The sequence below is a fragment of the Acinetobacter sp. GG2 genome, assembly GCF_000292385.1.
In the GTDB taxonomy this organism is placed as follows: Bacteria; Pseudomonadota; Gammaproteobacteria; order Pseudomonadales; family Moraxellaceae; genus Acinetobacter; species Acinetobacter seifertii.
On record NZ_ALOW01000036.1, the window covers coordinates 57,672 to 115,342 of the forward strand.

At 38.6% G+C, this 57,671-nt stretch carries 53 protein-coding genes and 1 pseudogene (2 of these 54 cut by a window edge); 29 read left to right on the forward strand and 25 right to left on the reverse strand.

What is annotated here, in order from left to right; all coding sequences use genetic code 11:
* Positions 1-702, reverse strand: the 5' portion of a protein-coding gene (locus B554_RS0111600) for an AraC family transcriptional regulator (RefSeq protein ID WP_025465195.1). Its footprint begins 312 nt before the window's first position; only the first 702 of its 1,014 coding nucleotides appear in the window; the start codon lies at positions 700-702; its stop codon lies off the left edge, out of view.
* 133 nt (positions 703-835) lie between these two features.
* Between B554_RS0111600 and B554_RS0111605 the strand changes: the two genes are divergently transcribed.
* The 4 genes from B554_RS0111605 to B554_RS0111620 all read left to right on the forward strand — a co-directional run bounded on the left by B554_RS0111605 (position 836) and on the right by B554_RS0111620 (position 5,880).
* Positions 836-2,323: a flavin-containing monooxygenase gene (locus tag B554_RS0111605; RefSeq protein WP_019458167.1), complete on the forward strand. Its 1,488-nt coding sequence runs from the start codon at positions 836-838 to the stop codon at positions 2,321-2,323.
* Between the two features lie 44 nt (positions 2,324-2,367).
* Entirely contained in the window at positions 2,368-3,222 is an 855-nt protein-coding gene (locus B554_RS0111610; protein ID WP_019458168.1) for an SDR family NAD(P)-dependent oxidoreductase, read from the forward strand.
* Between the two features lie 72 nt (positions 3,223-3,294).
* Complete coding sequence (locus B554_RS0111615) at positions 3,295-4,188, forward strand: alpha/beta hydrolase (RefSeq protein WP_019458169.1); 894 nt, start codon at positions 3,295-3,297, stop codon at positions 4,186-4,188.
* A gap of 27 nt (positions 4,189-4,215) precedes the next feature.
* The gene (locus tag B554_RS0111620; protein ID WP_019458170.1) at positions 4,216-5,880 is read left to right on the forward strand and encodes a GMC family oxidoreductase; all 1,665 of its coding nucleotides are present in this window, start codon (positions 4,216-4,218) and stop codon (positions 5,878-5,880) included.
* 64 nt (positions 5,881-5,944) lie between these two features.
* Here the strand turns inward: B554_RS0111620 and B554_RS0111625 are convergent, their stop codons facing one another.
* The 3 genes from B554_RS0111625 to B554_RS0111635 form a co-directional block, all read right to left on the reverse strand.
* Complete coding sequence (locus B554_RS0111625; RefSeq protein WP_019458171.1) at positions 5,945-8,143, reverse strand: OsmC domain/YcaO domain-containing protein; 2,199 nt, start codon at positions 8,141-8,143, stop codon at positions 5,945-5,947.
* A 251-nt stretch (positions 8,144-8,394) separates the two neighbouring features.
* Positions 8,395-9,675 (reverse strand): OprD family outer membrane porin, encoded by a 1,281-nt coding sequence (locus B554_RS0111630; protein WP_019458172.1) that lies wholly within the window; start codon positions 9,673-9,675, stop codon positions 8,395-8,397.
* 31 nt (positions 9,676-9,706) lie between these two features.
* Complete coding sequence (locus B554_RS0111635) at positions 9,707-11,053, reverse strand: MFS transporter (protein ID WP_019458173.1); 1,347 nt, start codon at positions 11,051-11,053, stop codon at positions 9,707-9,709.
* A 373-nt stretch (positions 11,054-11,426) separates the two neighbouring features.
* On the opposite strand from B554_RS0111635, the gene B554_RS0111640 reads away from it, so the two are divergent.
* The 5 genes from B554_RS0111640 to B554_RS0111660 all read left to right on the forward strand — a co-directional run bounded on the left by B554_RS0111640 (position 11,427) and on the right by B554_RS0111660 (position 17,557).
* On the forward strand, positions 11,427-13,112 hold the full coding sequence (locus B554_RS0111640; protein WP_019458174.1) for an arylsulfatase: 1,686 nt from the start codon (positions 11,427-11,429) through the stop codon (positions 13,110-13,112).
* 25 nt (positions 13,113-13,137) lie between these two features.
* The gene (locus B554_RS0111645; protein ID WP_019458175.1) at positions 13,138-14,091 is read left to right on the forward strand and encodes a formylglycine-generating enzyme family protein; all 954 of its coding nucleotides are present in this window, start codon (positions 13,138-13,140) and stop codon (positions 14,089-14,091) included.
* A 12-nt stretch (positions 14,092-14,103) separates the two neighbouring features.
* Positions 14,104-15,291 (forward strand): OprD family outer membrane porin, encoded by a 1,188-nt coding sequence (locus B554_RS0111650; RefSeq protein WP_019458176.1) that lies wholly within the window; start codon positions 14,104-14,106, stop codon positions 15,289-15,291.
* 232 nt (positions 15,292-15,523) lie between these two features.
* The gene (locus B554_RS0111655) at positions 15,524-16,600 is read left to right on the forward strand and encodes an aromatic ring-hydroxylating oxygenase subunit alpha (RefSeq protein WP_019458177.1); all 1,077 of its coding nucleotides are present in this window, start codon (positions 15,524-15,526) and stop codon (positions 16,598-16,600) included.
* 12 nt (positions 16,601-16,612) lie between these two features.
* Positions 16,613-17,557: a PDR/VanB family oxidoreductase gene (locus tag B554_RS0111660; RefSeq protein ID WP_019458178.1), complete on the forward strand. Its 945-nt coding sequence runs from the start codon at positions 16,613-16,615 to the stop codon at positions 17,555-17,557.
* Positions 17,558-17,600: 43 nt separating this feature from the next.
* Here B554_RS0111660 and B554_RS0111665 read toward each other — a convergent pair whose 3' ends face one another.
* The 3 genes from B554_RS0111665 to mhpT all read right to left on the reverse strand — a co-directional run bounded on the left by B554_RS0111665 (position 17,601) and on the right by mhpT (position 20,175).
* The gene (locus B554_RS0111665) at positions 17,601-18,293 is read right to left on the reverse strand and encodes a GntR family transcriptional regulator (RefSeq protein WP_005802836.1); all 693 of its coding nucleotides are present in this window, start codon (positions 18,291-18,293) and stop codon (positions 17,601-17,603) included.
* A 123-nt stretch (positions 18,294-18,416) separates the two neighbouring features.
* Complete coding sequence (locus tag B554_RS0111670) at positions 18,417-18,872, reverse strand: MarR family winged helix-turn-helix transcriptional regulator (protein ID WP_019458179.1); 456 nt, start codon at positions 18,870-18,872, stop codon at positions 18,417-18,419.
* A 70-nt stretch (positions 18,873-18,942) separates the two neighbouring features.
* Entirely contained in the window at positions 18,943-20,175 is a 1,233-nt protein-coding gene (gene mhpT, locus B554_RS0111675) for a 3-(3-hydroxy-phenyl)propionate transporter MhpT (RefSeq protein WP_013198528.1), read from the reverse strand.
* A gap of 248 nt (positions 20,176-20,423) precedes the next feature.
* Between mhpT and B554_RS0111680 the strand changes: the two genes are divergently transcribed.
* The 9 genes and pseudogenes from B554_RS0111680 (at position 20,424) to B554_RS0111720 (ending at position 31,126) form a co-directional block, all read left to right on the forward strand.
* Positions 20,424-21,263 (forward strand): p-hydroxycinnamoyl CoA hydratase/lyase, encoded by an 840-nt coding sequence (locus B554_RS0111680; protein ID WP_171056853.1) that lies wholly within the window; start codon positions 20,424-20,426, stop codon positions 21,261-21,263.
* Positions 21,264-21,300: 37 nt separating this feature from the next.
* Positions 21,301-22,752, forward strand: coding sequence for an aldehyde dehydrogenase (locus B554_RS0111685; RefSeq protein ID WP_019458180.1), 1,452 nt, complete (start codon positions 21,301-21,303; stop codon positions 22,750-22,752).
* 81 nt (positions 22,753-22,833) lie between these two features.
* Entirely contained in the window at positions 22,834-24,720 is a 1,887-nt protein-coding gene (locus B554_RS0111690; RefSeq protein WP_171057796.1) for a feruloyl-CoA synthase, read from the forward strand.
* A 75-nt stretch (positions 24,721-24,795) separates the two neighbouring features.
* On the forward strand, positions 24,796-25,935 hold the full coding sequence (locus B554_RS0111695; protein ID WP_019458182.1) for an acyl-CoA dehydrogenase family protein: 1,140 nt from the start codon (positions 24,796-24,798) through the stop codon (positions 25,933-25,935).
* An 81-nt stretch (positions 25,936-26,016) separates the two neighbouring features.
* The gene (locus B554_RS0111700) at positions 26,017-27,267 is read left to right on the forward strand and encodes an OprD family porin (RefSeq protein ID WP_025465197.1); all 1,251 of its coding nucleotides are present in this window, start codon (positions 26,017-26,019) and stop codon (positions 27,265-27,267) included.
* A gap of 58 nt (positions 27,268-27,325) precedes the next feature.
* Positions 27,326-27,862, forward strand: a complete 537-nt coding sequence (locus B554_RS0111705) for a DUF3237 domain-containing protein (RefSeq protein ID WP_025465198.1) — start codon at positions 27,326-27,328, stop codon at positions 27,860-27,862.
* A gap of 39 nt (positions 27,863-27,901) precedes the next feature.
* The gene (locus B554_RS0111710) at positions 27,902-28,291 is read left to right on the forward strand and encodes a PaaI family thioesterase (protein ID WP_004702855.1); all 390 of its coding nucleotides are present in this window, start codon (positions 27,902-27,904) and stop codon (positions 28,289-28,291) included.
* Between the two features lie 33 nt (positions 28,292-28,324).
* Positions 28,325-30,076 carry a tannase/feruloyl esterase family alpha/beta hydrolase gene (locus tag B554_RS0111715; RefSeq protein WP_019458185.1) on the forward strand — a complete coding sequence of 584 codons (1,752 nt, stop codon included), beginning with the start codon at positions 28,325-28,327 and terminating at the stop codon, positions 30,074-30,076.
* A gap of 143 nt (positions 30,077-30,219) precedes the next feature.
* Positions 30,220-31,126 (forward strand): annotated as a pseudogene (locus B554_RS0111720) (DMT family transporter).
* Positions 31,127-31,161: 35 nt separating this feature from the next.
* Here B554_RS0111720 and B554_RS0111725 read toward each other — a convergent pair.
* Positions 31,162-31,602: a hypothetical protein gene (locus tag B554_RS0111725; protein ID WP_019458186.1), complete on the reverse strand. Its 441-nt coding sequence runs from the start codon at positions 31,600-31,602 to the stop codon at positions 31,162-31,164.
* 20 nt (positions 31,603-31,622) lie between these two features.
* Positions 31,623-32,693, reverse strand: a complete 1,071-nt coding sequence (locus B554_RS0111730; protein WP_019458187.1) for an AraC family transcriptional regulator — start codon at positions 32,691-32,693, stop codon at positions 31,623-31,625.
* A 129-nt stretch (positions 32,694-32,822) separates the two neighbouring features.
* On the opposite strand from B554_RS0111730, the gene B554_RS0111735 reads away from it, so the two are divergent.
* Positions 32,823-34,283, forward strand: a complete 1,461-nt coding sequence (locus tag B554_RS0111735) for a coniferyl aldehyde dehydrogenase (RefSeq protein WP_019458188.1) — start codon at positions 32,823-32,825, stop codon at positions 34,281-34,283.
* A gap of 34 nt (positions 34,284-34,317) precedes the next feature.
* On the opposite strand, the gene B554_RS0111740 is transcribed toward B554_RS0111735, so the two are convergent.
* From B554_RS0111740 to B554_RS0111790, 11 genes are all read right to left on the reverse strand, one after another.
* Positions 34,318-34,875, reverse strand: a complete 558-nt coding sequence (locus B554_RS0111740) for a hypothetical protein (protein WP_019458189.1) — start codon at positions 34,873-34,875, stop codon at positions 34,318-34,320.
* Between the two features lie 342 nt (positions 34,876-35,217).
* Positions 35,218-35,772 carry a hypothetical protein gene (locus B554_RS0111745; RefSeq protein WP_019458190.1) on the reverse strand — a complete coding sequence of 185 codons (555 nt, stop codon included), beginning with the start codon at positions 35,770-35,772 and terminating at the stop codon, positions 35,218-35,220.
* A 342-nt stretch (positions 35,773-36,114) separates the two neighbouring features.
* A complete protein-coding gene (locus B554_RS0111750; protein ID WP_019458191.1) occupies positions 36,115-36,669 on the reverse strand; it encodes an SMI1/KNR4 family protein in 555 nt (184 codons plus the stop codon).
* 295 nt (positions 36,670-36,964) lie between these two features.
* A complete protein-coding gene (locus tag B554_RS0111755; protein ID WP_019458192.1) occupies positions 36,965-37,522 on the reverse strand; it encodes a hypothetical protein in 558 nt (185 codons plus the stop codon).
* Between the two features lie 307 nt (positions 37,523-37,829).
* Entirely contained in the window at positions 37,830-38,384 is a 555-nt protein-coding gene (locus B554_RS0111760) for a hypothetical protein (protein ID WP_019458193.1), read from the reverse strand.
* 66 nt (positions 38,385-38,450) lie between these two features.
* On the reverse strand, positions 38,451-38,789 hold the full coding sequence (locus tag B554_RS0111765; RefSeq protein WP_019458194.1) for a hypothetical protein: 339 nt from the start codon (positions 38,787-38,789) through the stop codon (positions 38,451-38,453).
* Positions 38,790-38,993: 204 nt separating this feature from the next.
* Positions 38,994-39,437, reverse strand: a complete 444-nt coding sequence (locus tag B554_RS0111770) for a DUF4265 domain-containing protein (protein ID WP_019458195.1) — start codon at positions 39,435-39,437, stop codon at positions 38,994-38,996.
* Between the two features lie 72 nt (positions 39,438-39,509).
* Complete coding sequence (locus tag B554_RS0111775; RefSeq protein ID WP_019458196.1) at positions 39,510-39,920, reverse strand: hypothetical protein; 411 nt, start codon at positions 39,918-39,920, stop codon at positions 39,510-39,512.
* A 204-nt stretch (positions 39,921-40,124) separates the two neighbouring features.
* Positions 40,125-41,588, reverse strand: coding sequence for an amino acid permease (locus B554_RS0111780; protein ID WP_019458197.1), 1,464 nt, complete (start codon positions 41,586-41,588; stop codon positions 40,125-40,127).
* A gap of 331 nt (positions 41,589-41,919) precedes the next feature.
* On the reverse strand, positions 41,920-43,014 hold the full coding sequence (gene astA, locus B554_RS0111785) for an arginine N-succinyltransferase (protein WP_019458198.1): 1,095 nt from the start codon (positions 43,012-43,014) through the stop codon (positions 41,920-41,922).
* The gene (locus tag B554_RS0111790) at positions 43,011-44,246 is read right to left on the reverse strand and encodes an aspartate aminotransferase family protein (protein WP_019458199.1); all 1,236 of its coding nucleotides are present in this window, start codon (positions 44,244-44,246) and stop codon (positions 43,011-43,013) included. The genes astA and B554_RS0111790 overlap by 4 nt, the downstream gene beginning before the upstream one ends.
* 135 nt (positions 44,247-44,381) lie before the next feature.
* On the opposite strand from B554_RS0111790, the gene B554_RS0111795 reads away from it, so the two are divergent.
* The 9 genes from B554_RS0111795 to B554_RS0111835 all read left to right on the forward strand — a co-directional run bounded on the left by B554_RS0111795 (position 44,382) and on the right by B554_RS0111835 (position 54,155).
* The gene (locus B554_RS0111795) at positions 44,382-44,804 is read left to right on the forward strand and encodes an Lrp/AsnC family transcriptional regulator (protein WP_002001056.1); all 423 of its coding nucleotides are present in this window, start codon (positions 44,382-44,384) and stop codon (positions 44,802-44,804) included.
* Between the two features lie 320 nt (positions 44,805-45,124).
* On the forward strand, positions 45,125-46,555 hold the full coding sequence (locus B554_RS0111800) for a gamma-aminobutyraldehyde dehydrogenase (RefSeq protein WP_019458201.1): 1,431 nt from the start codon (positions 45,125-45,127) through the stop codon (positions 46,553-46,555).
* A 28-nt stretch (positions 46,556-46,583) separates the two neighbouring features.
* Positions 46,584-47,354, forward strand: a complete 771-nt coding sequence (locus B554_RS0111805; RefSeq protein WP_019458202.1) for a nuclear transport factor 2 family protein — start codon at positions 46,584-46,586, stop codon at positions 47,352-47,354.
* Between the two features lie 59 nt (positions 47,355-47,413).
* Positions 47,414-48,133 carry a FadR/GntR family transcriptional regulator gene (locus B554_RS0111810; RefSeq protein ID WP_019458203.1) on the forward strand — a complete coding sequence of 240 codons (720 nt, stop codon included), beginning with the start codon at positions 47,414-47,416 and terminating at the stop codon, positions 48,131-48,133.
* Between the two features lie 65 nt (positions 48,134-48,198).
* Positions 48,199-48,912, forward strand: a complete 714-nt coding sequence (locus B554_RS0111815) for a cache domain-containing protein (protein WP_019458204.1) — start codon at positions 48,199-48,201, stop codon at positions 48,910-48,912.
* 195 nt (positions 48,913-49,107) lie between these two features.
* On the forward strand, positions 49,108-50,439 hold the full coding sequence (locus B554_RS0111820; RefSeq protein WP_019458205.1) for an APC family permease: 1,332 nt from the start codon (positions 49,108-49,110) through the stop codon (positions 50,437-50,439).
* Between the two features lie 19 nt (positions 50,440-50,458).
* The gene (locus tag B554_RS0111825) at positions 50,459-51,904 is read left to right on the forward strand and encodes an NAD(P)/FAD-dependent oxidoreductase (RefSeq protein WP_019458206.1); all 1,446 of its coding nucleotides are present in this window, start codon (positions 50,459-50,461) and stop codon (positions 51,902-51,904) included.
* 146 nt (positions 51,905-52,050) lie between these two features.
* Entirely contained in the window at positions 52,051-53,409 is a 1,359-nt protein-coding gene (locus B554_RS0111830; protein ID WP_081400371.1) for an amino acid permease, read from the forward strand.
* A 386-nt stretch (positions 53,410-53,795) separates the two neighbouring features.
* Positions 53,796-54,155 carry a hypothetical protein gene (locus B554_RS0111835; protein ID WP_000416091.1) on the forward strand — a complete coding sequence of 120 codons (360 nt, stop codon included), beginning with the start codon at positions 53,796-53,798 and terminating at the stop codon, positions 54,153-54,155.
* Positions 54,156-54,297: 142 nt separating this feature from the next.
* On the opposite strand, the gene B554_RS0111840 is transcribed toward B554_RS0111835, so the two are convergent.
* The 3 genes from B554_RS0111840 to B554_RS0111850 are packed head-to-tail and all read right to left on the reverse strand — an operon-like array spanning position 54,298 to position 56,029.
* Positions 54,298-54,975 carry a DUF799 domain-containing protein gene (locus B554_RS0111840; RefSeq protein ID WP_019458208.1) on the reverse strand — a complete coding sequence of 226 codons (678 nt, stop codon included), beginning with the start codon at positions 54,973-54,975 and terminating at the stop codon, positions 54,298-54,300.
* Positions 54,972-55,340 carry a DUF4810 domain-containing protein gene (locus tag B554_RS0111845; protein ID WP_019458209.1) on the reverse strand — a complete coding sequence of 123 codons (369 nt, stop codon included), beginning with the start codon at positions 55,338-55,340 and terminating at the stop codon, positions 54,972-54,974. The genes B554_RS0111840 and B554_RS0111845 overlap by 4 nt, the downstream gene beginning before the upstream one ends.
* A gap of 17 nt (positions 55,341-55,357) precedes the next feature.
* Entirely contained in the window at positions 55,358-56,029 is a 672-nt protein-coding gene (locus tag B554_RS0111850) for a CsgG/HfaB family protein (protein ID WP_002048002.1), read from the reverse strand.
* Positions 56,030-56,336: 307 nt separating this feature from the next.
* Here B554_RS0111850 and B554_RS0111855 point away from each other — a divergent pair, with 307 nt between their 5' ends.
* Positions 56,337-56,807, forward strand: coding sequence for a hypothetical protein (locus tag B554_RS0111855; protein ID WP_025465199.1), 471 nt, complete (start codon positions 56,337-56,339; stop codon positions 56,805-56,807).
* A 107-nt stretch (positions 56,808-56,914) separates the two neighbouring features.
* Here the strand turns inward: B554_RS0111855 and B554_RS19010 are convergent, their stop codons facing one another.
* Together B554_RS19010 and B554_RS0111865 are read right to left on the reverse strand one after the other, a co-directional pair.
* The gene (locus B554_RS19010) at positions 56,915-57,469 is read right to left on the reverse strand and encodes a hypothetical protein (protein ID WP_019458211.1); all 555 of its coding nucleotides are present in this window, start codon (positions 57,467-57,469) and stop codon (positions 56,915-56,917) included.
* A 141-nt stretch (positions 57,470-57,610) separates the two neighbouring features.
* Positions 57,611-57,671, reverse strand: the end of a protein-coding gene (locus B554_RS0111865; RefSeq protein WP_019458212.1) for a hypothetical protein. The gene runs 386 nt beyond the window's last position; 61 of the gene's 447 nt are visible here — the last part of the coding sequence; its start codon lies off the right edge, out of view; the stop codon is at positions 57,611-57,613.

Sequence of the window (57,671 nt, forward strand, 5' to 3'; positions counted from 1 at the left end):
ATTTTGTGATTGGCGTTTCTCCAATATTTGGCGGCACTGTTCTTCGGCTGTATATAGCACCAAATCATTTGCCATAAGTAGCTTTTGATCTACTTTTTGTGGATCAAGAATTACAAAGCTTTTAGCTGAGCCAAATGCTGGTATTACGCCAAATAAGTCTTGATAAGGCTGAACATCACCTTTGAGTTGGAAAGAAAAAGCCAAATACTGGCAAAAGTTATCCTGCACCAAATCTCGTTGTACCGTAATGAGCGCAGCGGCATCTCGTTCAATAATAAATTGACGGACTGATAAGGGAATATCTTGCTCATCAATTTCAATGCGGACGCCCTGTGGTGTATCGGATACATCAAAGCGGGTAAACGCAAAAGTTAAAGTAAAATAGGTTAAAGCCAAATCTAGTGCTTCACGAATGCTAGCACTACTCATCAGAGCCATACCTAATGGCCCAAATGTGGTGAAATGATAGCGTGTTCCCACTTCTAAGCCTAATGTCGGCCTGTCTCCTAGTTGCTCAACCAAGTTCTGAATGAGCTCTAATTCCTGATGGCCTGTCACCACCATATTTGGGTCGAGTAATTGTTGTTGGCTAAGCCCAGTCCCTTTTAAAATCGTCTGATAAGAAATACCTGATTCCACCGCAAAATCAGCCATTAACCGAACACTATGTACACTGCGTTCAAAAGCCCATGCATACTTCACTGTATTGCTCAGAATGTCCTCGAATCACAATATTTTGTCCTCATCCATCCTCTAAATCAAGTTAATAAACGTCTATTCTGCATACAGGAAATTGCGATTTTTCGCTCACTGTTTTTAAGGATTTAGAGCAGCCATGTTTAATTCGTCTACTAATTCAAATAAAAATGTACGCATTGCCATTATTGGCACTGGCTTTGGTGGTCTAGGACTTGCCATTCGTCTCAAACAAGCAGGTTTTGAACAATTTACCCTATTTGAAAAAGCTGCCGATGTCGGCGGTGTCTGGCGTGACAATACGTATCCGGGCGCTGCATGTGATGTGCCTTCTCATCTGTATTCCTTTTCTTTTGAGCAAGAACTTGGCTGGAAAAATCGCTACGGAACATCTCAAGAGATTTATCAATATTTACGCCACTGTGCCGATAAATATGACATTCGTCCACATGTTCAATTTAATACTGAAATAGCCAGTGCCGAATTTGATGCTTTGCAAGGTGTATGGCACATTCAAAGCATGACTGGCGAACAGTTTGAAGCTGAATTCTTAGTGGGCGCGGTAGGCCAACTTAACCGCCCTGCTTATCCAAAACTTAAAGGGATTGAAAACTTTAAAGGTAAGGCATTTCACTCAGCACGTTGGGATCATGATTATGACTTAACTGGCAAACGTGTTGCTGTGATTGGTACAGGTGCAAGCGCAATTCAGTTCGTACCTGAAATTGCCAAACAGGTAGCACATCTAAACGTTTATCAACGCTCGGCACCGTATGTTATTCCTAAACCAGATCGGGTTTACCAACCTTTAGAGAAAAAAGCTTTCCGTAAACTGCCGATTTTGCAAAGTCTAGACCGTGCTTTGCAATATGGTCATCATGAAATTCGCCTACTTGCTTTTACAACTTCACTCAATGAAATGCCTTTGGTGGAATATTTATTCCAACGCCACATTCGTAAAGTCGTTAAAGATGGAAAGTTGCGTCATCGCTTAATGCCGGATTACCCAATTGGCTGTAAACGTATTTTAATTTCTAACCATTGGTATGAAACGCTGACTCAGCCTCATGTCGATGTGATTAATAATGGCATTCAAGAAATTACCGAAAACGGCATTTTAGATACGGAAGGAAATCTGCGTGAAGTAGACACCATTATTTATGGTACGGGCTTTGCCGCAACAGAATTTATGGCACCCATGCAGATTAAAGGTCTTAATGGTCGCACCTTAAAAGATACTTGGAAAGATGGTGCAGAAGCTTATCTCGGTTTAACTGTAAGCGGCTTTCCAAACTTCTTTATGCTTTATGGTCCAAACACCAATCTTGGGCACAACTCAATTGTGTATATGATTGAAAGCCAAGTGAATTATATTTTAGATGCCATTCAAACAACCCTACAAAACAAACTTCTGTTCACCAATGTTCGTGCAGAGGTTCAACATGAGTTTAATCAAAGCATTCAAGAAAAAATGAAAAAAACTGTCTGGGCACAAGGTTGTACCAGTTGGTATCAGACTGCTGATGGCAAAAATACCAATAACTGGCCAGGTTTTACTCTTGAATATCGACAACGCACTCGTCGCTTCGATGTTGAAAACTACACTCAAGTTTCGGCTATTTCTTAAACAAGCTTCACCATAGGAAATGAGAAAAATAAACGGAGAATTTTATGAAGTCTTTTAAAAATAAAGTGGCAGCTGTGACAGGTGCTGGCTCTGGTATTGGACAAGCACTTGCAATAGCACTCGCAAAACAAGGTTGCCATCTGGCACTTTCTGATATTAGTGAAGCCGGGTTAGCCAAAACAGTCGAGCTATTAGCACCCTATTCTGTCAAAGTCACCACTCAAAAAGTTGATGTGGCTAAACGTGGTGAGGTTGCAACTTGGGCAAAGGCAGTGGTAGATGAGCATGGCCAAGTTAACCTGATTTTTAATAATGCTGGTGTCGCAATAGGTAGTACGGCTGAAGGTGTGAGCTATGAAGATCTTGAATGGCTCATTGGGATTAATTTTTGGGGCGTAGTTTATGGCACCAAAGAATTTTTGCCTTACTTAAAGCAAAGTGGTGACGGACATATTATTAATATTTCTAGTATGTTTGGCTTAACAGCTCAACCGACTCAAAGTGCTTATAACGCCAGTAAATTTGCCGTTCGTGGCTTCACTGAATCCCTACGCCAAGAACTCGATTTACAAAATGCTGGTGTGAGCGCGACCTGTGTGCATCCGGGTGGTATTCGCACCAATATTGCCAAAGCTGCCCGCATGAATAATAGCGTCCAGTCTTTGGGAATGGACCCTCTAAAAAGTCAGGATGCTTTCGATAAATTACTTCGCACCCCTGCTGATGATGCAGCTCAACAAATTTTGGAAGCTGTTCGCAAGAATCATCGCCGTTTACTCATTGGAGCCGATGCAAAAGCCGTTGATGTGATTCAGCGTATTCTTCCGCAAGGCTATCAAAAGATCTTTGCAGTCGCGACTGCTTGGCAAACTCGCCTACTCAACAAATCAGCAAAATAAAAATAGTGGTCAGCATGCTCTTAATCTTAAGAGATGCTGATTAATCTAACATGCTTAGTATGAGTCCTTATTATGAAGCAGCTTCTTGCATGGACTATTCGTACCACGCTACGTCCAGCTTTATCCCCTAAAACGCCACTAAAGCTACAACGTTTTTGTAGTGATGCAGCCAGTGCAATTGTGCTTGGGCCACGTGGCTATAAAACAAAAAAGCAAACAATTGCTCAAGTACCGACAGTCCATATTCACCCCAAAACGACTCAATCAGGCCTCGGCATCTTGTATTTACATGGCGGTGGCTATGTGGTGGGTAGCTCAAAAAGTCACACTAAGCTTGCGGCTCAAATTGGACATGCAGCTCAAGCACAAGTCTGGTTACCTGAATATCGCCTAGCCCCAGAGCATACCAACCCTTCTGCTATTGAAGATGTAGTTGCAGTCTACAAAGCTTTACTTGCCCAAGGGCAAGACCCGAAAAAACTCGTAATCGCTGGTGACTCAGCTGGTGGCGGACTGAGTTTAAGTACTGCAATTGCGATACGGGATGCGGGATTGCCTTTACCAGCAGCATTAGTTTTACTTTCACCTTGGGTTGACTTAAGCCTCTCTGGAAGCACAATAAAAACTCATGCTGCTCAAGATGCGATGTTGTCAGAGGACTGGTTAGCTTGGTGTGCAAAAAACTATTGCGGCCAAAAATCGGCAACCGATCCAACCTGTTCCCCACTCTATGCCGACTTAACTGGATTACCTCATATTCTAATTCATGTCGGTACCGAAGAAGTTTTATTAGATGATGCAAAACGCCTTGCTGAACAAACCGAAAAGTATGGTATTCCGACGAACTTGAAGGTTTATGACCGAGTCGGACATGTTTTTCAATTCCACGCGGGTATACTAAACGAATCTAATGACTCGATTGAGCGCATTGGGCAATTCATTGATAAACATACACAGTCAATATAAAAATATCGCCAGAGAGGAGTCCTCGGCATGACAACAAACAATTATGACTATGATTACCTCATTATTGGTTCAGGCTTTGGTGGTAGTGTTTCTGCTTGCCGTCTAACCGAAAAAGGCTACTCTGTTGCTGTAATGGAAATGGGGCGACGCTGGGAAGCTAAAGATTTTGCTAAAAATAACTGGAATACCCGTCGCTGGATTTGGCGCCCGGGCATGAAACTTTTCGGTTATTTTAATATGCGTTTTTTCCGCCATGTCACCATTATTTGCGGGAATGCTGTCGGTGGGGGTTCAATTACCTATGCCAACACCCTGCTTGTTCCACCTGAACATATTTGGGACGAAGGCACATGGGCCGATGCAGCGGACTGGAAAAATGAAATGCCACAGCACTATGCTGAAGCCGAACGCATGCTTGGGGTAACCGATAATAAAATTTTGGGTCCTGCCGACCATATGCTAAAGAAAATGGGTGAAGCAGTTGGTGTTGGACATACCTTTAAACCGACTCGTGTTGCGACGTTCTTTCCACCCGAAGGTGAACAAGGCGGAAAGACCTACCCAGACCCTTATTTTAACGGCGAAGGTCCAGACCGCGGAACATGTACCGCATGTGGCGGCTGTATGACGGGTTGTAAACATAACGCAAAAAATACGCTCGATAAAAACTATTTATACTTTGCCGAAAAAAATGGCGCCAAGGTTTACGAAGAAACCAAAGTGGTTGATGTTAAGCCTCTCAATGGCAAAGCCGATGGCAGTGATGGTTATGAAGTCACAACCGAATGCTCAAGTTCATGGTTTAACAAACAGCGTCGTACATGGCGCGTACGCAATGTGATTTTCTCGGCATCTTCTTTGGGTACCCAAGAGATGTTGTTCCGTTTAAAACAATCTGGTTCTCTCCCTAATATTTCTGATGACTTGGGCAACCGAGTACGTACCAATGCCGAGTCTATTTTAGGGGTTCGCTTTTTTGGTAAAGATGTCGACATGAGTAAAGGAGTTGCCATTGGTTCAAGTATTTACATCGACCATGACACCCACATTGAAGCAACGCGTTACCAAACTGGCTCAGATGCCATGGGCCTTATGTGTACTTACATGGCAAAAGGCAAACCGGGTTGGACACGTATTTTCTTTTGGTTATGGGCATTTCTGAGCCACCCTTTTATATTTCTTCGCATGACGAACCCTGTCGGTTTTGCACGCCAAACCTTAATTTTCTTGGTGATGCAAACAGCAGATGCGTCTATTAACATGCGCTTGAAACGCAATTGGTTCTGGCCTTTTGGCAAGGTGTTATCGAGCGAAGGTAAAAAACTGCCTGTTTATATTCCACAGGCCAATACCTTTACTGAAAAAGTAGCCAAAATGTTTAATGGGCATCCAATAACCACTATTACCGAAATTTTGTTTAATGTACCTTTTACCGCTCACTGTATGGGTGGCTGTGCCATAGCTTCTAGCCCCGAACAAGGTGTAGTCGATGGACAAAATCGTGTCTTTAACTATAAAAACTTATATGTTGTAGATGGTTCAATGTTAGGTGCTAATTTGGGGGTTAACCCAAGCCTAACCATTACTGCACTCGCTGAACGTGCGATGTCATATATTCCAGCTAAACATACTTTGGGCGAACAACAAGATCAGCAAGTAGAAACTGTAGAGCTCACAAAAGCCTCTGCCTAATCTAAAAGTTTGTTGTATAAAAAAAGCCTATTTAAAAATAGGCTTTTTTATTTCGCTTTTTAAATTACATCGCCACGGCTTTAGCACGAGCTGCATGCAATTTTTTATAGCTCTCGATCAGACGTAAATGACGATCAAGTCCTTCTAGTTTCATACTTGTTGGTGTTAAACCATAGAAACGAACGCTACCATCGACAGAACCTAATACTGCATCCATTCGTGTGTCACCAAACATACGGCGGAAGTTAGTCAAGTAGTCTTCAAGCTCTAGTTCTTCATCTAATATTACTTCAAGCACCACGTTCATGCACTGATAGAACAAGCCACGCTCGACAGTGTTGGTGTTATATTGCAAGTAAGTTTCGACTAACTCTTTTGCCTCTTCAAATTGCTGTAAAGCAACATAAATTAGCAATTTCAGCTCTAAAATTGTGAGCTGCCCCCAAACTGTATTGTCATCAAACTCGATGCCAATGAGTGTGGTAATTTCAGTGTAGTCATCTAACTCACATTCTTCTAAACGCTCAACCAATGCCTCAAGCTGTTCATCATCCAAACGGTGCAGATTTAGAATATCTTCACGGAATGAAAGTGCTTTGTTGGTATTGTCCCAAATCAAATCTTCAACGAGATAAATTTCTGAATAATCAGGCACTAAAATACGGCAAGCAGTCGCACCTAAGTGCTCATAGACTGCCATATATACTTCTTTGCCCATCTCTTCGAGAATACCGAACAATGTTGCAGCTTCTTCTGCATTCGACTCTTCGCCTTCGCCAGAAAAATCCCATTCAACAAAGTCATAGTCAGATTTAGAGCTAAAGAAGCGCCAAGAAACCAAACCGCTTGAGTCAATAAAGTGCTCAACAAAGTTGTTTGGTTCAGTGACCGCATTACTTTGGAAAGTCGGTTGTGGTAAATCATTTAAGCCTTCGAAACTACGGCCTTGCAGTAACTCAGTCAAACTACGCTCTAACGCAACTTCAAAACTTGGATGCGCACCGAAAGATGCAAACACCCCACCCGTACGTGGGTTCATTAAAGTCACACACATTACAGGGAACTGCCCCCCTAACGATGCATCTTTAACTAATACAGGGAAACCTTGCTCTTCTAAGCCTTTAATACCAGCAACAATACTTGGGTATTTTGCTAATACGTCTTCAGGAACATCCGGAAGTGCAATTTCACCTTCTAAAATTTCACGTTTAACAGCACGTTCAAAAATTTCTGACAAGCATTGAACTTGGGCTTCTGCCAAAGTGTTACCGGCACTCATACCATTACTTAAGTACAAGTTTTCAATTAAATTTGATGGGAAATAGACAACTTCACCATCAGACTGGCGCACAAAAGGTAACGAACAAATACCACGCTCTACATTGCCTGAGTTGGTGTCGTATAAATGTGTACCAAGTAGCTCATCATCTGGGTTATAAATCTCAAGACAGTATTCATCTAAGATTTCTTTAGGCAATTCACCATTTGGACCCGGTTTAAACCATTTTTCATCTGGATAATGCACAAATTCAGCATTGGCAATATCTTCACCCCAGAACTGGTCGTTATAGAAGAAGTTACAATTTAAACGTTCAATGAACTCGCCTAATGCAGACGCTAAAGCACTTTCTTTAGTTGCACCTTTACCATTGGTAAAACACATCGGAGACTGCGCATCACGAATGTGTAATGACCATACATTCGGCACGATATTACGCCAAGACGCGATTTCAATCTTCATGCCCAAATTTGCCAAAATAGCAGACATATTGGCAATGGTTTCTTCTAATGGTAGGTCTTTACCTTGAATATAGGTATGGCTTTCTGAAGTTAGGCTTGGTAATAACAATGCTTGTGCATCTGCATCGATGCTTTCAACTTCTTCAATAATAAATTCGGGACCCGTTTGAATCACTTTTTTAACAGTACAACGGTCAATCGAACGTAAAATCCCTTGGCGATCTTTCTCTGAAATATCGGCTGGTAATTCAATTTGAATTTTAAAGGTTTGCTTATAGCGGTTTTCAGGATCAACAATATTATTTTGCGATAAACGAATATTATCGGTTGGGATATCTCGAGCGGCACAATACACTTTTACAAAGTACGCTGCACACAATGCTGATGATGCTAAAAAATAATCAAATGGGCCCGGTGCCGAACCGTCACCCTTGTAGCGAATTGGTTGATCGGCAATTACCGTAAAGTCATCGAACTTAGCTTCCTGTCGAAGATTGTCGAGATAATTAACCTTGATTTCCATGCTGGCACCTAAATATTTTTATGTGTCAGCACAGACACATAAAATTCTAAATATTGAAAAATAAGCCGAATCACAGCGAAGAAATTGACTTAAAAAAATGAGAGATTAAAGCCATGTGTTTAATGAACGACTCAAGTGGCTTTAATAAGATTGGCGGTATTATAGAGGGATTTTGTGAAGTTGATAACTAAAGTTAAAACATTGCTGCTCACAATGTTTTAACTTGTCTTTAATTTAATAAATATTGAGCATTAAAATTTAAAAGTGTAATCGACATTTAAACGTGTTTCATTTGCCGAATGGAATGTCATATTGGTAGGCATATCGTTGCGATAGTGAGAAAAACGGGCTCGCATTCCCAAACCTTTTAACTTACCTTCAGGAATTTTATAGCCCAAATCAAATTCCATCGACTCTTCTTTAAAACGTTGGTCGCCATATTGCAATAAATCAATGTCTTCACCTTTTGCGTAGCGAGTCATAAAACGCAGTCCGTTTAATGAAACATCACCTACCCGCGCATTTTTAAAGTCATATTCATAACGAATCGAATAGACTTTTTCATCTTTATTTGAATAGTCCGAACTCATAAAATCAAGCACAACTGGACTTTCTGTTCCCGACAAAAATGGCAGACCAGTTGAACCAAATGACTGCATGTAGCCCAAAGAAACCGTATGATTTTGATAGTTCAAACCAAATAGGCCGCTAATATGTCGGTTATCGACTTCTCCTATTTTTTTGCTTCCCGTTTCTTCGCTATTAAAAAAACGTACATCACTTAAAAAGTTAAGCTGATCGTTTAAAGGTTGTTTTCCGTTAAATCCTAAAAATTGTTGCTGGTAAATGTCTTTGAGTTCAGCATGATAAGCACGCAAACGGTAATCCTTTAACTGATAGCTTCCACCTAAGGTATAAAAAGAATCGGTAGTTGCCGCTTTGTCAAAACGATGGTTGATATTGTCTGTTCCCACATCAGTATAACGGATTGAGTCACGTTGACGCACTTCATCGACATAAAAGCCTTCGAGTTGAAGATTTGGAATTTCATTTGAAACAAAGCGGATACCACGGTAAGTCTGAGGGAACAAACGCGCTGGCGATGAAAATATGGTCGGTAATTGCGGAACTAAATCGCCCACAAAAAGCTCATTTTTTCTAAATTTAGCCTTCCCAGTAATACCTATTTTTCCATAATAATCGTCACGTGAGTTATCAGTATTCACTGGTAATAAGCCACTACGCGCATAGTCATCAGCACGGCTCCCCATCAGGTTAAAACCCGCCATTGCCAGTACATCGACACCGAACCCTACTGTCCCTTCGGTATAACCAGACTGTCCCTTAAAAATTAAACCCTGCGCCCAATCTCTGGCTGCTGTATAGGGATATGGGTCTTTTTTATAGTCTCGGTCAAAGTAAAAATTACGTAGTGTCAGCTCAGCTTTACTGTCTGCAATAAACTCAGCATGCACAACTTGACTAAATAATGGGCACAAGCATACCCCCACCCATAATGGTGTCTTTTTCATTTTTTATCTCAACTATTTAATTTTTAATGGATTAGGGTGCTGTTTTAAGCGAGTAGTTTTGCTCTTTTTGACTGCGGTAAAAAGCATTACCTAAACTTAAAATCAGGAAAATAGCCAAAATAAAGACCACACCGTAATAGGCATACAGCGTTGCGGGTGCTATACCTTTATCCAAAAAGATGCCTGCAACCGTTGGTGATAAAATTGCCCCAATTCGTCCAAAACCAATTGCATAGCCCACGCCTCGACTACGGATTTCAGCATCATAAATTGTTGGAGAAATCGAATATAAACCTGCTACACAGCCATTAATAAGTGTGCCAAGTAATAACCCTACCATGAGTGCAATACTGACTTGAGCGGAGACTGCGACAAATAGGAAAACACATGCCGAGGTTAGACCTAAAAACAGGCTTAAGGCATAGAAGATTTTCATGCGTGATGCCAATAAACCAATAATGGCTGCCCCGAAAATCCCGCCAATACTAATTAAAATACCTGTACTTACACCTTGGTGTGGCGACATCCCCATTGAAATAAGAATTTTTGGTGTCCAGCTCATGACAAAGTAAAAGCCAAACATCACTAAAAAGAATGAAAACCATAAACAAAGTGTTTGAAATCCAAGTTGTCCAGCAAACAACTTGCCCAATTCACTACCATTCTGCGTGCTGATTTTTTCATAATGCGGCATAACGGGTAATTCGTTTAGCCCCATACGATTTACAGTTGCATTAATTCGTTCTAATGCCTGTTTTGGTCGTTTCGCGAGTAAGTAATCTAAAGATTCTGGTAATAACCATGCGCTAATTAGCAGCATTCCAATGGTTGTAACCCCACCTGCTAAAAAGATTGAGCGCCAACCTAAGTGCTCAATCAAAGCCAGTGATAGTACTCCACCCAGTGTCGCACCAATTCCGTAACCGGTAGACATTAAGCTCACAGCAAGACTGCGCCAGCGAGCATTGGCATATTCACTTGCCAATACATTACTACTCGCAAGGATGCCACCCACCCCAATTCCAGTAATAAACCGAAGTGCAGCTAACATGCCGTGGCTTTGTACAAAAGCACAGCCCAACATACTCAGACCTGCAATGACAAGACAAACTAAGATGAGTAAACGGCGACCGATTTTATCGGCTAAAGGTGCGAGAAAAATGGAACCGGCAGCCATCCCAAAAAGGCCAGCACTTAACAACAAGCCTATTTGTGCGCCTGAAAGTGACCATTCTGCTGACACGGATGGAGCGGTAAATGCCATTACCATCACGTCAAAGCCATCAATAATATTGAGACAAATACAGATCAAAATGACGAACCATTGGTAGCGGCTCATGTTGTTTTGATTAATCTCACTTAGAACGTCTCTTTCCATTTGTGTATCTCCCTTGGATAAGACATACACACGACATTGCTGATATAAGCGATTGGGTGGTTATGCACATCCGTATCCATAATGATCTAGAGGAATATTTATTTTTTGAGCATCCTGCTCTTTTTCTATACTGAATATTTGGATCCAAAAAATCAACTAAAATTATAAATTGATTATTAAAAAGTATATAAACATATAAATTATATAAGCATAAAATTATTAAAAACATAAAATTAGAATGCTTGAATATTTTTATGGATCCATATTAAAAAATCTATTATGATCGATTCCAGAGCATTTTTTAGCCAAAAAAAGCTCAGTTCATTTTTATGGAATGCAAGATGCATTTTTAAAATTTCAAAGGATTGTCGTTATGAAATTCAAAAGAATAAGTCAGCTTACATTGGGACTTTTTTTTGCCAGCCAGTTGTTTTACACAGCGCAAGCAGCACCTCCAAAAAATCAACAACCACCCAATATCATGATTATTTTGGCCGATGATCTTGGATTTTCAGATATTGGTGCTTATGGTGGCGAAATTAAAACCCCTCATATTGATAGTCTATTAAAGCAAGGAAAAATGCTTTTTAATTTTCATGCTTCATCAATGTGCTCACCTACCCGTGCACAGCTTATGACAGGTGCAGATAACCACTTGGTGGGTTTAGGTGCGATGTATGAAACTTCAAAACGACAAGAAAAATTGGTTGGAGCCGATAGCCCTCGTGCACTTCTCAAAATTGATGGCTATTCAGGGCACTTAACGCAAAATGCTTACACACTCGCAGAGATTTTAAAGACAAAAGATTATTACACCTTCATGGTCGGTAAATGGCACTTAGGCTATGCTCCTAACCAAAACCCTAAAGCCCGTGGTTTTGATCAATCTTTTGCTCTGCTCGATGGCTTCGATTTACACTTCAAAGACCAACCTAAAAACTATCCGCGTAATACCCAATACACAGAAAATGGTCAAAAAGCCACACTGCCTGATAACTACTATTCGACCGACTTTTTTACACAAAAAGCGTTTGAGTATTTAGACAAAAATAAAGCGCAAAAACCATTTTTTGCTTACTTAGCCTATACCGCTCCACACTGGCCGATACAGGCACCCGCTCATTACAGAGACTTATATAAAGGTAAATACGATCAAGGCTACGATGCAATTCGTAAGCAACGCTTTGAGAGACAAAAGCAACTAGGATTAATTCCTGCAAATGCAGAATACCCAGTCGAACGTGGCAATCAAGCTTTAGGCACCAAAAGCTGGAATGAACTTACACCACAAGAGCGCAAATACGAAGCGCGCAAAATGGAAGTTTATGCGGGCATGGTTACTCAGTTAGACGACCGCGTGGGTGAGGTCATTCAATATCTTAAAAAGCATCATTTATATGACAATACTTTGATTGTGTTTATGTCAGATAACGGCGCTGAGGGTGGTGATCATAATTTCCCAATGGGTGATGCCGACAATCGCTATGAAAATATAGGCAACGCCAGCTCATATGTTTATATGGGACCACGATGGGCTGAAGTAAGTAGTACGCCATTTACTTATTGGAAATCAGCCGCTTCAGAAGGCGGAGTTCGAGTTCCATTTATTGTTAAATCACCTGTGCAAATTTCTAAACAACGTGGAATTAACAATAACTTTGCGACAGTCAGAGATATATTCCCCACTGTAATGGAGCTAGCAGGCATTCAAAATAGTCATATTTATCCAGCAACTAGTACCAAAATCAAACCATCGGGTTTTAGCCTAATTCCTGCTTTTAAAGATAATACAGCCCGTATTCGTCCTGTTAATTATTATGACTTTAAAGAATTACATGGCAGCCGCTACGCCAAAAATGATGAATGGAAACTTGTTGAAAACTCACCTTCTAAATTTAAGAGCCATGGCTGGGAACTCTACAATTTAAAAACAGATTTTAATGAGCAACATAATGTTTATGCAGAACATCCTGAAATAGTCAAAGTCTTAAATGACAAATATTTAAGATATGCCGATGAAAACGGCGTTGTGGATTTTGAGCAATACAACAAAAAGTAGAGAAAACCAGATGAAACAGATCATAATGCTTTCATCTTTCCTCTTACTTTGTGCATGCCAAAAAACTACACCTCGACTAGAACAAAATCCTTTGCCCGACCTAGGCACTAAAGCTAAATGTTCTTCCTATTCAGGCCTTCCTTCGGGATGGCCTAACAATAAAGAAGCAGGCATGGTTAAACTTCCTCAAGGAAAGATTGTTTTAGGCACCACACAAGGTTATGAAGATGAACGCCCATTAAACTTACAGGCAACTTCAGTTCCCGCTTTTTTAATTGATGCAACTGAAGTCACCAACGCTCAATTTCAAGAGTTTGTTAAACAAACGGGTTATGTCACCGATGCAGAGAAGCAAGGCGGCGCAGCTATGTTTGTACAGCCAGATCATCCAGTTGAAGAACTACAATGGTGGCGATTTGAAAAAGGGGTCAATTGGAAACATCCATGGGGCCTAAACAACCCTAAACAACCCGCACCTCATGAACCTGTTCGCATGGTGACATGGAATGATGCCTACGCTTATGCAAACTGGCTGGGTCATGACTTACCGACTGAGCTTGAGTGGGAATATGCAGCCAAAGGTTTTCAGCAAAATTCCGATATTGGCCCTACCCACGAAGGCCATATTGTAGCCAATTTCTGGCAAGGTGAATTTCCTTATAAAAACATTCAGGAAGATGGTTTTAAGGATGTTGCCCCTGTTGGTTGTTTTAGTAAAAACCCGTTTGGGTTATATGACTTGATTGGCAATGTATGGGAATGGACGCAAACACCCTATACAGGACCACGAGATCACCATATGGGAGATCCATCGAAATATCGGCAAAGTCACGAGCAGATTTTGCAATACACGATTAAAGGTGGGTCTTATTTATGCGCAACAAACTATTGCGCGCGTTATCGTGCTGCCGCGAGGCATCCACAAGAACTCGACCTCGCCACCAGCCATGTCGGATTTAGAACAGTAAAACGCTTTTAAACGGATTTAAAAATGAAGCATATTTTTATTTATGGGATTTTATTCTCAGGGACAACCCTTGCCTGCTGTTTAGCTCATAGTGAAGCAGATGTTAATTTTCAAAATACACTCACACTCAAAACATTTAACTTCGACAGACAATATGAAAATGGCACTAGCCCCGATACTCATAGCTTGAGCCAAGGCTTGATTTATCGTGGCGACTGGTCAACCAAACTGAATGAGGTTCAACTACACCTCAATCCAAGCATCCAATATGCTTATCGCCTAAGCAACGACCAACACACCAATGATATGGTCATACCATTTGACCCTAACACCAAGAAACAAGCACAAGACCAAGTTAAATATGGCTTAGGTGCTGGAGTTGAATATCAAAACTTTCGCATGAATGTAGGTGAAATCACTCCCGATTCACCACTTACTCCACAAGTGGATACACATCAATTACGAGTGAACTATAAAGGCTTGGAATTAAAATATAAGACACCGCAACAAAATTTCGAGCTGGGTTTGATTAACCGTTATTCACCAAAAAACGAGGAGGACTACCACAAACTCGCCATTTCAAAATATGAATCTGACGGACTCTATTTCTTTCAATGGGATGGCAAAACACCTCAATATAATTGGAAATTTTATAATGGTTACTTAACAGATCTCATCAATCAAAGTTACTTTGCCTTTGATTATCAATGGTCAAAGCAGCACACTACAAAATTACGTGTGTTTCGCCACGATGATGTCGGCAAATCAAAGCTTGGTGAATATGACAATACATCTGTAGGCGCTATGCATTTCATTAAACATGGCAACTTTACAACTGGAATTGGATACCAAGAAAACTTTGGCAAAGATGGTATTCCAAAACTCGACAATATGCCCATCCCGCATATGGTGAACTGGACCTTAGGTGCGTTTACCAAAGCAGATGAAAAGTCTTATCATTTCGTTGCCTCGTATGACTTTAAAGACTATATCAAGGGTTTAAAAATCACCTATAAATATATTTATGGCGACTCATTTCAAACCATGAATCAAAATGATTTTGAGCAAGAAAGTGACGTGTTGATTCAATACGACCTAAATGCTTGGATTAAAAATCTTAAGTTTCTGTTCTTAAATATAAATTATGACACCAAACACGGCAAAAGTTTGGATGAACAGCGCATGATGCTTCACTACACGGTTAATTTCTAAATTTTCACACTCCATAATGGCTTAACCACAGCCATTATGGATCCAAATAAAAATAATAAAAATTTAGCCTCTAAAATTCAAAGTAAATACAAAAGTCTTTAATAGCAATTAAAAAAACATAAAAAAACCAAATTCAAAGATCAATATTTTTTAAAAATATACCGCTTATCAATTGACCAATATTTTTATTTATTATAAATTGGATCCAATAAGTGATAAGGAGTCGTCACAAATGTTTATTAAAAATGCTTGGTATGTTGCCTGCCGCCCAGAAGAAATCCAAGACAAACCATTAGGTCGTACGATTTGTGGTGAAAAAATTGTTTTTTATCGCGGTAAAGAAAACCAAGTTGCAGCCGTTGAAGATTTTTGTCCCCATCGCGGTGCCCCACTTTCACTTGGCTATGTAGAAGATGGCAACCTTGTATGTGGTTATCATGGTTTAGTCATGGGCTGTGACGGAAAGACCGTTTCAATGCCAGCTCAACGTGTAAATGGTTTCCCTTGCAACAAAGCATATGCAGTTATTGAAAAGTTCGGCTTTATTTGGGTATGGCCAGGCGAGAAAGCTTTAGCAGATGAAGCAAAACTGCCAACTTTAGAATGGGCAGATCATCCTGATTGGAGCTATGGCGGAGGCCTATTTCATATTCAGTGTGACTATCGCTTGATGGTCGACAACCTGATGGATTTAACCCACGAGACCTATGTTCACTCAAGCAGCATCGGACAAAAAGAAATTGATGAATCATTACCAGTCACTAAAGTTGATGGTGATCATGTCATTACCGAACGCTACATGGAAAATGTGATCGCACCTCCATTTTGGCAAATGGCTCTTCGTGGTAACCACTTAGCAGATGATGTACCTGTTGACCGTTGGCAACGTTGCCACTTCTTTGCACCAAGCAATGTGCATATTGAAGTAGGTGTCGCGCATGCTGGCCATGGTGGTTATCACGCACCAAAAGACAAAAAAGTTTCCTCAATTGTGGTCGATTTTATTACGCCAGAAACTGAAACTTCACATTGGTATTTCTGGGGAATGGCACGTAACTTCCAACCAGATAATGCTGAACTCACCGATCAAATTCGTGAAGGTCAAGGCAAAATCTTTACTGAAGATTTAGAAATGCTGGAGCAACAACAACAAAATATTTTAAATAACCCACATCGCAAGTTACTCATGCTCAACATCGACGCAGGCGGTGTACAGTCTCGCAAGGTCATTGAGCGACTGCTTGCTGAAGAAAATAAAACACCTCCTGAAACATCCGCACAGAAGTTTCCAAACATTCGGATTATTTAAAGGAGTATGAACATGGACGTTATTATTCAAAAAATTCATCAGCTCACCCCGACCATTCGTGCTTTTGAATTGGTTGCAGCAAATGGTACAGCACTACCGAATTTTGAGGCAGGTGCACATATTGATGTGCATCTTAAAAATGGTCTCACTCGCCAATATTCACTTTCAAACTGCTGCACTGAAAAGCATCGTTATGTCATTGGTGTTTTACATGATGCCAATTCACGCGGTGGCTCACGTTGCATCCACACTGAATATCGTGAAGGCGACCATTTAAAGATTGGTGAACCACGCAATTTATTTGAAATTCACCCTCAAACAAAGCAGGCGGTTTTATTTGCGGGTGGGATTGGTATTACCCCTATTTTGTCGATGGCGTATCGGCTTAAGTCTGCCAATATACATTTCGAATTGCACTACTTTGTTCGTAGTCATGAAATGATTGCTTTCTATGGCAACTTAACCGAGCATTTTGGTGACCGAGTCCATTTTCATATTCAAGATCAGCCAGACACCGAATGTAATATGGCAGAGGTTTTGGGCCAAGCTTCCCCTGATAAACACTTATATGTGTGTGGGCCTACAGGGTTTATGCAGTTTGTCATGAGCTCAGCCGAACAAGCTAGCTGGCACAATGAACAGTTACATCAAGAGCATTTTGTCGCTCAAAAAGTAGATACATCTAACGATGAAGCTTTCACTATTGAAGTTAAAGGTACGGGCCATCGAATTGAAGTATTACCAGAGCAAACTGCTACTGAGGCATTAATTGCAAATGGTTTTGATATTCCTGTTTCATGTGAACAAGGCATTTGCGGGACCTGTATTACCCGCGTAGTAGAAGGCACACCTGATCATCGGGATCTATTTATGACCGATGAGGAACATGCTTTGAACGACCAATTTACGCCCTGCTGTTCTCGTGCAAAAACTAAAAATCTTGTGATTGAGCTTTAATTTTCAAGTTCCTTTATTCAAAAATAAAGGAACTTCTTTCACCTTAAGCGCTGAGAACATTTCTTAGTGTTTCACCCAAAATCACTACACTACTGTGTTCACGCATTAAGGTTTCAGCACGCCCTGCCTGACGATGTACCAACGCATCGAAAATCGAACAATGCTGCAAATGTGCATAGTGCAAACGGCGATATTCCGACAAAGCTTGATTCTGGTCATAGGTAATGGCTTGAGCAGAAGCCATCGGCAATTGATTATTTTTCGCTAAGGCTTGGATGAGGGCGACGTTTTGTGCACCCTCAATAATCGTGTCATGAAAAATGACATTAAAATGGTGATAACGTTCCAGTTCAGCATCGCCAAACTCGTCTGTTTCATTAAAAAGTTTTTCAGTTTCTTGAATACAATGTTGCAGCGTCTTTTTCTGCTCTTCGCTTAAGCCTTGTTCTGCCAAAGTTTTCGCAGCTAACCCTTCCAGCACACCGCGTACTTCGAGCGCATCATGAACAAGTTGTTCTGAAATTTCACGAACAGTATAACCACGAGTTGGGTTTTTAATGAGGAGGCCTTCTTGCTCGAGCAACCGAAAGGCAATACGAACAGGCTGCCTTGAAACACCAAGTAACTCGGCAGTCGGAATTTCGGCAATTCTGGCACCACCTTCAAGTTCCCCTGAAATAATCATTTTTCTTAGTTTAAGTAAAACTTGTTGTCCTGAAGACATTCGCTGCCACACATCACCAAAAACGTCTCTTCGATGCTAGCAAGTTCATTTGTAAAATGAAATAAATTTTCTGTGTGAATCAGTGCTTAAGCATGTTTACTGCGTTTAATAAATTAAATTGCAAACTACCTTTTATCAAAGGTTTTTAAGATTATTCACCATAATATCGAGATTATTACGGATTAAATAAGCTAAGTTAATATCAATGCCTTCAAGCATTTTTTCTTCGACTTTTAAAACCACTTCATTACATTTATTTAGCTTTTCAATACCGCTTTCAGTCAGGGTAATTAAAATACGGCGGCCATGTGTTGGGTCTGGTTTTTTCTCGATCCAACCATTAATCAGTAAATCTTGCAGAATTTTGTTGGCTGATTGCGGCTTTATAAAAGAGCGCTCAGCGAGCTTAGCATTGGATACATTACTTTTTGAAGCTAAAACAGAAAGCGCAGTAAATTGCGGCAAGGTTATTTCAAGCTCTTTTAAATGTTCTGTTAAATGTTTACTAATAATTCGGTCAACACGAGCAATCATGTAACTTAACTTAGGCTCATCTTCTACTTTTTTTTGAACTGAATTCGAACGTACCATAACCTTTCAATCATCATAAGAAAATCTGTAGTGAAAGTATGAGGCGCTAATCCCATACTTTCGTTAATACTTAGCGAGCACCTGAGCTTTGTACTAAATGTACAGGCTGTTTAGGTTTTTTGACAAGAAGTAATGCAGAGATCGCTGCAATTAAAATCACCGGAATGCTTGAACCAATCACAATGGTCGAGCTTTGGCCAAGCGAGAGTAAAAAACCAGCCATTAAAGGCCCTGCAAAAGAACCAATACGCCCGATCGCAACCGCTGAACCTACACCTGTTCCACGCATTTCGGTTGGATAATACATGGCAGCCAAACCGTACAACGCCGATTGTCCGCCCACAATGAATAAACCACAGCCCACTGCCGAAAGTGCAAGTAAAGCAACGGTTGGGGATATCGCTAAACAACAAAGCGAAAATAAAATGCCGAGATAAATCAGTTTAATCACAAAACTCATGCGTAACTTATCCAGCAATACACCCATCAGGATTGAACCTAAAATTCCACCCACGTTATAGCCCATCTGTACATAGTTTGCCTGAAGTTTCGATAAGCCTTGCGCGCCCATTAGCAACGGCAACCAGTTCAACAAGAAATACAGTACAACGAGCGTACAGAAAAAACTTACCCAAAGCTGAATCGTCGACATACGACGTTCTTTTGCAAATAAAACTTCCAAGAATGGCGTTGTTTTTTGCGCTTGACCTTTACGTTGCAGGTAATCATTTGACTCAGGTAAAAAGCGCATAATCAGTGGAATGAGTAAAATTGGCGCGATACCACCAATATAGAAAATATGACGCCACTCTGCGTCGCCAGCCAACGACATGGCAACTACAGAAGTAAGTAATCCACCAAAAGGAATACCGCTATACATAATACTTACCGCGGTACCTTTATATTTATCAGGTACAGCTTCAGATGCCAGTGTAATCATCATTGGAAGTGCCCCACCCATTCCTAAACCAGTACAAAAACGAATGAGTAAAAGCAAACTAAAGTTAGCAGCATAAGCCGTTAGCAAAGACATAATTCCAAAAAGTAAAATACTAAAAATCAGAATTTTCTTACGCCCTACAATATCTGCAAATCTACCACCTAATATGGCACCTGGTAGTGTTCCTAAAATTGCAGCACTAAATGCCCACGCCATCTGGCCATTGTCCAACATAAACTCAGCCCGCATTCGTGGAGCGGCTACCCCCATTGACTGAAGATCAAAACCTTCAAAAATTGCTATTGCAAAGCATAATAGCAACGTGATTTTTGCCCTTGCAGACTGTCCTAATATCTTTTCCATTGTGTTATCCCTTATTGACTAGTCGTTCCATTTAGCCCTTTGTGTATTATTGTTTAAACACACCAAAAATATCAGTTAAACTTACTAAAAAATCAACATATTTTTATGTTAAATCTTAAATAAAATTAATTAATATTTAAAATACAATTAATTATAAAATATTTATGAAATTTTATAAAAAAGACTTGAATGTAAGTTTAACTGATATTAAATTAAATCCCAGAACAGCTAAAAATCATTCAAGGAGTATGAAGATGAGTTATGAAAACCGCTGGGAAACAGTAGATGTTAAAGTTGAAGATGGAATTGCATGGGTAACACTAAACCGCCCAGAAAAGAAAAATGCCATGAGCCCGACACTCAATCGTGAAATGATTGATGTGCTTGAGGCGATAGAACTTGATCAAAATGCACGTGTGCTTGTGTTGACCGGTGCAGGTGATTCTTGGACAGCAGGCATGGACTTAAAGGAATATTTCCGTGAAGTCGATACTCAACCAGAAATTTATCAAGAACGTATTCGCCGTGACTCATGCCGTTGGCAGTGGCAACTTCTTCGCATGTATTCAAAACCAACCATTGCTATGGTCAACGGCTGGTGCTTTGGAGGCGGTTTCTCACCTTTAGTGGCTTGTGACCTCGCAATTGCAGCAGATGAAGCAACTTTCGGTTTATCTGAAATTAACTGGGGTATCCCACCGGGTAACCTTGTAAGCAAAGCAATGGCAGACACTGTTGGTCACCGTGCCTCTTTGTACTACATCATGACGGGTAAAACCTTTAGTGGTAAAGAAGCTGAAACCATGGGCCTTGTGAACAAAAGTGTACCGCTTGAACAGCTAAAAGCTGAAGTGACTGAGCTTGCAAACTGTCTACTTGAGAAAAACCCTGTGGTTCTTCGTACCGCTAAAAATGGCTTTAAGCGTTGTCGTGAACTGACTTGGGATCAAAACGAAGACTACTTATATGCCAAACTTGATCAATGTATCCACCGTGATACAGAAAATGGCCGTCAAGAAGGTTTGAAACAATTTTTAGATGAAAAATCAATTAAACCGGGTTTACAGAGCTATAAACGTACTGGTTAACTTTTGATTCTCTAATGGCAATGTAAGGACACAACCCATGCAAAATGTACAGTTACTTATTCACGGTCAATCTGTTGATGCATCAAATCAGGCAACTTTTGAGCGTATTAGCCCAATTGATGGGTCAGTAGCAACTAAAGCTGCTGCTGCAACACTGGAAGATGTTGATCGTGCAATCGATTCGGCACAACAAGCTTTTAAAGTATGGTCGAAGCTCTCACCTACTGAACGCCGTTTACGCTTATTAAAAGCAGCCGATTTAATGGACCAAAAGACCGAGCAATTCATTGAAATTGGAATGCAAGAAACAGGTTCAACTGCGACATGGTATGGGTTTAACGTTCATCTTGCTGCCAACATGTTACGTGAAGCAGCAGCAATGACCACACAAATTGACGGAAGCCTGATTCCGTCAGACGTGCCGGGTAATCTTGCAATGGGTGTGCGAGTTCCTTGTGGTGTGATTGTAGGGATTGCTCCTTGGAATGCGCCTGTCATTTTGGCAACACGTGCGCTTGCCATGCCTTTGGCTTGTGGTAACACGGTAGTGTTAAAAGCCTCAGAAGCTTGTCCAGCAACACATCGTCTCATTGGTGAAGTGTTACATGAAGCGGGGCTTGGTGAAGGTGTTGTAAATGTAATTACGCACGCTGCCGAAGATTCACCACAAATCGTGGAACGTTTAGTCTCTCATCCAGCTGTGAAGCGCATTAATTTTACGGGTTCAACCAAAGTCGGAAAAATTATTGCCGAGACTGCTGCTAAGTATTTAAAACCTGTTTTACTTGAATTGGGTGGTAAAGCCCCTGTCGTGGTTTTAAATGAAGCTGACATTAATGAAGCCGTAAATGCAGTCGCTTTTGGAGCATTCTTTAATCAGGGGCAAATTTGTATGTCGACCGAACGTGTTTTGGTTCAAGACAATATTGCTGACCAGTTTATTGAAAAACTGATTGAGAAAACCCGCTCTATTCAAGCAGGTAATCCAACTTCAAAAGACAATGTATTGGGTGTTTTGGAAAGTCGCCGTGCTGCAAACCGTATTCAGCATTTGCTGGAAGATGCTCAAAACAAAGGTGCCGATTTACCTTTAGGTATCCATATTGAAGATACCACCATGCAACCGACGCTGGTGCTCAATATTAAACCTGACATGCTGCTTTACCGCGAAGAATCATTTGGACCTGTATGCACAGTCCAACGTTTTTCAAGCATTGAAGAAGGCGTAGCACTGGCAAATGACAGCGAGTTTGGTCTGTCTTCGGCAGTGTTTAGCCAAAATATTTCGCAAGCACTGGAAGTCGCTCAACAGATTGATTCGGGTATTTGTCATATTAACGGCGCAACCGTACATGACGAAGCTCAAATGCCATTTGGCGGAACCAAATCGAGTGGTTACGGACGTTTTGGTAGTAAAGTCTCTGTTGCCGAATTTACCGAACTACGCTGGATTACCATTCAAACCCAATCACGTCATTACCCGATTTAGTCAGGGTAATGCGGAAAACAACATATTAAATAAAAATTGCATGATGCAAAAAATAAAGCGCAGTGATGCGCTTCCCATGGAGTGAAAGAAATGCAAATGAATGCCACTCAATCACAAGACCGCGAACGGTTCGTAAAATTAGGGCAACATGATATTCATTATCACCATAAAGATGACACGCTCTATATCAGCCCAAAAGAGCAATTAAAACCGTATCCACAAAAACTGACAGATCGGTTAATTCATTTTGCACAAACCAAACCCGACCATATTTTTGCAGCGAAACGCAATGCTCAAGGCGAATGGGTCAAACTGAGTTATGCAGAAGTTTTACAACGTGCATGGCACATTGCTCAGGCATTACATGACCGTAATTTAAGCCAAGAACGACCACTCGTTATTTTAAGTGGTAATGATCTCGAACATTTAACTCTGTCTATGGGTGCCATGTTGGCAGGTGTGCCTTTCTCTGCTATTTCACCCGCCTACTCTCTGATTTCCCAAGACTTTGGCAAACTCAAACATGTCTTTGAAGTACTTACCCCAGGCATGGTCTATGCCAGCGATGGGCAAGCTTTTGCCAAAGCGATTCAGGCATGTATTACGCCTGATATTGAAGTGGTGACCAATAAAGGGATTGTGGGTGATCAGATCTGCACATCATTTCAGTCGCTGTTAGATACACCAGTTTCAAATGTTCAAGAGTTTTACCAAACCCTTGATGAAAACCAAATTGCCAAATTCCTATTTACGTCAGGTTCAACCAAATTACCTAAAGCTGTACCGACCACACATTTAATGTTGTGTGTTAATCAGCAAATGCTATTGCAGACTTTCCCTGAGTTTGAAGAAACGCCGCCTGTCCTACTCGACTGGCTGTCTTGGCACCACACATTTGGCGGCAGTCACAATGTCGGCATCGCACTCTATAACGGCGGTACCATTTACATTGATGACGGCAAACCCGTTGCAGGAAAATTTGATGAAACCATTCGTAATCTGAAAGAAATTTCTCCGACAGTTTATTTAAATGTGCCAAAAGGCTGGGAAGAACTCACCGAAGCTTTAGAAAAAGATGAAGAATTAAGAGACCGCTTTTTTGCCAAAGTTAAAATTTTATTCTTTGCAGGTGCAGCGCTTTCAGAAGCGGGCTGGAACAGACTCGATAAAATTGCTCAGCAACATTGCGGAGAAAAAATCCGCATTATGAGCGGCTTGGGCATGACTGAAACTGCTCCCTCTTGTGCTTTTACAACTGGTCCACGCGTAATGGCTGGCTTTATTGGTTACCCTGCTCCGGGATGTGAAATTAAGCTAGTGCCATGTGGTGACAAACTTGAGTTTTGTGTTCGTGGCAAACATGTCATGAAAGGTTATTGGCGTTTAAAGGCAGACCAACAAAGCACTGTATTTGACGATGAAGGCTTTTTCCATACTGGCGATGCTGTTCGTTTGGTCGATATCAATGATCCGACCAAAGGCTTGATGTACGACGGACGAATTGCCGAAGACTTTAAACTCAATACGGGTACTTTTGTGAATGTGGGTACACTACGCAACAAAGTACTGATTCAAGGTAATTTACTGGTTCAAGATGTCTGCATTACAGGTTCAAACCTGAATGCGGTTGGTTTTTTGATTTTTCCAAAACTAGATGCTTGTGCTCAACAAGCTGGCCTTAAGCTGGGCGAACATTCTCCAGCAGAGATATTGCAGCACCCTAAAGTCCAGCAATGGTTCCGCCAATTTTTAACCACCTTTAATAAAGATGCGACTGGTAGCTCAAATACAGTCTCAATGCTTTATTTAATGACCGAGCCACCTCAACTCGATGCAGGTGAAGTGACCGATAAAGGCAACCTCAATCAAGGCAATATTACCAAGCGTCGTGCTGCTTTAATTGATGAACTTTATCAAAAACAGGCCGAAAACCCACTGATTATTCGGGTACCCACCTTAAAGCAATAAACAATTGAAATAAAAAAGGAAGCTCAAACTTCGGTTTGGGCCTTAGCCTCACTTTTGCCTAAAAAAAGGTTCAACATGCCACACGATACAGAATTTGAACTATTTCGGGACAGCTATCGCAGGTTCTTAAAAGAACAGGTTGCTCCGTATTATGAACAGTGGGAACACGATGGCCTGATTCCACGTGATCTATGGCTTCGTCTTGGGGAAAATGGCTTTTTGTGCGTCGATGTGCCCGAAGAATACGGTGGTTACGGCGCTCCTGTTCATTACTCCCTCATGCTGGTTCAAGAAACTGCTCAAGCTGGTTTTGCATCTTTAGCGGTTGCCATTGGCGGGCAAAATGAGTTGGTCTCTCCTTACCTGCAAAATATTGGAACTGAAGAGCAAAAACGCTATTGGTTACCGAAAATGGTGACAGGTGAAGTCGTCACTGCAATTGCCATGACCGAAGCGAATGCTGGTTCAGACTTACAGGCCATACGCACTCAAGCGATTTTAGAAAATGATCATTACCGTATTAATGGTTCAAAAACCTTTATCTCGAATGGTTTGCATGCCGATCTGATCGTTCTGGTTGCGAAAACTGATCCGCAAGCTAAAGCAAAAGGCATTTCGATTTTTCTAGTCGATGCTGCATTAGATGGCGTTAAAAAAGGCCGTTCATTACAAAAAATCGGACTGCATGCCCAAGATACAGCTGAACTGTTTTTTGATGATGTTTGTGTGCCTGCAACTCAGCGTTTGGGTGAAGAAGGACAAGGCTTTGCTTATTTAATGCAAGAGTTACCGCGTGAGCGTTTGAGCATTTCTATGATGGCTTTGGGATCAATTTTGGGGGCTATTGAAATCACCAAAGACTATGTACTGGAACGTAAAGCTTTCGGACAACCGTTAAGTCAAATGCAAAACACACGCTTTGTGCTCGCAAATGCACACATCAAAGCAAAAGCCGCTCAAGCTTTTGTAGACCAATGTGCAGCGCTGTATCAACAACACCAGTTAAGCGTCACTCAAGTTGCCGCACTGAAATGCTTTATTACCGATGTTCAATGTGAAGTGATTGATCAATTACTTCAGCTTTTTGGTGGCTACGGTTACATGCAGGAATATCCGATTTCACGCTTTTTTGTCGATGCGCGGGTACAAAAAATTTATGGGGGAACCAATGAAATTATGAAAGAAATCGTGGCCCGAGAACTGCTCGGAAAATAATTCGATTTAAAACCAAACAAGGCAGACACAACAACTATGCCTTGTTTAAAACAAAAAAATGTTATTTCAGGAAGAAATGCTATGTCGAAATTATGGATGTACTCTACCCTCATGCTCTCTGGTTCAGTGTGGGCTGGCAATTTTATTGACAACAGTTCAGTAGAACTCACCACGCGAAATTTCTATTTTGACCGCGACTATCAAGAGCAATCTGCTTACCCTGCTGCCAAGGACTGGACACAAGGTTTTATTCTTAAAGCCAATTCGGCTTATACCGAAGGGACTGTCGGTTTTGGGCTAGATGTACTGGCAACAGCAGGTTTTAAACTAGATGCAAGCGCCAAATACGCTGGTACAGGCAATTTACCTAGAGACACGCGTACCAATGAACCGGCAGACTCTTATGGAGAAATTGGCGTCACAGCAAAAGCTAAAATGAGTCAAACTGAACTACGCATTGGTACCCTAATGCCAATGAACCCTGTTTTAGTGGCTTCACCTGCTCGATTGCTTCCTCAAACCTATCGAGGAATTTCACTCACCAGTAAAGATATTAAAGACTTCGACTTACAAGCGGCCTACCTCGATAAGGTAAATCAAAGAGATTCAACCAACTATGAAAGAATTAAAATTTCTGGGGTAAATGGTCGATACAAAAGTGCTGAGACGAGCGGCCTTTATTATTTAGGTGGAAACTATCAGTTTGATCCTACACTCAAGCTTACCGCTTTTTATATGGATGTTGATGATCTTTATAACCAAACCATGGTGGGTGCATTACACCAATACAAAATTAATGACACCACCAACCTGAGTTCACAATTACGCTACTATCGCAGTCGAGACGACGGACAAGCAAAAGCTGGCTTAGTCGATAATGACCTTTATCATGCACATTTCGAACTCAAACATCAAAACCATAAATTTATTTTTGGAACCTTCCAACATTACGGCGATACGGCTTTTCCATATTTGACTGGAGGTGAAACTGGTCTCCTTATTGATACATGGCCGGGTGAGTTTTTAAACGCAAAAGAAAAAGCCTATAGTTTCCGTTATGAATATGACTTTAAAGATTATGTACCGGGTTTACGTTTTATGACCCGTTACACCACAGGTCACAATATTTATGCACCTAACTTAGGTGGAACCAATTTGAAAGAGCGAGAAACAGACTTCGATTTAGGCTACACCGTTCAAAGTGGCTGGTTAAAAAATCTAGGGTTACGCGCACGATATGCCATTTATGACAATAACATGCTCTCTACAGCCAATATCAAACCTGTAAATGAAACCCGTATCAACATCGACTACACATGGAAATTTAAATAATTCAAAACAAGAGGTTCTGTCACATATAGAACCTCTTTTTAATTTCGAGAAATTCATCATGAAGAAAGTTGTAACGCTACTCTGCACAATGAGTCTGATTGCCCTGACTCACGCTGAAACTCAATATAGCCCTCCACCTATTCAGCTTGAGCCTTTAGCAAAATTTAGTGTTGATTTAAATGCCCCTGTTTGGGAGTTGGGCACAACCAGTGATGCTGGTAAACGCCGAATTATTCCTATTACAGGTGGGACATTCGAAGGCAAAACACTTAAAGGCCGTATTTTAAATAATGGCGCAGATTGGCAAATCGTTGACAGTAAAGGACTAGCGATTATTGATACGCGATACTTGTTAGAAACCGATGACGGTGCACTTATTTATCTTCAAACCAAAGGTTACCGACATGGCTCAGCGGAAACGCTAAAACAGCTTGCCCAAGGCAAAGATGTTGACCCGAAAAATTACTATTTCAAAATTACCATGCAGTTTGAAACCAGCTCACCTAAATATGCATGGCTTAACCAGACCGTTGCAGTAGGTAGTGCAATGCGCTTGGGCAAAGCGGTTATTTATGATGCCTACACGGTGAAATAATAATTTTTATAACACTTACAAAAGGATGGACACTTCATTATGGATCAAAAAACTTTAGAACACTTACCGCCCATCCATCACCATTTGGGTGGACACAATATCCATTGGAATGACAAAAACACTGAACTCACCATCCACTACACAGCACTAGAAAGCTTTACCAATCCACGCGGCACAGTTGAAGGTGGCATGATCTGCGCCATGCTTGACGACGTGATGGGACTTTTTGCATATCTCGCCAATGACCATAAACCCGCTACCACCATTAACTTAACGATGGATTTTTTAAGGCCCTGTGCTGTAGGCGAAGTCATTACAAAATGCCGATTCATTAAACAAGGCAAAACTGTACTGAATCTCGAAAGTGAAGCTTGGCAAAACAACAAAATGATCGCACGAAGCACAGCTAATTTTTTGGTTTTAGATTAATTACAAACATTCATTCAATAAGGATATGAATAAATGAATTACACCAACAATAAACGAATTTTGACCCGCTCCGCTTTAGTGCTTGCCATGCTTGGTGCTTTGGCAGGCTGTGGAAGTGATAATGATGACACAACGGTTTCCTCAACAACCAAACCACCACAGTTGTCTCCTGCTGTGGGCGTAAAAATGACAGGAAGCTGTACGGACTTAGTCGGATTTCAATACAACAATACGGTCATTAGCTCCTCCACTCTTCAAGAGGCAGGCACATTGACTGTCGCCAATAAACCGATTGGCGCTCATTGTTTGGTTAAAGGTTATATGGATCAACGTATAAGCCCTGTCGATGGACAAACCTATCAAATTGGTTTTGAAATGCGCTTACCTGTTGACTGGAATGGTCGTTTTCTCTATCAAGGTAATGGCGGAACCGATGGTAATTTAGTCCCTGCAACAGGTCAGGTCGGCAGTGGTGGCCAACTGACCAATGCCCTGCATGATGGTTTTGCTGTTATTTCCTCCGACGCTGGACATAACGCTTCACAAAATCCAATGTTTGGTTTAGACCCTCAAGCCAGAATTAACTACGGCTACGGTGCAATTACCAAACTCACGCCTATGGCAAAAAACCTAATTAAAGCCGCCTATGGTAAATTGCCAGATCGCTCCTATGCAGGGGGTACATCTAATGGTGGGCGTCATGCCATGATTGCCGCAACCCGTTTGGGTGACCAATATGATGGAATTTTAGCAAGTACACCGGGCTTTCATTTACCTCGTGCGGCCGCAGCTCAACTCTACACAGCACAGCAGCTTCGTCGTGTCGCAACAGATGAAAATGACCTAAGTACGGCTCTTACCCTTTCAGAGCGCAAAGTATTAGCAAAAGCAATTTTAGATCGATGCGATGCTTTAGACGGTGTTGCAGATGGCTTGGTGCAAGATGTCGAGGCTTGCCGTACGGCTTTTGATATTCATAAGCATGTACCCGTTTGCTCAAGCACACGAGATGGTACTTGTTTAAGCACCGAACAAATTGATGTTTTAGCCAACATTTACCGCGGCCCTGTAAACTCTGCTGGACAAGCGCTCTATGCAACCCAGCCTTTCGACCCCGGTTTAGTCGGCATTAACTGGGCAAGCTGGAAATTTGAATCTTCGGTGGGAACAGCGCGTGACCCCGTTGCAGTCGGCATTCTTTTTCAAGTTCCACCAGACCCAACCGTGACTCAAAACTCTAGACAATTTGCCTTTAATTTTAACTTCGATACCGACTATCCAAAACTCTCGGCAACCAATGATGTGTACACCGAAAGTTCGATGTCATTCATGATGCCACCTGATGAATTGAATCTGGATAAACTCCGCAATCACGGTGGAAAAATGATTGTGGTACAAGGCACAGCAGACGGCGTTTTCTCTGTAGATGACACCCAAAATTGGTACGATCAACTGCTACAACACTATAAAAATGATGCGAAAGGTACAGCGCCTGAATTTGCGCGTTTCTTTAGAGTTCCGGGTATGAACCATACCCGTGATGGCATTGCGACCGACCAATTTGACGCATTGACTGCTTTAGTTAATTGGGTGGAATATGGGCAAGCACCTGATAAAATCATTGCAACTGCACGCGGTGCAGGTAACCCGAGTGGTCAAGTGAATACTGAACTTCCTCAAGACTGGGCGCCTGACCGCACCCGCCCACTTTGCCCTTACCCGCTGATTGCTCGTTACAATGGTCAAGGCGATAGCGAAAAAGCCGAAAACTTTAGCTGTAAATAGCACCCTAAAATTAAAAGAGAGCTGACCTAGGCTCTCTTTTTTTATTTTAATAAATATCACTATTAAATCATTATCAAATGATATTTCATCCAATGTCTGCATCGCTGCTAAGATAACACCGAAAGCCAAAAACTCATTTCGATATGCAAAATCAGACTGCTCCAAATCTCCCCTCGACTCAACTTGGAAAAGCACTGCTTTGTCTTATGATGTCGGCATTATTATTTTCCATTATGGGAGTGTGCATTCGTTTTGCTTCAGAAACAGTGGACAATGCGACCGTCGTATTTTTTAGAAATGCAGTGGGTTTATTTATTTTTATTCCCATGCTTTTAAAGCAAGGCTTAGACTTCGTTAAAACCGATAAACTCTGGATGCATACGTGGAGGAGTCTAGTTGGACTTGCTGCCATGTATGGTTTTTTCTATGCCATTGCAAACTTAAAACTCTCAAATGCTATGGTTTTTAGCTATTCATCTCCTATCTTTATTCCACTGATTGCATGGCTTTTCTTAAAAGAAAAAATTACCAAATCGATGATTTTTTGCCGCTGTGATTGGCCTCGTTGGGGTTTTATTTGTTGCTAAACCCGACCAAGGTTTATTTAACGCATTATCTTTTATTGGTTTGGGTGCATGCTTTTTATCAGCAATGGCTTTTGTGACTGTAAGAGCTTTAACCAGTACAGAGCCGCCTGAGCGTATCGTTTTTTATTTCTGTGTTTTTGGTAGTTTAATTTCCTCTATTCCGATGTTCTGGCATTGGCGTATTTTCACTTGGCACGAATTAAGCCTACTGATTGCCGTAGGACTTTTAGCAAACATTAGTCAACTATTTATGTCTTATGCTTATAGCTTAGCGCCAGCAGGACAAATTGGCCCCATGAATTACATTGCCATTATTTTTGCAGGAATTTGGGGATTTGTTTTTTGGCATGAATTACCTGATCTGTTTAGCATTATCGGCATATTTATTATTTTATTTGCGATTTTGCTCTGTAATCCATTTTTGCAGAAAAAGTTACTTTCTCGATTTAAGGTCCAGATATAACTCATTCTAATATTAGTTTTTATAACAATTGAAAGCTAATCAATTGTTATAAAAATCTCACTATATTCAATTTCTTCAAAAACTCTAACTCTGCCATGTGCATTTAACCCCTCATATTTAATTTTTGCATTCCAAGAATCAACGATTTTTTGCGCGATTAATAAAGCCTGCTCCGCTGTCATCTCGTCATGTAGGCTCGTCAATTCTATGAGATTCATCCAAAACTGAGCTTTGTTTGTCTCTTCTACCTTTTGCAAATTATCAAATTTGTCTTGATCAAACCCACTCTCTAAAAAAATATGATTTTCAATTATAAGGAAATCAGGAAAAATCAAGTTTAGAATCTTAAAAAGTAAATCTACGGGTAGTTCTTTAATTTTAAAAATTGGGTAAATATATTCAGTATCACCAAAGAAGTTTGGCTTATTTATATTTTTAAAACTTTCAAAACTTAAATCACCATCTTTTTCATCCATACAATTCAACCCATCACTATTTATAAAACTAATTTCTCACGATACTCATTTGGTGAAATGCCTGTCCAATGACGATAAGCTTTTCTAAAATTAGAGGTATCTGAAAAGCCGATTCTCTCGGCAATTTCATCTACGGTTAAAGTGGTTTCTCGCAAATATTCATCCGCAAGACGGCGTCGAGTTTCATCTAATAAGTCTTGATAGGTTAAATCAAAACCTGCCAAGCGCCGATGTAAGGTACGCTTTGACATATGGAGCCGTTCAGCCATTTCTTGAGCCGACGGAAAAATCCCCGTTCCATCCAATAATATTAAACGGATCGTTTTCACTAACTCAGGCTCTTCAAGTTCAGCAGCGCCTAGCATTCGCTCACAAAACGACTTACACATGTCCGCAGTAATCGGGTTGGCATTTGGGCAAGGTACATCGAGCCACTTTAAATCAAAGTGCCATTGCATTACCCCAGCATTAAACTGAACGGGACAATGAAAAACTTTTTCATATTCTTCTGCATAGTCAGGCGCTGGATAGGGTAACAAAAGCTTCTTCGCTTGAAATGGTCTTTCAAGCACCCGTTCAATTAAGGTTTGCATGGAGCTAAACCAAAACTCGCACACCAAAGGCAGAAGCTTACCCAGTGCAATAATGTCCTGCCCTTCAAAAACGGCAGCGTCATCTCGAATATAAAAAGATTTCTTTAAAATAGGACCAGCAAGCTTAATGTGTCGAATACCAAGCTCTACCGCTTGTCTAAAATTGCGCGAAGAATATATCGCGTAACCATACACCCCAAAATCTGACAGCCGCTGCTTTTGTCCTGCACGTAGTCCAATTAAGGGATCATGAGATAGTTTTTGAATATTTTGAAATAACTGAATTTTTTGGACTTGAGAAATATATAAAGAAGGCTGACTTATAGCCTCTGGCGAAATATCTGTACCAGATAGGACATCTAATATTGAATGGCCCTGCGAACCCATTTCATCAAATAAACTGGTCAAACCTAGCAAATATGTATTAGCACCTAAGGATGTATTATCATAATTTCCTTCAATAACACTATTTGCATTTTTATAAGTATTTTTAGGCATTTAATTCACACCATCCCTAGAGTGACGTGCATAATGGCACTAAACTACCTCTTGTTGTCTCAATTTAACATCGACCATACAACGCTTCAAGCATAAAGTATGATAAGCAAAAGTATGGAAGGAACAATAATGGAAAGCTCCACTTTAAAAGAATATAGCGGCTCTGCCACTGAACATATGGAACTTATTTTTTCCAAACAACGTGCCAATTTTGAGGCAGATCCCTACCCAAGTCTTGAAGCACGCCGCACAAAACTGCATCAACTCAAAAAACAAATTATTCGCTATCAAGATGCTTTAGCTACCGCGATTAATGCTGACTTTAGTTCAAGATCACTCGATGAATCCAAATTACTCGATTTGCTTGGCTCTGTGTTGGAAGCTGATCATGCGATTCATCATTTACGTCGCTGGATGCGTCCAAGTAAACGCCGTACCGAGCTTTTATTTTTATCAAATCGTTTAAGTGTGCAATACCAACCTAAAGGTGTGGTGGGTGTCATTGTTCCTTGGAACTTCCCCGTTTATTTAGCACTTGGCCCACTCATTGCCGCGTTAGCTGCGGGCAACCGAGTCATGATTAAGCTGCCTGAAATTACCCCCAATACCAACGCAATGCTTCGACGTATGCTGGCAGAAGTCTTTAATGAAGATGAAGTAGCAGTTTTTGGTGAAGAAATTACAGACCCAGCAAGATTTACCTCTTTACCTTTTAACCATATTGTCTTTACTGGCTCTCCTGCCATTGGCAAAGTCGTCATGCGAGCTGCTGCTAAAAATCTAACACCTGTGACACTTGAGTTAGGTGGTAAATCACCTGCAATTGTAAGCCGCAACTACCCGCTTGCCGATGCTGCAAAACGTATTACGCATGGTAAAGCAACCAATAGTGGTCAAATCTGTGTAGCACCTGACTATGCATTGGTTCCTAAAGAAAGTATTGATGAATTTGTGGATGCTGCAAAATCAAGCTTTATAAAAATGTTTGGTCAAAACATCACAAATAATGAAAATTACACATCAATTGTAAATGACCGCCATTTAAAACGTATTCAAGATATTTTGACCGATGCACAAGCAAAAGGTGCCCGCGTTATTCCTTGCGACACTTACAGCTTTGACCAACAAGGTCGCAGAATGCCTGTACAGATTGTGCTAAATTGCACACCAGACATGCGCATCATGAAAGAAGAACTCTTTGGCCCTATTTTACCTGTGGTGGCTTATGATTCTTTAGATGATGCAATTACCTATGTGAAATCAGACGAACGACCTTTAGCACTTTATTTCTTTACACATAGTTCAGTAGAACGTGATCGTATTTTACGTGAAACTCATTCGGGTGGCGTGACCATTAATGACTGGGGCTGGCATGTAGTCAACCATGATGCTCCTTTCGGTGGTATCGGCAACTCAGGCATGGGGTCATATCATGGTGAAGAAGGTTTCCGTGAACTTTCACATGCAAAAACTGTATTTATTCGCCATCGGTTCTTCCCGACGCAGCTTTTCCACCCACCTTATGGAACATTCCTACAAAAGTTAGCAATTCGCTTTTTCTTAAAGAAAGGCGATCCAAATATTAAATAAAGATTATAAAAAAAGCCTCGTAATGAGGCTTTTTCTATAACAAACGACCTGTAATACATCTATTAATTTGTTCTTCTGTTAAATCAAAATCAATAAATCTTGTATCCTTGGTTTTTTGAAAAACATAATCTTTTAAATACTCTAGTAAAGTTATATTTGTTTTTTCTAATACACAGTCATCGGCATCATGTAATGACCAAATAAAATCATCATTTTCAGCAGTGAATAGATAGTAAAAATATGTCTCATACTCTCTTGATAAGTAAAACATTTTCATATCAACAGGATCTAGTTTACCTTTACTTGTTAATATGTAACCCAAATCTTCTTTTTCAGATTGTTGAGCATGTCTAAACTTGTTTGGGTTCCATAAATTTTTATACATATAGAACTCATCACTCCATATTAATCCCCCAGAGTACCTCCCCATTTGAAGAAGAAATTCTCTAAATTGTCCATGAATACTTAAGTTACAATGTTCAGCAATCAACTCAACCTCTTGCTCTGTATAACCTTGTACCTTTTCAGGATAAAAAGGAAGTTGTGTTCCCTCAACACGACAAGCAGCTAATTCTTTAACAAAATCGATCACTACATTCTCCATACATTAGTTTTTACCTGTAGTGCCATGAAATATTGATAACCTCATAAAAGGAACTTCATTAGTGAAATATTTTCCACTGCTAAATAAACATCCATTACACATTCTAGCAGACTCACTTATTATCACTTTTGATGAAGTAGAGTTAGGCGAACAAATCCAATTAGTTATAGACCAATTGAGATTTTTTTAGAACTAAGATCTACTATAAGTAATAGCTATACTGTACCTATTACAGTAGTAAATAAAATGGGGCATAATTAAAAACAGCAGTCACTATTACAAAATAGTGACTGCTACTAACCGTTAAATTTTATTTATACTTAAAACTATCTAAAGTAATTGACCTGTAATACATCTATTAATTTGTTCTTCTGTTAAATCAAAATCAATAAATCTTGTATCTTTGGTTTTTTGAAAAACATAATCTTTTAAATACTCTAATAAAGTTATATTTGTTTTTTCTAATACACAGTCGTCAGCATCATGTAATGACCATATAAAATCATCATTTTCAGCAGTTAATAGAAAATTATAATATGTTTCATACTCTCTTGATAAATAGAATATTTTCATTTTAACTGGATCTAATTTACCCTGATTATCAAATAGATAATCATCTTTTTTAACATTTATTTGATAGTTGATAAAAAAATCATTTTTAGCTCTATAATTATACATATAGAACTCATCACTCCACAGCAACCCACCTGAACATTTGCCCATTTGAAGTAAAAATTTTCTAAATTGTCCATGTATATCAAGATTAAGATTTTTAGCAATTAGTTCTACTTCTTGCTCTGTGTAACCTTGTACCTTTTCAGGATAAAAAGGAAGCTGCGTTCCTTCAACACGGCAAGCAGATAATTCTTTAACAAAATCGATCATCATATTCTCCATAAATTAGTTTTTACCTGTAGTGCCATGAAATATTGATAACCTCATAAAAGGAACTTCATTAGTAAAATATTTTCCACTACTAAATAAACATCCATTACACATTCCAGCAGGATCACTCATTGTCACTTTTGATGGAGTAGAGTTATGGCAAACAAATACAATTAGTTATAGACCAATTGAGAATTTTTTAGCACCAAAATCTAGTATGAGTAATAGCTATATTTTTCCTATTACAGTAATCAATAAAATGAGACATAATTAAAGTAGCAGTCACTATTTAAAAATAGTGACTGCTACTAATCATTAAATTTTATTCATACTTAAAACCATCTAAAGTAAACGACCTGTAATAGACCTATCAATTTGTTCTTCTGCTAAATCAAAATCTATAAATCGATTTCTTTTAGTTTTTTCAAAAACATAATTTTTTAGATAATCTAATAAGGTCATATTAGTTTTTTCCCAAATTGCAGATTCAGCACTATCAAGGAACCATACATAATTATCCTGCTCAGAAGTAAATAAATAATACAAATAGGTTTCATATTCACAGGATAGAAAAAATATTTTTTTTCCTACAGGATCTAATTTACCCTGATTATCAAACATATAATCATCTTCTTGAATATTTTTTTGATAGTTAATAAAAAAATCTTTTTCACATCTATAATCATACATGTAGAACTCATCACTCAATAATAAGCCCCCTGAACATCTCCCCATTTGAAGTAAAAATTCTCTGAATTGCCCATGTATATCAAGATTAAGATTTTTAGCAATTAGCTCTACTTCTTGCTCTGTATAACCTTGTACCTTTTCAGGATAAAAAGGAAGCTGCGTTCCCTCAACACGACAAGCAGATAATTCTTTAACAAAATCGATCATCATATTCTCCATAAATTAGTTTTTACCTATAGTGCCATGAAATATTCATAACCTCATAAAAGGAACTTCATTAGTAAAATATTTTCCACTACTAAATAAACACCCATTACACATTCCAGCAGACTCACTAATTGTTACTTTTAATGGAGTAAGGTTATGGCGAATAAACCTAATTACTTATAGACCAATTCAGAATTTTTTAGAACCAAGACCTAGCATGAGTAATAGCTATACTGTTCCTATTAAAGTAATCAATAAGATTGAATATAATTAAAAAAAATATTCACTATTTTTTTTACAACAAACGCCCTATTATATATTTTTCAATTTCATTTTCATCCATATTAAAATCAATATATTTTCCAATTTCTGTAGTCATCGAAACATAGTATTTTAATTGATCTAACAAAGTACTCTTTGTTTTTTCAACCTTTCTATCTTCATCCTCATAATATCCCCAAATATAATCATCTTTCTGATTAGTAAATAAATAATAAAATAAAGTTAAATCATTCTCAGAGTGCAAATAAAATATTTTTTCTTCAATAGGATCTTTTGCCCCAGGACAAGACATATAATCTTCATCAGCTTTTTCATTAATTTGGAATAATTCAAAATCTTTAATAGACCAAGATGAACTATACATAGGGAAATTACTTCCCCAGAGCAACCCCCCAGAACATCTCCCCATTTGAAATAAAAATTCTCTAAATTGCCCATGTATATCAAGATTAAGATTTTTAGCAATTAGTTCTACTTCTTGTTCTGTATAACCTTGTACCTTTTCAGGATAAAAAGGAAGCTGTGTTCCCTCAACACGACAGGCAGATAATTCTTTAACAAAATCGATCATCACATTCTCCCTATATTAATTTTTACCTGTAGTGCCATGAAATATTGATAACCTCATAAAAGGAACTTCATTAGTAAAATATTTTCCACTACTAAATAAACATCCATTACACATTCCAGCAGGATCACTCATTGTTACTTTTAATGGATTAAGGTTATGGAGAACAAACCTAATTACTTATAGACCAATTCAGAATTTTTTAGAACCAAAACCTAGTATGAGTAATAGCTATACTATTCCTATTACAGTAGTCAATAAAATGGGACATAATTAAAGTTGCTTAAATTTTATTCACACTTAAAACTATCTAAAGTAAACGACCTGTAATAGATCTATCAATATGTTCTTCTGTTAAATCAAAATCAATAAATCTTGTATCTTTGGTTTTTTGAAAAACATAATCTTTTAAATACTCTAGTAAAGTTATATTTGTTTTTTCTAATACACAGTAGTCAGTATCATGTAATGACCATATAAAATCATCATTTTCAGCTGTTAGTAAAAAATAAAAATATGTTTCATATTCTCTACTTAGACCAAATATTTTTTTCTCAAAAGGGTCTATTTTTCCCTCACTATCACACATTTCGTCATCTTCTTTCATACATTTTTGATAATCTTGAAAATCATCTAAGTTCCATTGACTATTGTACATTTTAAATTCATCACCCCACAACAACCCTCCTGAACATCTCCCCATTTGAAATAAAAATTCTCTGAATTGCCCATGTATATCAAGATTAAGATTTTTAGCAATTAGTTCTACTTCTTGCTCTGTATAACCTTGTACTTTTTCAAGATAAAAAGGAAGTTGTGTTCCCTCAACACGGCAGGCAGATAATTCTTTAACAAAATCGATCATTTTCTTCTCAAGAAATTAATTATTTAAATACATATTAAATAGTACTAAGAGTAACAAATTTAAAATTTATTTAATAAATTCTATTGTATACGCATCAATCTTTTTTTGGTCATTTTCAAATAGTTTCAATTTAATCAATCCACTAGTAATATTTCCTTTAACAGAATACGTATAGTAATAGTAGCTTTGCTCATCACCAACGCCTGAAAAAGATTTCCCAGCATTACGTAAATTATATTCTATTATATCACCATATTTATTATGTAGTTCCACATCTTGCTTAAAAACTTGATCAATATAGATTTCATTATTTTTAGAAAGCCTATTTGCTATATAGTTTGTTATCAACATAAGTGGTGCTAATAAAGCTATAATTATCAGTGTTTTTTTCATATTAAATTTCATTATTGCGCACCATAAAAATTAAAAAGCCAACTCTCACAAATGATATTCCAAAACTCTTCATTATCACTATATTTTTTCAAAATATTCAACCAAAAATTACTACACTCAAGATTAAATAAAAATTATTTATTTAACTTATTAATATTTTCTATGATTATTTCCCCCTTCCTTTAATTTACTATTTTTTTAAAATAGATATAAAAACTAAAATAAATCTCCCAAATGCTTATCCGACAAGCATGATTCCTCATAATCAAGAAAACCCTTCCTATCATCTAAATATTTTTTAATTAGAGCATAATCAACCTTTTTAGGTATATTAATTGCATAATAGTGTCTACTTTCAAAGCCTTCCCAACCACACAAATAAGATTCTAAAGTAGTTAATATTTTTTCAATACATTTAATATCATTATTAAAAAATACAATTCTTAATGTTGAATTATTAGATGGTTTTATTAAATCATCAAAATAGAGCTTTTCATTTTCTATTTCAACCTGAATAAGATCATCAAATGCAAGATTAGGTGCAAAGAAAGGAATACTTCTAACAAAGTACTGATCAGTCTTGTACACCACCCATATTAACTCTTTTGATAGTTCATTATTTTTATCTAAGTAGTCTATTACAATTTTTTGATTATTCACGATATAACCTTTTATTTAGATTTTTGTTTTCTAAATGATATATATTTTAAATACTATTTCTTCCTTATAGATTTAATCATAATATCCCTCTATGAATATTATAATTGCTTCAACTGGTAAAAATGGTTCTTCTTCATAATTCGGCTCATAAAAGCCTATCCCAAATTTAAAGGAAGTTAGACCATCCCCATCAATAGCAATATCTTTATCTAATGAAGCCATTAGTTTATAAGCTTCTGATGCAGAAAGCTTAAATAGGTCTATTTCTTTAAAAACAACTTGTGCAGGTTCATAAAAGACTAATGCTATAACTTCATCCTTACTATCATAATCTAAACTAATCCCAAGTTCATCATAACCATCAGTAGACGAATTTTCCCCAAACACTCTAGGTTCATACTCAGAAAAAATCTTTCTTATTTCTTCTCTTTTCATACCAAACTTAATTAAACCAGCTCCAATGTGTGGAGTTATCTCAAACATTATTCTTTCTCAACTATTTTTTAAGTGATCAGTAATTCTACAAGTGGCCTATATATAACCATATTTATAATTTTTATCATATCTCTTCTCGAATTTCATTTGGATATCACCTATCTCATTAAGTTTTATATTTCAGTCATTTTCTAATTTTAAAAACAAAAAGCTAGACTCACGCCTAGCTTTAAAAATTTTTCATCTTCTAGCTTAAATATAATCAACTTTTTGAGCTTTTAAGATATCAAGCTGCAACATCTTTTTCTTTTTATATTTATAGGCAATAAATAAGCCAACAAACCATACTGGTGAAAACTCTAAAGCAATCAGTGTGTCATGATCTAAAGCTAAAATGACGATCGTAAAAACTAAAAATAGCATCGTCAGCCATGCCATAAATAAACCACCCGGCATTTTATATTTTGATTGAATATGTAATTCAGGACTTTTCTTACGATAATAAATATATGACATCACAATCAGCATAAATGTAAAAATACATAAAATTGAAGTGAGTGCTGAAATAATCGTAAAGGCAGTCATAACATTTGGAACAATAAATAAAATAGAAGTTCCAAGCGTTACGCAAGCCATTGAAAAGACGAGTCCTCGAATTGGAACTTTTCTTTTAGACAGCTTACTAAAGCTTTTAGGCGCATCGTTGTCTAACGCTAAACCATATAGCATACGGCTGGTTGCAAAAATTCCACTATTTGCCGAAGAAAGAGCTGAGGTTGCCACAACGAAGTTAATTAAACCTGCCGCAATTGGTAAGCCAACTAACGTAAACATTTCCACAAATGGGCTTTTTTCTGGTGAAATTTTTGCCCAAGAGGTAACTGCAATAATACAAACCAATGCGCCTACGTAGAACAATAAAATACGTAAAGGAATAGAATTAATGGCTTTAGGAAGTGAGGTATGCGGGTCTTTGGTTTCAGCAGCAGTTGTACCCACCAGTTCGATACCCACAAATGCAAATATGGCAATTTGGAAGCCCGCTAAGAAACCTGTTACACCATAAGGAAACATAGATTGTGTTTCAAACAAATGGCTCATCGAAGCTTTGACGCCATTTGGAGAAGTAAAGCCCGTACTAATTAAATAAATACCAGCCAGAATAAACAGGATAATTGCAGTAATTTTGATGAGTGAGAACCAAAACTCAAGCTCGCCAAACAGCCGAACTGCCACAAAATTGAGTATGGTTAAGACTGCCAATGAAGTAAATGCCGGAATCCAAACAGGTAAATCTGGATACCAAAACTGCATGTACCCTCCAATCACAATCACATCGGCAATCGCTGTAATAATCCAGTTACACCAATACGACCAACCCAGAAAAAAACCTGCCCATGGACCTAAATAAGCGGTTGCGAAATCGGCAAATGTTTTAAAGTTCGTGTTGGCAAGCAATAACTCACCCATTGCTCTCATCACGAAGAAAAAGAAAAAGCCAATAATTAAATAGGTTAAAATAATTGAAGTCCCGGAAACACTTAATGTTTTTCCAGAACCCATAAATAATCCGGTACCAATTGCACCGCCAATCGCAATCATTTGAATATGACGATTGGTCAATGAGCGTTGCAACTTTTCCTCCTCTTGCTCAGTCATATGCTGACTGCCTAGGAGGTCTCCTTCCAGGAACTGCTTTCCTTTATTATTACTCATGTAATATTAGCTCCAATTTATAGCAACCGTTATAAAGGTTTTAATAATATGAGTGATATGAGCTTCGATTAAGCCGAATAAATCATCTTACCAATATTATTAAAACCACTTATAATTTAGTAAATTCCATTTTTAAATCTTAAAATAGTTATTTAAAACAATAAAATATAAACCATAGAATTATCCCGTTATACCTCATCATCTGAATATCTAAAATGAAATAATAACTTCCATTCATTCAATTAAGATGATGTATATCCATATCAATTTTTTGACTCAGGGATAATATAATATTCCTCATAAAATGTGGTGAGTTATAAAAACTCACTGCCTAATTAACCGCCATTTGCAAATGTTGATTATTTTCCAATCTATTTATAGCTTTTGATTTTGAAGCATGTGGAACATTAATACTCAATATTCGAACTTCTGCCCCATTTTGAACATTCAAGTGTTTAGCCTGCTCTAAACTGAGCTGTATTTGATCTTGATAAGGTGCGCTATACACTACAATTGCCCGATAATTTTCATAATCATCATTGGCAACAATACAAGGTTCATCACCTAGACTTAAATCAGTAGACTCTACAACTTGTACAGTTAAAATCTGACTTTCTTTAATGGCACGTAAATTTTCAATATCGGCCTGTAGTGTTGCTCCGCCATCAAAAATATCGACATAGCCTTTGTAGCGAAGCCCTTCTTCTAGCAAAAGATTATAAGCAGGTCGCGTATTTGGATGAACCATACCAATTGCGGCTTTAGCATCGTCTGGCAACATATCGACATAGAGCGGATGTCTCGGCATCAGCTCGGCAATAAAGGCCTTTTGCCCTATTCCACTTAAATAGTCCGCTTTGGTAAATTCAATATTAAAAAATTTATGACCTACCGCATTCCAAAATGGAGACTGCCCAGTTGCATCTGAATAGCCACGCATTTCAGCCACAATCGTTTCTTCAAAGTATTGGCGAAATGCGGACAAAAACAAGAAGCGTACTTTAGATAAAAACTTGCCATTTTTATTTAAACGATAGTCTGGGTCTAAAAATAACGTACAAAGCTCACTACAGTTGGTATGGTCATTACTCAAGTACAAAGTCGGTAAAGCGTTATAAACACTTAAAGGTTCCGAAGCGTGAACTTGAGTACCCACATGGAAGTTATACCACGGCTCTTTTAACCCGAGCGCGACCTCAATACCACAAACACCGACAACTTTGTTGAGTTCGGTATCTTCTAAAACAAATAAGTAAACCTGATCTGCTTTTGGTAATTCACCTGCTACCGTTTTACATGCTCGTTCAATACGTGCAGCCAACTTTTCCATATTTGGCTGCAAAGATGTCAAACCAAAACCCGCTTTTTGAGCCAAAAGGTAAAGATCATTAACATCCTTAGGTTCAATGTAGCGAATAATCATCATGCGGCTTGTTCATCCTTTTGAATTTCTACAAAGCGAGCAAGTGCACGTTCGAAGCGTTTTAGACCCTCATCAATATCAGCAAATGGAATAATTAAAGACGGCGTAAAACGTACAACGTTTGGACCAGCAATCAGACTCAGTAAACCTTCCTCACCCGCAAGGTTATTAATATCTTTTGCTTTACCAGCGAACTTGTCTTTTAAGGCACAACCTATTAGCAAACCTTCTCCACGAATCGTTTTAAAGACTTCATATTTTTCATTTAATTTATTTAAAGCGTTTTTATAGTAATCATGACGCTCTTTTACGCCTTCAAGCACTTCTGGTGTATTAATAAATTCAAATACTGCGCCAGCAACAGCACTTGCCAACGGGTTACCACCATAAGTCGTACCGTGCGTACCCACTGAAAAATGCGTCGCAAATTTATCAGTCGTTAACATTGCACCGACTGGGAAACCACCGCCTAATGCTTTTGCAGTAGTAAGCACATCTGGTGTAACACCTGAGTTCATGTAAGCATAAAGTGAACCTGTACGGCCTACACCAGTTTGTACTTCATCAAAAATAAGTAAGGCACCAAACTCATCACACAGTGAACGTAAACCTTTTAAAAATTCGATGTCAGCAGGAATAACGCCGCCTTCGCCTTGGATCGGTTCAACAATCACGGCACATGTTTGTTCGTTAATGGCTGCTTTTGCAGCTTCTAAATCATTAAAGGCAACATGGTTGATACCATTTGGAAGTGGTGCGAAATCTTGTGAATATTTTGGTTGACCACCTGCTGAAACGGTAAATAAGGTACGGCCGTGGAAAGCATTGTTAAATGCCACGATGCCGCTTTTACCCGCAACGCCACTATCGAGCCCAACTTTACGAGCAAGCTTTAATGCTGCTTCATTTGCTTCTGCACCCGAGTTACAGAAAAATACTTTGTCTGCAAATGTATTTTCGGTGAGTTGTTTAGCAAGGCGTAGAACTGGTTCATTGGTATAACCATTGCCGACATGCCAAAGTTTTGTTGCTTGTTCTGTTAATGCATTTACCGCCACTGGATGCGCATGACCTAATGCGTTTACTGCAATCCCACCTGCAAAATCGATATATTCTTTATTTTCTTGATCCCAAATACGTGAACCTTCACCACGTACCGGAATGAAATTTGCCGGTGCAAAAACTGGAACCATCCACTCGTTAAAGTCAGTACGAGAAACTGCAAAATTATTCATCTTATCTAGTCCATTAAATTGAATTATTAGGCTTAACTGATGACCCTATTATTCAAAATCAAATTGATTCACAAAATTTGTAATTCAGCAAAAAATGAATTATTTTTTACCAATTTGATAATTGACAATGACATTATGGACAATATTGATCAAATTATTTTAGGTTTACTCAAAGACAATGCACGGATGTCTGTAACTGAGTTAGCCGAAAAAGTTCATGTTTCAAGAGCAACCATTAAAAAGAGAATGGAATATCTTGAGTCTTCGGGCATCATTACTGGCTATACAGTTCGTTTTAAACCAAATGCTGAACGCAATGTCATCCGTGCATGGATGAGCATTATGGTCGAAGGTACTAAAGCACAGTCTGTGATTAAAGAACTACGCCTAGAAAGTGCGGTGGAATGCTTGCATAAAACCAATGGTAAATGGGATATTTTGGTCGAGCTACGCTCTGACACTTTAGAAAACTTTGACAAAGTTTTAGAAAGAATCAGAAATATTTCAGGTATTTATAACAGTGAAACTAGCATTCTGCTTGCAAGTCATAAGACCTGATCATTCACTTTAATTTCAAAGAATAAGAATTGATGGGCTAAGCATAAAGTTTGGCTCATCCCCCCATTCCTACAAAGAAATTTCCTTAAGTACCCACTATTAAAATTAAAAACCATCAAAACCATAGTCCATTCTAAAAAGCCTCAATAAATTTTTAATTTTTTTTAAATAATCAAATCAAAAACTTAAAATCTAATTTGATTTAAATTTTCACTTTTTTCACTCACTCCTCTCATCAAGGCATTTGACAGAAAAATTAAAACATAATACATATAGTATTATATGTTATATGTTAAAACCTAAGGACAAGGTATAATAAAATGGCTAAAACTCAACTAAAACACTTTATTAACGGCGAATATGTTGCTAGCAAAGCAAATGATTACTTCGACTTGGTCAGCCCAGTGACTGGTGAAGTTTATGCACAGTCACCCAATGCAACCGATGCAGAAGTTGATGCAGCGTATGCCGCTGCCAAAGAAGCATTTAAAATTTGGGGACGCAGTACACCATCAATGCGTCAAAAAGCATTACTGAAGCTGGCAGATGCTATCGAAGCAAATGCTGACCGTTTAATTGAAGCGCAAAGCAGAAATACGGGGCAGTTAAAACACTTAATTGCATCTGAAGAAGTCGGTGTATCGGCAGATCAAGTTCGTTTTTTTGCAGGTGCTGCCCGTTTACTCGATGGCTCAGCAACTGGTGAATATTTAGAAGGTTTAACCTCTTCTATTCGCCGTGAACCCATCGGTGTAGTTGGGCAAGTCACTCCTTGGAACTATCCACTTATGATGGCAATTTGGAAAATTGCTCCAGCGTTGGCAGCGGGTAACACTGTAGTGCTTAAACCAAGTGATACCACTCCTGAAAGTACACTTTTATTGGCAGAAATTGCTGCACCATTCTTCCCTAAAGGTGCATTTAACGTGGTGTTAGGCCAAGCACAGGTAGGCTCAAAAGTGGTATCACACAAAACCCCTGCACTCGTTTCGATTACAGGTTCGGTTCGTGCAGGTTTACAAGTTGCCGCTTCTGCCGCAGCAAATTTAGCGAAAGCTCACCTTGAACTTGGCGGTAAAGCACCGGTACTGGTTTTTGAAGATGCCGACATTGATAAAGCCGTTGAAATGATTGCTTTAACGGGCTATTTCAACGCAGGCCAAGACTGTACTGCTGCAACACGTGTCATTGTGGCTGAATCTGTTCACGATGAGTTTTTAGCTAAACTCGTTGAAGCAGCCAAAAATACTCGTTTTGGTGATCCCGATGATCAAGATGCGCTTTATGGTCCACTTAACAATGCCAACCAATTGAAAAATGTTAAAGCCTTTATTGACAACTTACCTGCTCACGCCAAAGTTGAAACAGGTGGTAAACAAGCAGACCGCCCGGGCTTCTATTTTGAACCGACTGTTATTAGTGGCCTAAAACAACATGATGAAGCTATTCAAAAAGAAATTTTTGGACCAGTCATTACCGTTCAAAAATTTACCGATGAAAATGATGCCATTGAAAAAGCCAACGATGTTGAATATGGCTTAGCTTCAAGTGTTTGGACCAAAGATCATGCTCGCGCAACACGTCTGTCACGTGAACTCGATTTCGGTACAGTTTGGATTAATACCCATATTCCTTTAACTGCAGAAATGCCACACGGCGGCTTCAAAAAATCAGGATACGGTAAAGATTTATCTGGTTACGGTTTTGAAGAGTATACCCGTGTTAAACATGTGATGAGTTCAAACGAATAATAACAATGCGTTTTGAAAGGAGATCAAAATGAATAAGCAAGAAATGAAAGACTTGGTGAGCAAAGCCCATCACGAGCTATTTAATTTGCATGACACCACTGCTCTAGACCGTTATTTTTCTGAAGACTTTATAGAGCACTCACCACTCGTTGCAAATGGTATTTCGGGTCTTCGCCAATTGGTAGAAGACTGCCCAGACATGCAACACGAAGCTGTACGCGTGCTCGCAGATGGTGACTTGGTTGCAATTCATGGCCGCTTTCAAGGCTTAGATGAAAACCCTTTGGTTGGCTTTGATATTTACCGAGTAAAAGACGGCAAAATTGTAGAGCATTGGGATGGTCTTGTAGCAGAAGCAGCGCCGAATGTAAGCGGTAGAACGCAATTAGATGGTCCAACCGAAATCGTAACTCACCATGACCCAGAGAAAAACCGTGAGATTGTGACATCTTTCTTTAAGGAGTCATTAATTGATGGAAATTACGATGCCTTCAAAGAATACACTCACGGCGATCAGTTCATTCAACATAGTCCAGATATTGGAGATGGCGTTAAAGCCGTCATTGATTTTTTGAACAATATCCGTAATGAAGGACAAGGTTTGGTATACTCAAAAACGCATCGCTCCATTGCTGATGGTCAATTTGTATTGACTCATTCCGAAGGTACTATTGCCGGAAATCGACATGCCTATTTTGAACTGTGGCGTGTAGATAATGGCAAAATTGTTGAACTTTGGGATGCAATACCAGCCGTGCCTGAAGATGAACAGGCTGTCCATGGTTATGGCGTGTTTTAATAACTATTTATCCGCTTCATTAAGCTAAGTCTTTTGACTTAGCTTTTAGAGAATTCGCCATGTCAGCATATACGATAATTTTTGCACCTATTGCTCAAGCAACTCGTTCTGAACAAGTTGTAGAACGCTTGGAAAATGCAATTATCTCTGGTTTGCTCAAAAGCAATGAACAACTTCCTAATGAGGCAGATTTAGCACGCTTAATGGGCGTTTCACCCATTACTGTACGCGAAGCTTTAAATACTTTACGTGTAAAAGGTTTAATTGATACACGTCGCGGCAGAAATGGTGGAAGTTTTGTTTGTGAGCTACCTTCAGATTTACTGTTAAACCAACATCCATTGCGCCAAGCTTCAAATGAGTATCTTGCCGATTTAGGCGAGTTTCACAGTGCAATTTTAAGTCATAGTGCATATTTAGCCGCTCAAAGAACCACAGAATATGAACTAGGCAAAATAAAAGAGTTGATTGAACAATTTGAGAAAGCCCTTGAAGCAGACACACGCGCACAGCTTGATTTACGTTGTTTGCTGACACTCACCTCATTTGCCCAATCTGCAAGACTGGCAAATCAGGAACTCACTATTCAGGCTGAATGGGCTCCACTGATAGCTGTACTTTATCGAGATGATGATTTTCACCGTGAAGTTGTAAAGCAATATCACCACCTCTTGTCATCTTTTGTTGAAAACAATGAAAATGAAGCTGTGATTCAAGCAAGAAAAATAGTTTCAATGCTCACTGACCAAATGCTTCGGTATAAGTTATCGAGTGAATAAAAATAATAAATGAGATGGCTTATCAATAATCAAGATAGGAATATGGAATTTTAGGAGTTATCGGAATGACCCAGCACTTAGATTTAGATATAGAAGAGCTTCAAAATTTATTAAAAAGTGTTGTTGAGGAAACAACAACGATTACGGAAACACTGGCGGCTAAAGCAAGCAAAATTCTGTCAAAGCATGCATCTGAAAAAAATGCTGATATTAAGCTTTCAACTTCAGAACGCTCTGCTTTGCAGAAGGAAATTAAAAATGCGCTAAATCAGAGCCATTATAGTCAAGGAACTGGTTTTGCAAGTTATAGTCCAGCAACGCAAGACGAACAAGACTACTGGACACTCGAATGGTGGTATAAAAAAGAAGACCAGTTACAACAAGCGAAACTTGAAAACTACCAAAATGCGCAGCGCTTTTTAGATTTCCGCTCTTTTGAATGGTTCCACAAACCTGCTCAAGATAAAAGCCCGTGCATACATGGCCCTTACGTTGATTATATTTGTAACGGCGCCTACACCATCACCATTGCCCACCCTGTCATGATTCGTGATGAATTTATCGGTGTAATTGCGACCGATATTTTAGTTTCGGCCCTTGAAAAACTACTTATGCCAAAACTCAAAAATATCAAACAAAAAGCAGTAATTATGAATGATTCATCTCGGGTCATTACTTCAAACGACATTAGCATCCGAACTGGAACATTATTTAAAGAAAAGACTGCTCAACAGTTTTTCTCGCGACCGTGTCAGTCTTTCCAGTTAGTTGTGATCTAAAAAAGAAAAGAATAATAGCTCTTTATTCTAACTTTAGTGTGCCACCAAGGTGAAATAGCACTTTAAGCCTCTAGCTACTGTTCAAACTTTCTTCAATCAGACTTGTTTATTCAAGTCTAGGGGAAGTTTTGGCCTAAAAATAGCATCGCCTTTCTGGATGAAAAGCAAAATAACGAAATTTGAGGTTGAAAAGACATGGAAAATAAAGCGTCTTCCTTAAAAAAACTATCACTATGGCAAGTCACGATTATTGGTATTGCCTATATGACCCCCATGACGGTTTTTGATACTTTCGGTATTGTTTCCGGAATTACCAATGGTCATGTTCCTCTCGCATATTTACTTGCTTTAGGCGCGATGCTGCTCACCGCTTGGAGCTATGCGAGGTTTAGTAAAAATTCTGAAAGATCAGGTTCGGCCTATAGTTATACTGCTGAAAGTTTAGGGCCTAAAAGTGGATTTTTCGTTGGCTGGTGTTCTCTACTCGACTATCTGTTATTACCCCTTATTAATGTGTTACTGGCTGCAATTTATCTCACCGCACTCATTCCGAGTATGCCTTATTGGTTTTGGGTATTGGTATCGGCGGGCCTTGTGACTTTAGTCAACTGTTTCCGTATTCGGTTACTTGCCAACTTAAGTCTCGTGTTTGTGTTTGCTCCGATTATCCTCATGGTCATTTTTGTATACTTAGTGGTTCGTGGTATTGGCTCAACTCAAGGTTATGAACACGTGCTGACCTTGGCTCCGCTATGGCATGGCGAACAATCGCTATTACCGCTCGTTGCTGGCGCTTCGGTTTTATGTTTTTCATTTTTAGGTTTTGATGCAGTCACTACTCTTTCAAATGAAACCAAACAACCCACTAAAAATATTCCTCGAGCAGTCATGTTAACAACACTTACTGGCGGGCTTATTTTCTTCACAGCTGCTTGGTTTATTCAGCTTTATTTTCCAAACAATGTTCGTTTTCACCACCCTTCAGAAGCACTTCCTGAAATTGTGCTTTATGTAGGCGGCGCGTTGTTTCAGTCGATATTTTTATGCGGCCAAATTATGAACACAGTCGCCTCTGGTCTTGCCTCGCATGCCAGTGCTTCGCGTTTACTGTATATAATGGGCACCGACAATATTTTCCCTAAAAAGTATTTTGGGACTATCCATAGCTCTTTAGGTACGCCATTTTTCTCGGTTTTATTTGTCGGGCTTATTTCAATGTCAGCTATTTTTTTAGATTTAGCTCAAGTCGTAAGCCTGATCAGTTTTGGTGCGCTCGTTGCTTTTACGGCCGTCAACTTCTCAGTTTTTATGAAATTTTATATTAAAGATAAACAGCGCTTAGGTTTTAAAAATAAATTTCTAAACCTATTTTTACCGCTTCTATCGGTCATTAGCATTATTTGCTTATGGCTCAATCTTGACTCATCTTCACTGATTTTTGGATGCTTCTGGCTATCTTTAGGCATTCTTCTATTCATTTATAAAACGATTAAAAAACAAAGCATTGCCATTACTAATGCTTATTAATTTTTTAAGGAACTTCTCTATGAAAATTATTTCTAAACCCCAGCTTTTAAAAGATGTGGAATATAAACCAAGTAAATCTCTACAAGTGGGCAAAGAGTGGAGTTGGTTAAATCCAAAACACGCGAAATTTGACTCAACCAAGGTTAATGGCACTTCGGTAGATAACCCAGCCAACTACTATGAAAGCTCACTGTCTGATTGGCATACCTTTGATAGTTTAAATGCCGACATTGAATGTGATGTCGTGGTTATTGGTGGTGGTTTATTAGGTTCATCGACTGCCCTACACTTAGCTGAACAAGGCGTAGATACCGTTTTATTAGAAAAAAACCGTATTGGTAGTGCAGCTTCTGGTCGAAATGGTGGACAACTTACTCCTGGTTTAGCACGCTGGGAAGCTCAAGAAATGGCCGATCGCTTAAGCTATGAAGATGCAAAAAAACTATGGCATTTTACCTCTACGGAGGCCATGCAACTCATTGATGACATCTCAGAAAAATACCAACTCAACTTTGACCGAAAACATGGCCATATTACTGCCGCCGTTCATGAAGGACATTTGGTCGGCTTAACACAAGGTGCTGATGCACGAAAATATTTAGGCGAAGACCATACCCGTATTGTAGGTAAGCACGAACTCATGGACTATATTAAATCTGACTACTATACAGGCGGTTTAATTGATGAGTTAGGCGGACAGATCCATCCCTTGGCTTTAAATCGCGGCTTAATTTATGGTTTTTGCCAAAACGGCGGTACTGTTTATGAACAAACAGAAGTTATTTCAATAGTAGAAAAAGCAGATGGTATTTATGTTCAAACAGCAAATGCTGTCGTAAAAGCTAAAAAGTCTGTGGTTTTAGCGGTACACCATGCTTCATTTAAACTTTTATCTGAACAAAACAATACCACTATTCCGTTTTATACCTATGTCGCGACCACTGCTCCATTAGAACTGGATACCAAAGAGCTTCTGCCATTTGGACATCCAGTTTATGACACTCAGTTCCAGATTGATTACTACCGCCCTGTGTTTAACAACCGCTTATTATTTGGGGGCCAAGGTACTGGCACATGCTGGGGGCCAGAGAAAACTTTAAACTATTTAGAGCATCGAATTCATACCGTGTTCCCGCAAATTAAAAATCTAGAGATGGATTTCGTCTGGAGTGGAACCACTGATTTAACTGTAAATGGTGCAGTCGACAGTCGTAAGTTTGGTAACAAGTTCCCGATTTATGCAGTTCACGGATGGAGCGGTCACGGCGTGGCACAGACAGTACGCATTGGTAAAGCCATTGCAAATGACTTTGTTGGGCAATCTAATGATTTTGAAATGTTATCTAAAATTGACCATCAAAATATTATTTTTGGCCGTACCCTTGCCCCTGTCGTTATTCCACTCGCTAAAAGTATGTATGGCATCGGAGCAATGATTAACCCGGGCAAAATGGTGTCTTTCTAATTTATAAAAACATCATTTTCTAAAAAGGATTCGTATAGCTTTGTACGGATCCTTTTTATTTAACTGAGTAAAATTCTTTTCAAACTAGGTTATCCCTAACCAATCCATTACAATAGCGTCGGCTTTTTCAGACAGCGCATAGTATTTTGAGTAACTCAACTTCCCAATTAAAACGTGGACTTAAAAATCGTCACATCCAGTTAATCGCTATGGGTGGTGCTGTGGGCACAGGACTATTTTTAGGCTCTGCACAAGTCATTCAATCTGCTGGTCCTTCAATCATTTTAGGTTATGCCATTGTCGGTTTGGTTGCATTTTTAATTATGCGCCAAATGGGTGAAATGATCGTCGAAGAACCCGTGGTTGGCTCTTTTAGCTACTTTGCACAAAAGTATTGGGGAAGGTTTCCCGGGTTTTTATCGGGCTGGAATTATTGGGTAGTGTACATTTTAGTGGCTATGACTGAGCTTACCGCCGTAGCCAAATATGTGCATTATTGGTGGCCTCATATACCTGCGTGGGTTTCAGTTTTATTTTTCTTTGTACTGGTCACATGCTTGAACTTAGGCAATGTTAAATTTTATGGCGAATCTGAATTTTGGTTAGCTATTATTAAAGTTACCGCAGTCATTTCAATGATTGTGTTTGGCTTATATTTATTGCTGACGGCAGGCAACGACTCTATAGCGAGCTTTTCAAACCTATGGCAGCATGGCGGATTTTTCCCACATGGCTTTTCGGGTTTATTCTATATGCTCGCCTTTTTAATGTTTGCGTTTGGCGGTATTGAACTGATTGGAATGACCGCTGCTGAAGCAGAAAATCCTGAGAAAAGTATTCCACAAGCCATTAACCAAGTTATTTTTCGAATCTTGATTTTTTACGTGGCTTCACTCGCGATTATTATGTCGCTTATTCCTTGGAACCAACTGGACCTTGGTGGTTTAGATAAAAGCCCATTTGTCATGATTTTTAGTCAGCTTGGCATTGGCTGGGCAGCACATTTACTGAACTTTATTATTTTGACTGCTGCACTGTCAGTTTATAACAGCGGCATGTTTGCCAACAGCCGTATGTTGTACGGACTAGCAGTACAAGGCAATGCCCCTAAAGTCTTTGGACAAGTAAGTAAACAAGGCGTACCAACAGCCGCTGTTATCTTCTCTTCTATACTGATTTTTGGGTGTGTTTTACTTAATTATTTTGTACCAGAAGAAGCTTTAAGCCATCTTATGTACATGGCTGTTGCAGCTTTAGTTTTAAACTGGGCGATTATTAGCTTTACCCACTTAAAGTTTAAAAAAGCTATGAAACTTGAAGGCAAAGTTGCCAAATTCCCTGCTCTATTTTCACCTTTAAGTAACTATGTCGTGCTCGTTTTTATCGGCATGATTTTATACATTATGTGGACTCAAGGCTTTAAAGAATCGGTAATTTTGATTCCAATCTGGATTACTTTAATGCTTGGTTTATATAAAGTTTTAAGGTTAGATAAATCACTTTGAACATGCTAAAAGGCTTATTCTATTTGAATAAGCCTTTCTTGTTTTAGGAACGTATAAACAAGCTTGCTCTTAGTGGAAATCTAATCAAGCCAAATATTTATCTTGTTTCTGATCAATCACCCATCACTTAGTCACTTTTAGGCACACCTGATCCATTTAAAAATGGTGCTTAAGACATTTTTAAGAGATGATTATTAAAGTACAAGTGTTTACATGATCTATAAATATTTGTGCCAATGTTCAGCTAAAATCGTGGCTGACCAGGTATATCGTTGCGATCACCAATCAGGAAAAAGACGCTTCGCCATAAGTCGTGTTCTTTACCCACTTTACTGATTCTGCTCCATTCACTGCGTCGCTTAATGATGAAAGACAGGAAAAATTTTATGGAAAAAACGCTGCAATGCCCAAAGTGTGGTTCTACAGAAATTGAAACACGTGATCATGATAAATTACTTAAAACCACTGGCGGTGTTTTACTAACAGCTGCGGGAACAACAGCGGGTACCGTAGGCGGTGCTGCAACAGGTGCTTCTATAGGGGCAGCGATTGGTACAGTTGCTGGACCATTAGGTGTAATTGTTGGCGGTACTGTAGGAACTTTTGTCGGTGCAATCAGTGCAGGTATTACTGGCGGTGTAGTTGGCAATATTTTTGGTAAAAAAGCAGGCGTAATGATCGATAAGAATATCTTTCAAGACTACCGCTGCCTAAAATGTAAATACCGTTTTAAAGTAAAGAAATAATCTAATTTTCAATTGAATTAAGCAGGTAAAATCAATTTTCAACTGACTCTCCTGCTTAAACTCAATCTTTATAAAGTTCCTCAAATCATAAAGATATGAAGCAACTTATATAATAAATTAAAACCCAAATTTAGATTTTAATTTACTTCGTAATTCCATCTTGTTGATACTGAGGTGAGCGTGGGCCATATAACAAACCTGTACCCGGACTATAAGGAGTCGGAGTAAACAGTTGAGCATTTACCATACTTGCTATTGGATAAGCACGATCATTAAAGTTGCTAGAAATCTGTTCAACCAAAGCACCGACTACAGCACCAAGTAAACCAGAGTTACCATCACTACTTGATTGGGATAACTTTTTCTCACCTGTCCAAATCACATCACCTGTTTTTAAATCAACAAGTTTTGCATCTGCACTAACTGTGGCAACACTTTGGATCACTTGATATTTAGAGCCATATTCTTTAATTCGAATGTATAAAGCAGCATCTGCACCAAAAATCTCTTGTAATTTTTGAGGAGCAATAGACTGCGCATCACTGCCATTGGTGACACCATTCTCTTTAAACATGTTGTCTACAACAGAGATGGGAAAAACATAATAGCCAGCTTCTGCTACAGGCGCTATTACGGTTGGCCAATAACTGTAAGTCGCTTTTACATCCGGTGAATCATTGACTGGTGGCAATACCAAAATTGACTTTGGCATGTGTGCTTTATAAGCGGTTATGTCTTTATTTGGTGCCGGAGTAACTGCACAACCAGTAAACGTAATGCTAGAAATAACCAAACCAGCAATTAGAAACTTCTTAATCATGATTTTGTATTCCCACCATTCGCATTCATTTTTTGCAATAAGCGATCCATTAAAACTGTAGACTCTGGATAGACTTGACGTTCAAGCTGGAAATACTCGGTTGCTTTTTGAGAATTATTTTCTTGTAAATACAATAACCCTAAATGCGCATATAACCCTGGCGGAACAGCTAGGCCCTTACCTTTAGTTTTTTGAATCTCAGCTTCTAATGTCGTGATTTGTGCACTTGGTGTCGCTTTTTCAGGTGCGGTATACATCAAATAAGTTTGATGCGGATAACTTCCCCAATTATATAAAGATTGAGGACCAGTGGCACAGCCCACCAATCCCAAAACAAGAACACTACTTAAAACAATTTTTTTCATCTAACACATATCCAAAATTATTGAATTGACCAACGGTTATTTTGAATATCTGTTACAAGATTATTTACCGCTTCACGAACAGCTAAATCGAGTACTTTACCATTTAAAGTAGAATCGTAAGAGGCAGTAGAACCAAAGCCTAAGACTTCACGTGCACCTAATGCATATTCACCAGCACCTTGTACTGAGTGCACAACTTCTGAAGTTTTTACATCAATAATATTTAAATTAACTTTTGCATAAGCAACTTGCTGTTTACCACGGCCTAAAATACCAAACAGTTGCTGATCACCAACTTCTTTACGGCCAAACTCAGATACATCGCCAGTAATCACATAACGAGCACCTTTAATAGATTGAGCAGTATTGCTATAACCTACTTCTTGTTTTATTTCAGATAAATTGTCGCGATTTAAAACTGAGAAATAACCAGTTTGCTGCAAATGTGTCTCAAGAATTGTTTTCGCTTGGCCACCTAAACGGTCTACATTATCTGAGAAAACTCCTCTCATATAGCTAGAGCGGTTATCAAACTTACCAATAGAAACAGGAGCTTTTACTCCATTATATTTAATTGCAGAAGTTGCTGCGGTGACTTGAGGACTTTGTATCGTTCTTGATGTTTCAGTGGTTGAACATGCGATTAAACCAAAAGAACTCGCCATAGTAATGATTAATATTTTTTTCATGTTTACTCTATAAAGATAACTAAAATACAAAGAATACATATTATATACAAAAAGACTATCAAATGAGCTTCTAAATTAATCTATAAGCAAAAATCTGATCAATTAAATTAAAACTTTTAAGTAATCCACTTATTATTTTCTGAATATTTAATCATAAGAAGCATATAAATAGTCACTAAAATGAGCTGTGTACGCCTACGAAGTCAGTTAGAGAAATTCTATCTGTACAATCAAAATCAGCTACTTACTTTACGCTACTCATAAGATATGAAAGAATTACGGCCTCATATAACTTTTGAAATTTAAAATGAGAAAAATATTATTTTTAAGTTTAGTCAGTATGTTTAGCTCGTATAGCTTTGCAGAAGATAATAATTCGGTTTATAGAGGACTTGGTACTGGACCTCAGAATTTTTTAAAGTTCCAAATACTCAAACAGAAAGGCTTTTTAGCAAAGAAACCTAATATTTCGCGAGCAGACTATAACGATATATATAAACTCAAAAAGCCTTATGAGTTTATGGGACAAAATGTCGTACTCATTTCAGATGAATATATGTCTGAATATGTGGGCTGTTGTGTGAGTGAAGGTTGGGGAGCTGTATTTAAGCAAACTTCTAATTTGAAATTGATTGAAAAATTTACAAAAACAAATCAATGTAGTGTCGGTCCTATAGAGTCAACTAGCGATTACTATGGCTTTAAAATCCGTTCTCTGCCAAAAGGTAATTACTATGAATTATCATGTCGTGAACGTGACTTAGTTCAATCTGAATAGATAGGGATTAAATCTTTAACTTCACCATATTCATATATATGATTTAAAATATAGGGCTATAATCTTACAAAATAGATATACTAAAAAATAAGCCAAGCCCTATATTTTTATTTTATAGTAATTACTGGTAATTTATCTCCACAGAATAATGTTCCTTGTTCCTGATAGTACATGCCAATATTCCATTCCTTTTGAATTGGAGTGAAAGTTAACCTATCTTCTTCATTAATAATTTCTTTAGAGTAATCTTTAGGCCGAATAATCTCTAACTGATATTTCTTACCATTACAAAAAACATCAGCATTCTTTATACTCTTCTCAAGAATCCAGCCATTATCTTTGATTCTAGGAACTATGTTTCTTTGATAGGTTTCCTCATTTAAGCTCTCTACAGGAATTTGAACAACAAGAAAGCTTTGAGTAGGAGCAAAAGCAATACCCTCATCTCTCAAAATAATTTTTTGATCAATAAAGATTTTATCCAATTGTTCTTTAAAAAAACTTAATTTCCCTTTAAATTGTTCTGCAGGAACATTGCTATAATCATGTAGAGCTGCTTCATTCGGACTTTTAGATTGTGCTTTTATCTCAACATCTTTATTGCATGCTGATAATAAAAGACTGAGACCTGTAATCAATATTAAACAATTAATTTTAATCATAACTCTTTCTTATATTTTGCGTACCAACTATTAAATTTAGATTCAACAATAATTTCAACAAATCTAATTAAAACTTAAAACCAGATTATCAAATTAAAATAAATACTACAAATTCAAGAAATCTTATTTAAATAATCAAATTTACTTACCATAATATTCCATACAGTTATTAACTCCTAATTTATTAAAGTATAATGCAAAA

Coding starts and splice junctions, on each gene's coding strand:
- B554_RS0111800 (WP_019458201.1), top strand. CDS start 45,125: ATGGCTAAAACTCAACTAAAACACTTTATTAACGGCGAATATGTTGCT.
- B554_RS0111700 (WP_025465197.1), top strand. CDS start 26,017: ATGTCGAAATTATGGATGTACTCTACCCTCATGCTCTCTGGTTCAGTG.
- B554_RS0111730 (WP_019458187.1), bottom strand. CDS start 32,693: ATGCCTAAAAATACTTATAAAAATGCAAATAGTGTTATTGAAGGAAAT.
- B554_RS0111835 (WP_000416091.1), top strand. CDS start 53,796: ATGGAAAAAACGCTGCAATGCCCAAAGTGTGGTTCTACAGAAATTGAA.
- B554_RS0111780 (WP_019458197.1), bottom strand. CDS start 41,588: ATGAGTAATAATAAAGGAAAGCAGTTCCTGGAAGGAGACCTCCTAGGC.
- B554_RS0111695 (WP_019458182.1), top strand. CDS start 24,796: ATGCCACACGATACAGAATTTGAACTATTTCGGGACAGCTATCGCAGG.
- B554_RS0111795 (WP_002001056.1), top strand. CDS start 44,382: ATGGACAATATTGATCAAATTATTTTAGGTTTACTCAAAGACAATGCA.
- B554_RS0111825 (WP_019458206.1), top strand. CDS start 50,459: ATGAAAATTATTTCTAAACCCCAGCTTTTAAAAGATGTGGAATATAAA.
- B554_RS0111775 (WP_019458196.1), bottom strand. CDS start 39,920: ATGTTTGAGATAACTCCACACATTGGAGCTGGTTTAATTAAGTTTGGT.
- B554_RS0111610 (WP_019458168.1), top strand. CDS start 2,368: ATGAAGTCTTTTAAAAATAAAGTGGCAGCTGTGACAGGTGCTGGCTCT.
- B554_RS0111650 (WP_019458176.1), top strand. CDS start 14,104: ATGAAGCATATTTTTATTTATGGGATTTTATTCTCAGGGACAACCCTT.
- B554_RS0111815 (WP_019458204.1), top strand. CDS start 48,199: ATGACCCAGCACTTAGATTTAGATATAGAAGAGCTTCAAAATTTATTA.
- B554_RS0111855 (WP_025465199.1), top strand. CDS start 56,337: ATGAGAAAAATATTATTTTTAAGTTTAGTCAGTATGTTTAGCTCGTAT.
- B554_RS0111660 (WP_019458178.1), top strand. CDS start 16,613: ATGGACGTTATTATTCAAAAAATTCATCAGCTCACCCCGACCATTCGT.
- B554_RS0111655 (WP_019458177.1), top strand. CDS start 15,524: ATGTTTATTAAAAATGCTTGGTATGTTGCCTGCCGCCCAGAAGAAATC.
- B554_RS0111725 (WP_019458186.1), bottom strand. CDS start 31,602: ATGGATGAAAAAGATGGTGATTTAAGTTTTGAAAGTTTTAAAAATATA.
- mhpT (WP_013198528.1), bottom strand. CDS start 20,175: ATGGAAAAGATATTAGGACAGTCTGCAAGGGCAAAAATCACGTTGCTA.
- B554_RS0111615 (WP_019458169.1), top strand. CDS start 3,295: ATGAAGCAGCTTCTTGCATGGACTATTCGTACCACGCTACGTCCAGCT.
- B554_RS0111705 (WP_025465198.1), top strand. CDS start 27,326: ATGAAGAAAGTTGTAACGCTACTCTGCACAATGAGTCTGATTGCCCTG.
- B554_RS0111755 (WP_019458192.1), bottom strand. CDS start 37,522: ATGATCGATTTTGTTAAAGAATTATCTGCCTGTCGTGTTGAGGGAACA.
- B554_RS0111620 (WP_019458170.1), top strand. CDS start 4,216: ATGACAACAAACAATTATGACTATGATTACCTCATTATTGGTTCAGGC.
- B554_RS0111645 (WP_019458175.1), top strand. CDS start 13,138: ATGCTTTCATCTTTCCTCTTACTTTGTGCATGCCAAAAAACTACACCT.
- B554_RS0111710 (WP_004702855.1), top strand. CDS start 27,902: ATGGATCAAAAAACTTTAGAACACTTACCGCCCATCCATCACCATTTG.
- B554_RS0111845 (WP_019458209.1), bottom strand. CDS start 55,340: ATGAAAAAAATTGTTTTAAGTAGTGTTCTTGTTTTGGGATTGGTGGGC.
- B554_RS0111810 (WP_019458203.1), top strand. CDS start 47,414: ATGTCAGCATATACGATAATTTTTGCACCTATTGCTCAAGCAACTCGT.
- B554_RS0111685 (WP_019458180.1), top strand. CDS start 21,301: ATGCAAAATGTACAGTTACTTATTCACGGTCAATCTGTTGATGCATCA.
- B554_RS0111840 (WP_019458208.1), bottom strand. CDS start 54,975: ATGATTAAGAAGTTTCTAATTGCTGGTTTGGTTATTTCTAGCATTACG.
- B554_RS0111790 (WP_019458199.1), bottom strand. CDS start 44,246: ATGAATAATTTTGCAGTTTCTCGTACTGACTTTAACGAGTGGATGGTT.
- B554_RS0111625 (WP_019458171.1), bottom strand. CDS start 8,143: ATGGAAATCAAGGTTAATTATCTCGACAATCTTCGACAGGAAGCTAAG.
- B554_RS0111805 (WP_019458202.1), top strand. CDS start 46,584: ATGAATAAGCAAGAAATGAAAGACTTGGTGAGCAAAGCCCATCACGAG.
- B554_RS0111750 (WP_019458191.1), bottom strand. CDS start 36,669: ATGATCGATTTTGTTAAAGAATTATCTGCTTGTCGTGTTGAGGGAACG.
- B554_RS0111715 (WP_019458185.1), top strand. CDS start 28,325: ATGAATTACACCAACAATAAACGAATTTTGACCCGCTCCGCTTTAGTG.
- B554_RS0111850 (WP_002048002.1), bottom strand. CDS start 56,029: ATGAAAAAAATATTAATCATTACTATGGCGAGTTCTTTTGGTTTAATC.
- B554_RS0111820 (WP_019458205.1), top strand. CDS start 49,108: ATGGAAAATAAAGCGTCTTCCTTAAAAAAACTATCACTATGGCAAGTC.
- B554_RS0111640 (WP_019458174.1), top strand. CDS start 11,427: ATGAAATTCAAAAGAATAAGTCAGCTTACATTGGGACTTTTTTTTGCC.
- B554_RS0111680 (WP_171056853.1), top strand. CDS start 20,424: ATGAAGATGAGTTATGAAAACCGCTGGGAAACAGTAGATGTTAAAGTT.
- B554_RS0111635 (WP_019458173.1), bottom strand. CDS start 11,053: ATGGAAAGAGACGTTCTAAGTGAGATTAATCAAAACAACATGAGCCGC.
- B554_RS0111760 (WP_019458193.1), bottom strand. CDS start 38,384: ATGATCGATTTTGTTAAAGAATTATCTGCCTGCCGTGTTGAGGGAACA.
- B554_RS0111735 (WP_019458188.1), top strand. CDS start 32,823: ATGGAAAGCTCCACTTTAAAAGAATATAGCGGCTCTGCCACTGAACAT.
- B554_RS0111765 (WP_019458194.1), bottom strand. CDS start 38,789: ATGAAATTTAATATGAAAAAAACACTGATAATTATAGCTTTATTAGCA.
- B554_RS0111670 (WP_019458179.1), bottom strand. CDS start 18,872: ATGGTACGTTCGAATTCAGTTCAAAAAAAAGTAGAAGATGAGCCTAAG.
- B554_RS19010 (WP_019458211.1), bottom strand. CDS start 57,469: ATGATTAAAATTAATTGTTTAATATTGATTACAGGTCTCAGTCTTTTA.
- B554_RS0111605 (WP_019458167.1), top strand. CDS start 836: ATGTTTAATTCGTCTACTAATTCAAATAAAAATGTACGCATTGCCATT.
- B554_RS0111745 (WP_019458190.1), bottom strand. CDS start 35,772: ATGATCGATTTTGTTAAAGAATTATCTGCTTGCCGTGTTGAAGGAACG.
- B554_RS0111630 (WP_019458172.1), bottom strand. CDS start 9,675: ATGAAAAAGACACCATTATGGGTGGGGGTATGCTTGTGCCCATTATTT.
- astA (WP_019458198.1), bottom strand. CDS start 43,014: ATGATGATTATTCGCTACATTGAACCTAAGGATGTTAATGATCTTTAC.